The following is a 52,224-nucleotide window of genomic DNA, read 5'->3' on the forward strand; positions in this document are numbered from 1 at the left end:
CCTTGCGATGTTTTGGTTTGTGGGGTTTTGGGTGTTCTTGGGACTCGCGGTGTTGGTGGTGATACGCGCGGGGGCGTCGCTTTCCGCGAACGCTCCGTTCGCGACGATCAACGTCTCGAACGGAGCGTTCGCGGCATGAGAGGCATGGTGTCCGGCGGCGTTGTGCCGGTGTCGTGAACGGCGTGGTCGAAACCGCGGGGATCCAGCTCACCGCGGGGGCAGGAGAGGGGCGGGACTGGCCGGGCGTGGGGAGCGAGCGGGCGGGTCGCTAACGTTGGCGGGTGAGTTCTTCGTCCGCTGAGTCATCCGCCGGGCAGCCGGCCGGACGGGCTGCCGCGCAAGCCGTCGAGCCGCCCGCGCGGCCGGACGCCGGCGGCAAGCCGAGGGTCATGGCCCGTGTCGCGACCGAGGTGCTTGCGCCGTGGGTGTGGGTGCTCGGGCTGCCGCTGGCCGTAGCGTGGCAGGTCACCGGGCACAGCCTCGGCCGGGCGTTGCTATGGGGACTGGTCGTCGGTGTCACCGGCTCGCTGATCCCGATGGCGGTGATCGTCCGCGGCGCGAAGCGGGGCAGCTGGGACAGCCACCATGTCACCGACCGGGCGGGGCGGCTCGTGCCGTTCGCGGTGTGCATCGGCTCGCTCGGCGCCGGGTTCGTGATCCTGCTCGCCGGGGGGCGCGCCGCACGAGATGGTCGCGCTGGCCGCGGCCGAGCTGGCCAGCCTGGTCGTGGCGCTCGCGATCACGTTCGGGCTGAAGTTCAAGGTGTCCATCCACGCTGCCGTCGCGGCCGGAGCCGTGGTGATCCTCATGGCGGTTTACGGCCCGTGGCTTGCGCTGCTGTTCCCGCTCGCCGGCTGGGTGAGCTGGTCCCGCGTCGCGTTGAAGGATCACACCACGCCCCAGGTCGTCGTGGGTCTGGTGCTCGGGCTCGTCGTCGGGGGCGGCGGCTACCTCGCGCTGGCGGCGGCGCTCGCCTGAGCACGAGCATCCACCGAGTTGACTGTGGCCCCACCGGTGGGCAAGGGTCGATCGTATGAGCGGCGAAGAGGCCCGGCAGGGCGTGACGCTGACCAACCTCGACCAGCCACTGTTCGACGGTGCCGAGGCGACCAAGCGTGATCTGGTCGACTACCTCGAGGCCGTCGGCGACCGGCTCGTCCGGCAGGTGCGGGGCAGGCCGCTGTCGGTCGTCCGTATCCGGCCGGGGCAGGAACCGTTCATGCAGAAGAACCTGCCCAAGTACACGCCGGACTGGGTCAAGCGGGTCTCGATCTGGGCCGAGTCCTCCCATCGCCAGGTGTCGTACGCGTTGTGCGACGACGTGCGGACGTTGCTGTGGTTCGGCAACCAGCGCGCGGTCGAGTACCACCCGACGCTGCTGCTCGCCGACTACTCCCAGGGCCCGACGCACCTCATCCTCGACCTCGACCCGCCGCCCGGCGACACCTTCCGCACGGCTATCGACGCCGCCAAGCTCATCCGCGAAGCGCTGGCCAATGACGGGCTCGCCGGCGCGGTCAAGACCAGCGGCGCCAAGGGCGTGCACGTGTTCGTGCCGATCGTGCCGGGGCTCGCGATCGACGACGTCGCGGCGGCCACCCGCGCCGTCGCCGCCCGTGCCGAGCGGATCGATCCGGCGCTCGCCACGACGGCGTTCATCCGCGAGGACCGCGGTGGCAAGGTCTTCCTCGATTCGACCCGTGCGGGCGGTGCGACCGTCGTCGCCGCGTACAGCCCGCGCATCCGTCCCGGCGCCCCGGTCTCGTTCCCGCTCGCGTGGTCCGAAATCGACGACGTCACCCCGGCCGATTTCACGCTGCACACCGCCGTCGAGCGGCTCGGCGATCGCGACCCGTGGGCCGAGGAGATGCCCGAGCCGCAGGAGTTGCCCGCGGACCTCGTCGAGGAGGGGCACACCATCCCGATCGCCCGGGTCCAGGCAATGCACGAGGGCAAGCGCCGCGCCCGCGCCCGCCGCGCGACCTAGAACGGCTTCGTCCCGATCACGGCGAAGGCTGCCCGAGCTTCGTCAGTGTGCTGTCCCGGATGGTGCGAAGGAATAGTCGTCGAGGTCGAACCATCGGCTTGTCAGCATGGTTTCCAGAGTGGGGGAGGCCCGGAACGGTACGTCCCCGTGCTCGTCGAAGTAGTAGCTGTTGGCCAGTGCGCAGGAGTCCTTGTAGAAGACCTGATGGCGGCGCCTGCCGAGCATGGTCCGGAAGTAGCGGTCGTTGGCCTCGGGAGTGACCTCGATCCGGGTGGTTCCGGTTTCGCGGGCGTTGGCCAGGCAGCGCACGATGTGCCTCGTCTGGGTTTCGATGAGGTTGAAGTACGACGATCCGTTGTAGCCGTAGGGGCCGAGGATGGTGAACAGGTTCGGGAAGCCGGGGACGCTGACTCCCTGATAGGCCTGGAAACGGTTCTCGTGCCAGAACTTTTCCAGGTCGGCTCCCCGGGCACCGCGAACGGTGAAGGCGGGCATGTTGCCCTTCTCGAAGACCTTGAAGCCGGTCGCCAGGATCAGCACATCGGCGGCGTGCTCGACGCCGTCCGTAGTGCGGATGCCGGTTTCCGTGATCGTGGCGATTCCACTGGTTTCGAGAGTGACGTTGGTGCGGTTGAACGTCGGCAGGTAGTCGTTGGAGAAACTCGGTCGTTTGCAGCCGAGGGCGTAGTCCGGGGTGAGCTTGGCGCGTAGCCCGGGGTCGTCGACCGCGTGCCGGAGGTAGGCACGGCCGATCCGTTCTCCGGCGGCGGCCATCGGGAGCAGACCGTGGAAATGCGCGGCGAGCGGGAAAGTCGCTTCGACGAATGACTGGCTGGCCAGCCGCGAGAGACGTCGCGCTCCTGGCAGCCGGCGCAGCATGAGCCGGACCGTGCGGGGGAGGGTGGCGTCGAGTTTGGGCAGGCACCAGATCGGGGTGCGCTGGAACACGGTCAGGTGCTCGGCACCGGGTGCGATCGAGGGGATGACCTGCACGGCGGAGGCGCCGGTGCCGATGATCGCGATGCGGCGTCCGCGCAGGTCGACGTCGTGATCCCAGCGCGCGGTGTGCATGACCGTGCCCCGGAAGTCCGCGAGCCCGTCGATGGCGGGTTCCTTGGGCTGGGTGAGGACTCCGGTGGCTCCCACGACGAACCGGGCGGTGATGGCATCGCCGTCGGCGGTGTCCAGCCGCCACAGGTGCGTCGTGTCGTCGAAGGTCGCCGCCACGACCTTGGTGTTCAGGCGGATCCGGCGGCGGATGTCGTACTTGTCGACACAGTGTTCGGCGTAGGTCTTGAGTTCACGGCCGGGCGCGTAGACGCGGGACCAGTCGGCGATCTGTTCGAAGGAGAACTGGTAGCTGAACGAGGGGATGTCGACCGCGACGCCGGGGTAGGTGTTCCAGTGCCAGGCCCCGCCGACGCCGTCGCCCTCCTCGAGCACGACGAAGTCGTCGAACCCGGCTTTGTCCAGGCCGATCGCGGCCCCGATCCCGGAGAACCCGCCGCCGATGACGGCGACCTCGTGGTCAGGGCGGGCGGCGGCGAGCGCGTTCATGCGGGTCGTCCTTCGGCGGTCGCGGTAGGGGCTGCCGGGGGTCCGGTCAGGGCGGAGCGGTTACCGAGCACGATGCAGTCGACGCGGTGCTCGATGCCTTCGGCGGTGCGGACGCCTTGTTCGGCGACGGCGTAGACGGGCCAGGTGATCAGCTTGCAGTTCGGCCTCCGCAGGGTGGCGAAGTACCCGAGGCTGGCGGCCAGGCGCCGGGAGCCGAAGCGCCGGTCGGGGGTGAGTAGCCGGCGGACCCACGGATCCTTGACCTGCCACCGCAGGTACGCCCTGGCGACCGCGACGCCGACGGCCCTGCCACCGGGGACGTGGAGGGGCACGATCCAGTCCGGTTCCTCCTGGAACACTTTCACCGTCTGCGCGGTGGCGGCCACCTCCGGGACGATCTGGGCCGCTTCGCGTCCCGGCGCGAGCACGGCGACCCGCTGCCCGGTGAAGTCGCGGCCGAACCAGCCGGTACCGCGGATCACTTCGCCGCGGAAGTCGTCGATCCTCATGAAGCCACCGGTTCGTGGGTGATCTCCTCGGTCCACGACTGGGGTTTGCCGAGCCAGCGGGCGGGGACGCGTTTCGTGATCTTCACCATCGGATCGGCCAGCAGCCGGTGGTAGACGTGCGAGCGGTCGACGATCATGGCCGCTTGTGCTTTGAGTACGTGGTAGGCGGGGATCCGCCCGGTGTGCGCGCTGCGCCCGCCGATCGTGGCGAAGCGCTTGACCGCGTTGTAGAGCTTCGTCTCCGGCAGGCCCATGGCCACGATGTTGTCGCGCATCCTGTTGATGAGCGGGACGAACACGACGATCAGCCCGAGGACCACCTGGGGTTTGAGATTGCCGATGGTCTCCACGAACAGCTTGTGCGCCGGCCCCGAACCGATCAGGTCCAGCACCTGGAAGTCGACGGTGATGTGGCGGGACTCGTCGGAGTTGATGTGCCGGAACACCTCATGGCAGACCGGGTCGGTCACCTCCTCCAGCAGGAACTTCACCAGCGCGCCGTCCAGCGCACACTCCAGCAGCGGGATGAGCGTGGCCAGCCCGCTGAGCGGGAGGGTGTCGCCGAAGTCGTCGAGCACCTTGATCGCCAGCTTGACGTTGATGTTCGGCTCCGGCATCGCGTCGCGCTCGTCGAGCATGCCCCAGCGCTTCATCAGCGCCAGCTCGGCGTTGGCGTGTTTCTGTTCCTCGGCGTGGAAGTAGCGGTAGATCTCCTGGATCTCCGGCGTCGGCGCCTTCTTGGCCAGCGAAGCGAAACCCCGCGCGCCGACGTGTTCGATCCAGACCAGGTCGGCCATGAACGGCCGCATCTTGGCACGCAGTTCGCCGGTCATGGTCTCGGCGCCGGGCGCGTCCCAGTCGATGTCGGCCAGCGACCACTGCTTGTCCTTGATCGTCTGCAGCATCGCCGCGAAGTCGTAGGACATCACTCCTCCTCAGTTCTCCGGCTCGGCGCCGGGCAGGAACCGGCCGGCGAGTCCGGCGGTCCTGGCGTACGGGCCGGGCAGGAATCGCTTGGCGTGCCACAGAATCCGGGCGTCGGGCTGGGGCACCACGTAGAGCCGGCCGCGATCGTGGGCGTTCAGTGTCATGCGGGCGACCCGTTCCGGGGAGAATCCGACGACGCCGGAGATCCGCCGGGCCAGCCGGGCGGCCGTGGCGTCGATGAGTTCGCCGCCGAAGATGTTGGTGCGAACGAACGTGGGGCACAGCACCGTCACGCCGACGCCGGTGCCGGACAACTCGGCGGCCAGCGTCTCCGACAGGCTCACGACTCCGGCCTTGCTGACGTTGTAGGCGGCCATTTTCGGGGCGGCGGTGAACCCGGCGGCCGAGGCGACGTTGATGACGCCGCCTGCTCCCGCTTCGCGCATCGCGGGCAGGAACGTGTGACAGCCGTGGATCACGCCCCAGAGATTGATGCTGATCGTGCGGTGCCAGTCCGACAGCGGGCCGTCGCCGACGACCCGGCCGCCCGCGCCGATGCCGGCGTTGTTGACCACCAGGTCGGGCTCGCGGCCGAACCACGAACGGGCCGCGCCCGCGAGGTGATCGACGGCGTCGGCACTGGACACGTCGCACTCGACGGCGATCGCTTCGCCGCCCTGCTCCTTGATTTCGGCAGCGGTCTTCCCAGCGGTGGTGCTGTCGATGTCGGCGCACACCACCCGGCCCGCCCGGCGGGCCAGATCGAGGGCGAACGCCCGGCCGATCCCGCTGCCTGCCCCGGTTACGACGGCGTGTGTGCCGTAGGTGCGTCGACGTCCCGTCACGATGCCTCCTGGGACGCCGCCAGGCGCAGGGGCAGGTCGGCCGGGGTGTGGGTGCCGAGGAAATGGCAGGCACGCTTCAGCGCGGGTCCGGCCTCCGGGACCACCCGGGACAGTGCTTGGAACACGTGCATCTGCCCAGGCACGATGTCGAGTTCGCAGTCGGCTCCCGAACGCCGGAGGGTGCGGGCCAGCTCGATGGCGTCCGCGGCGAGCATTTCCCGGCCACCCGCCTGGATGAGGGTGGGCGGGAAGGCCGAGACGGCGTCGGCGGACAGCCGTAGCCGCGGAGACCGCGGATCGGCGTCCTTTGTGTAGAGGCCGACGAGCCGCGCGGCGCGGGCCGCCGAGACCATCGGATCCCGGCGCATCCGTTCCCGGTCGGCTGCCAGGGAAAGGGTCACGTCGAACAAGGGGGAGAACAGTGCCAGTGCGGCCGGGGCGGCCCGGCCCTCCCGGAGCAGTTGCAGCGTCAGGTCCACCGCCAGGTGCCCACCCGCGGAGTCACCGGCCAGCAGTATCCGTTCCGGGGCGCCCACCTGGTCCACGAGCCAGTCGTAGGCGGCGCGCACGTCGTCCGCTGCGCTCGGAAACCGGTGGCGGGGCGCGAGCCGGTAGTCGCACGCGAACGCCGGCAGTCCAGTCCCCTCAGACAGCCGTGTGGTCAGCCCGCGATGGGTACGGGCCGAACACACCGCGAACCCGCTGCCGTGCAGGTAGAAGATCACCGCGTCGTCCCGCCGGACCCCGGGGCCCCGAACCCACTCGCCGCGCACGCCGAAACCACCGGCGGAGGTACGGGCCAGTGGCCGGATGCGGCTTCCCGGCAGCGCGGGACCGGCGATGCGCAGGCCGCCTGCCACGAGCCAGCGGGTGAACAGCACGCCGGAACGGTTGTTCGGGATCACGGCGGTGAGAGGCCGCACCGTGACGGAGGTGAGGGCCGCCGCCACACCGCTCCGGGCGCGGCGGACGTGACGCAGGCCATTCTGCGGTCGCATGCCATCAGAATGAGATCTGAGGGCGGTCGATGTCAAGATGGGCAGGTGACCACACCGCCTGCCACCTCGCGCCGCTACGGCGGCAAGTCGGCTGACCAGCGTCGCGAAGAGCGGCGACGTGCCCTGGTCGGCGCCGCCACGGACATCTGGCAGGACCAGGGCTGGGCCGCGGTCACCATGCGCGGCGTCTGCGCCCAGGCAGGTCTCACCGATCGCTACTTCTACGAGAGCTTCGCCAATCGCGACGAACTGCTGGCCACCGTGTGGGACCAGATCCGCGACGAGACGCTCGGCATGCTCCTGCGAGTGGTGGCCGAACACTCCGACCTGCCGGCGCTCGAGCAGCTCCGTGCCGCACTCGACGTCGTCGTGCATCACATCCAGGAAGAACCCGCGCGCGCCCAGCTTCTCTTCGGTGACCACTCCGGCAGCGCGATCCTGGAACAGCGGCGCAGGCAGACCGTTCAGCAGGCCACGGACATCCTCATCCAGCTGTCCCGGCCGTATCTGCGTGACGACGTCGACGAAGCGGCCTTCAGGGTCAACGTCCTGCTGGGCATTGGCGGCTTCGTGGAGATCATGCTCGCCTGGCGGTCCGGCCTCCTCGACGCCGACGCGGACACCCTTGTCGCCCAACTCGCCGACATCGCCACGTCGCTTTCCGGGACTTTTCTCCGCACTGGCTGAGCCAGGCCCTCCGGCCCGGACCGCGGGGCCGGGGGCCGAAACGACCAGGCCACCCACCGTCGCGAGAAGGACTTGCCGATGGACGTCCACCCGCTACGAGAAGCAGGTCTGGCGTCACGACGTGGCCGTCCACATCGGACTGATCACTGCCTGCCGAGTTGATGTGACAGGGCAGGGCCTGACGCGTGTCTCAGGCCGCGCGGTGCCGTGCCAGCCAGGCGGCGTCACGGCCGAACGACCAGCACAGCGACGCGAGCGCCAGCGCTGTCACCGTGATCGCAAACGTTTGCGGCAGCGCGCCCGACGCCGCGACGACGAGCACGACGCCCTGGAACGCGGCGACGGTCTTGCGGCCCATGCTCGGCGGCAAGGGTGCCTTCAGCCACGACAGGAACCACGACGCGACCACGAAGGCGTAGCGCATCGCTCCGATCGCCAGCACCCATGGTCCGAGCGATCGCGCGACGAACACGCTCAGCACCAGGATGAGGAACGCGTCCACCTCCATGTCGAAGCGCGCGCCGAGCGGGGAGACGGTGCCGGTGCGGCGGGCGACCTGTCCGTCGGCGGCGTCCAGTGCCAGTGCGATCGAGGCGAGTGCGACGAGCGTCGGGATCGGGGCCGGTCGTGTCACGGTGTCGGCGACCAGTGCGGTGACGCAGCCGACGAGCGTCGCCCGTGTGAGCGTGACGACGTCCGCGGGCCCGAGTCGCGTCCCTCGCAGAGCGACGAGCAGGAGGGCGCACAGCGCGATCGCGTAAGCCGATCCGCTGAGCCAGCCCGCGAGACCGAGACCGTCCACTTTCCACACCAGCGCCAGCAGAACGAGCTGGAGCGCCGCTCCCGCGAACGGTCCCCACCCGAACGTGACGGCGCCACAGCGGATCCGGATCGCCATGGCCGGCTCCTTTCACCGCGTAGGGTGCGATCGAGACTAGCTCGGAGGTGTCCATGCGCGCCGCAACCGCTTTCTGGCTCACTGGCCCCGGCCACGGGGAGATCCTCCCCGTCGAGCTGCCCGAACCCAGCGACGGCGACGTCGTCGTGCGCAGTGTCTGCTCGGGAATCAGCCGCGGCACCGAGTCGCTGGTTTTCCGTTGTGGCGTACCGGAAAGCCAGTATCACCTGATGCGCGCGCCGTTCCAGGAAGGCGAGTTTCCCTGGCCGGTCAAGTACGGCTACCTCAACGTCGGAGTCGTCGAGGAAGGGCCGCGTGAGCTGCTCGGCCGTACCGTCTTCTGCCTCTACCCGCACCAGACCCGGTACGTCGTCCCGGCCGCCGCGGTGACGCCGGTGCCGGACACCGTGCCGCCGGGACGCGCCATCCTCGCCGGCACGGTCGAGACCGCGGTGAACGCGCTGTGGGACGCGAAACCGCTGATCGGTGACCGGGTCGCGGTCGTCGGCGCCGGGATGGTCGGCTGTTGCGTCGCGAAACTCCTGGCGGGTATTCCCGGGGTCCGCGTGCAGCTCGTGGACATCGAACCGGCGCGGGCGGAAGTCGCGGCCGGGCTCGGCGTCGAGTTCACCAGCCCCGCGCAGGCCAAGGGCGGCTGTGACCTCGTCGTGCACGCCAGCGCGTCCGAAGCCGGGCTCGCCCGGTCGCTGGAACTGCTCGCGCCGGACGGCGTCGTCGTCGAGCTGAGCTGGTACGGCGACCGGAAGATCAGCCTGCCGCTCGGCGAGTTCTTCCACTCGCGGCGGCTGACCGTGCGCGGCAGCCAGGTCGGCACCGTGGCGCGGCCGGGGCGCGACTTCGCCGACCGGATGGCGCTGGCGCTGGAACTGCTCGCCGATCCGGCGTTCGACGTGCTGGTCACCGGGGAATCCGCCTTCGCGACGCTGCCCGCTGTGATGACGCGTCTGACGAACAGTGAACCGTCCGCGCTTTGCCACCGTGTCCTCTACGAGGGGACCTAGGCACGGCCGACGTTTCTGGAGGGAACGGGTGTTCACTGTCACCGTCCGCGATCACATGATGGTCGCGCACAGCTTCCGCGGCGAGGTCTTCGGCCCGGCACAGCGGCTGCACGGGGCCACGTTCGTGGTCGACGCCTCGTTCCGCAGGGCGGAACTCGACGCGGACGGCATCGTCGTCGACATCGGCCTCGCCACCCGGGAACTCGGCGCTGTGCTGGGTGATCTCAACTACCGCAACCTCGACGAGGAGCCGGAGTTCGCCGGCGTGAACACCTCCACCGAGTTCCTGGCCAAGGTCGTCGCCGACCGGCTCGCCGAGCGCGTGCACGCCGGTTCGCTCGGGGAGGGCGCCCGCGGGATCGACGGGATCATCGTCACGCTGCGTGAATCCCATGTCGCCTGGGCCAGTTACGAGCGTGCGTTGTGACCGGCGAGGTGCTCGTCGTCCTGCCCGGCGACGTCGACGACGTCTCGGTGCCCAGCGGCGGTAACCAGTACGACCGCCGTGTCTGCCAGGGGCTGCTGGTCGCGGGGTGGCAGGTACGCGAACTCGCCATCGCGGGCGCTTGGCCCCGGCCGGACGACGACGCGTGCGCCGAACTGACCAAGGCGCTGGCCGAAGCGCCTGATGACACGGTGGTGCTCGTGGACGGTCTCCTGGCCTGCGGAGTTCCCGAGATCGTCGTACCGGAGGCTCGGCGCCTGCGGATCGCGGTGCTGCTGCACCTGCCGCTGGCCGAGGAAACAGGACTCACCCCCGACACGGCCGCACGGCTCGACGCGGCGGAACGGGAAACGCTCCTGGCGGCGAGTGCGGTCATCACCACCGGCGCGGCCGCCGCGCGTCGGCTGATCGAACGTCACGGGCTGGACCGCGACCGGGTGCACGTCGTCCCGCCGGGCACCGACCCCGCACCGCCCGCGCCGGGCACCGACGGGATGTCGCGATTGCTCTGCGTCGGCTCCGTGACGCCGCGCAAGGGACAGGACGTGCTCGTCGAAGCGTTGGCAGCGCTGGAAGATCTGCCTTGGACGTGCGAAATCGCCGGGCCGGTGCGACGTGATCCCGGGTACGTCGAACGGCTTCGTGCCCTCATCGACAGGCGCGGTCTGACCGGTCGGATCACCCTCGCCGGGCCGCGGATCGGCGCGGATCTCGACGCCGCGTACGCGGCCGCTGACCTTGTCGTGCTGCCCTCGCACGCCGAGACGTACGGCATGGTGATCACCGAGGCACTCGCGCGCGGGCTGCCGGTGCTCGCGACGACGGCCGACGGTGTCCCGGACACGCTCGGCCTGGCGCCGGACGGGACCATGCCCGGAATCCTTGTCCCACCGGGAAACGCCGACATTCTCGCGGACACGCTCCGCTGCTGGTTCGCCTCGCCGGGCCTGCGTGATCAGCTGCGGGAGTCGGCGCGGCTGCGGCAGCGTTCGCTGCAGGGCTGGGGCTCGACGACGCGGCAGCTCGCGGAGGTACTGGAGCGGCTCGAAGCGACCGGTAGCGGGAGCGGGTTTTCGGTGGAATGGTTGCGGCTGCGGGAAAGCGCCGACGCCGCCGCGCGCGCCGGCGAACTCGTCGATCTGCTGCGGACGCGCCTGCCGAGTCGCGCGCCGCTGGTGATCCGCGACCTCGGCTGCGGCACCGGCGCGATGGGGCGCTGGCTCGCCAGACGGCTTCCCTGCCCGCAACGCTGGATCCTGCACGACCGCGATCCCGTCCTGCTCACGCACGCGAGCGAGAACCTGCCCGCCACCGGAATGGGCGGCGAGCCCGTCACAGTCGAGACCGAACGGCGCGACATCACCCAGCTGCACGCGGACGACCTCGCCGACACGTCGCTGGTGACGGCGTCCGCGCTGCTGGATCTGCTCACCGCCGACGAGGTCACCGCGCTGGCCGACGCCTGCGCCGAGCACCCGACACTGCTGGCGCTGTCGGTCGAGGGGCGGGTCGAGCTGACCCCGCCCGACCCGCTCGACGGCGAGATCGAGGCCGCGTTCAATGCTCACCAGCGCCGCACCGCCGAGGGCCGCGACCTGCTCGGCCCCGACGCTGTTGACTTCGCGGCCGGGGAGTTCGAACGCCGGGGCGCGGTGGTGCACCGGCACGCCAGCCCGTGGCGGCTCGGCGCGGCGGAGGCGCCGCTGCTGGCGGAATGGCTCCGCGGCTGGGTCGCGGCGGCCTGCGCGCACCAGCCCGGCCTCACCGCCGCCGCTGAGTCCTATTTGGATAGACGGCTGGCCGAGTGCGCGGACGGCGCGCTGCGGGCCGTGATCCACCACGGTGATCTGCTCGCCCTGCCAGCGGGAGTGTGAGGACGATGCGCGCGTTCCTGCCGTGGCTGCGGGCGCTGGCGGCGCTGGCCATCATCGGGATCCTGGTGTGGCAGCTGGGTTCGGCGGCGTTCCTGGCCGCGTTGCACGTGATCGACGGTCGCGTGGTGTTCGCCGCGCTCGCGATCGGCGCGGTGACCACCGTGTTCAGCGCCTGGCGCTGGTGCCTCGTCGCGCGGCGTCTCGGCCTGCGGCTTTCGTTGCGTACGGCCGTTCCCGACTACTACCGCGCGTTGTTCCTCAACGCCGTCCTGCCCGCCGGGGTACTCGGCGACGTCCACCGCGCCGTTCAGCACGGACGCGGGGCGGGGGACGTCGGGCGCGGGGTGCGCGCGGTGCTGCTCGAACGCACCGCGGGCCAGGTCGTCATGATCGGCGCCGGGCTCGCCGTCCTGTTCTTCCGCCCGTCGGTGGTGCCCGCCGAATTCCGCGACGTCGTCACGATTTGCGGCGTCGTGGTGGTATTCGCCGCGGGGTGCCTGCTCGCCGCCGGTTTCACGGTGGGACGGCGATGGGCGGCCAGTACGTCGAAGTGGCGTCGCGGGCTCGGCGTCACGCTCACCGACATCCGCGCCGGGCTGCTCTCCCGGACGTCCTGGCCCGGTGTGGCGGTGCTGTCCGCGCTGACACTGGCCGGGTACCTCGCGATGTTCCTGGTCGCGGCGCGGGCCGCGGGCTCGACCGCGCCGATCGACGAGCTGCTGCCCCTGCTGGTGCTGGTGCTGCTGGCGATGGGATTGCCGGTGAACATCGGGGGCTGGGGACCGCGCGAAGGCGTCGCCGCGCTGGCCTTCGGCGCCGCCGGCCTCGGTGCGGCGCAAGGGCTCACGGTCGCGGTGGTCTATGGCGTGCTGGTGCTCGTCGCGAGCTTGCCGGGCGCGGGAGTGCTCCTCATCCGTGCGTGGGCGGATTTCTGGGAGCAGCGGGCGAAGGACAGGAACGGCGAGGATGGGACGAAGGCGATGACCGAGGATCTCACGGAGGCACACCTCCCCCAGCCGGTCGTCGACCGGATCGTGGACACCCGGCTTCCCACGGCGTATGGGGATTTCCGCGCCGTCGGGTACCTGGACCGGCGCAGCGGCGACGAACACGTCGCACTCGTCCACGGCGATGTCAGCGGCTACGGGACGCTGGTCAGGATTCATTCGGAATGCCTCACCGGGGACGTCTTCTCCTCGGCGCACTGCGAATGCGGGGATCAGCTCGCCGCCGCGTTGCAGGCCATCGTCGCGGAAGGCGCGGGCGTGCTCGTCTACCTGCGTGGCCACGAGGGGCGCGGGATCGGCCTGCTGGCCAAGCTGAAGGCCATGCGGCTGCAGGAGGCGGGGCTCGACACCGTGGACGCGAACCTCGCGCTGGGGCTGCCGGTCGACGCGCGGGACTTCCGGGCGGCGGCCGAGATCCTCCGTGACCTGGGTGTCCTCTCGGTCCGGCTGCTCTCGAACAATCCCCACAAGCTGGACGCGCTCCAGTGCGACGGGATCGGCGTCGTGGCGCGGGTTCCGCTGCTGGTGCCGCCGAACGACGAGAACATCCGCTATCTGCGGGCGAAACGGGAACGGCTCGATCACTACCTGCCGCATCTCGACGAGGTCGGTACCTAGGCCGCGTTGGACAAGTAAGGCTCGTACCGCCGGATCACTTGATGGTCGCGGTGGCCTTCCACGGCGTGACGACGTGCGGGCAGACGCGGCCGGCGTCGGGACGGCAGGTCCGTACCGCGGAGATGGTGACGGTGCCTTCCCCAGCGGCGTGGAAGGTCGCCGAGGCGCCACCGGCCGGTGTGGTCGTGCCCGTGGTCCGGTCGAGAGCCTGTGGCTCACTGGTTTGCGGGATACCCCAAGAGTAGGTGAGCCCCTGGTCTCGGTAGCTGGTGAGCCGGACCGCGATGGTGTCCCCGATATTCGCGCGCACGGATCGGCCGTTGTCGGTGTTCGTGAGCACGACCCGGCCGCTCTGCCCGGCGATGGCCGGTGTCGCCGTGGCGACGGTGCTCGCGATCAACGCCAGCCCCGCCGCCGCGGCCGCGTACTTCGTTGTCCTCAATGCTCCTCCATGACTCCCGCCGCCCCTTGGCGATCCCGGCTTCCCATGCTTCCGGGCCGTGCACACCACGGCGAGCGGTGCGCTCTTGATCCACCCGAACGGGATCGTCCGGTCTTCACGGGGCCCGCCGCCGGGTACGGGGGCGCCTCCCCGGAATGAGGGCTACAAACCGTGCATGCGCCTGCACACCCCTGCGACGTGACGGCGATCAGCGCGGGGATCCCCCTCGGTCGAGGTCGGCCTGATACTGGTCGAGGGCAAGCCCGCGCTGGTCCTGCAGCCCGGCGCCATCGCGTGAGCCCGGCTCGTACCAGCCGTGTCGCTGGTGGACTACGGACGGGCACCGCTCCGGAGAGTGCCCGGTGTGGTGAGCGACCAGAGGGACGGTTCGTCGACTGGTACGGCTTCGATTCCGTGGTCGCGCCGCGCGGCGCCCTCGTCGCAGCCTGCCCACAGCAGTTTGGTCCGCCAGTGCAGTCCGGCCTCGCGGGTGATGCCCATCGCGCCGTGGAGCTGGTGGCTGGTCTGGGCTATCCGGGGTGACACGGCGGCCGCGACCTCGCGCGCGGTGACCAGTGCGAAGGTCAGCGCGTCCGAGTCGTCGCCGAAGAGGCGGTGCCGGGCCTCGTACGTGCTGGTTTCCAGTTCCCGGAGGTCGATTTTCAGCTGCCCCAGCAGGTTCCGGACCGCGGGGATGGCGGCAAGCGGCCTGCCGAACTGGACGCGCTGGGTGACGTAGCGCCTGGCCTCGGCGACGGCGCCTTGTGCCGCGCCGATCATCTCCTGGCACCAGAGGACGTCCGCCAGCGCGGTCAGCCGCCGCGGGATTTCCTGCGGCGGTGGTGGCGCGAGACGGTAGGGCCGGTCCGCGAGATCGCGCCCGGCCTCGCCGCCTGGTACGCCGTGAGTGACGCTGCCGTCGGCGGAGACGAGGACGTCGGCGATCGGTTCCCAGAGTCCTTGCGCGGTCGGATGAACGGCGACAGTGTCCACTTCGGACACCGGGGTTATGGCCGCCGCGCGGGCGACCAGGGTCTGGCGGAGTGGGAGCGCGAATCCGCCGCGGGCGAGAGCGGTGACCGCGCCACAGGCGGCGTCGGCGAGTTCCCGCTGGTCGCGGTCCACTGCGCCGTCGACGCGGAAGTCGTCCAGGATGGTGGTCCAGCCGAGCCGGGCCGCGATCCGCCAGTGCTCGCGCGGGTCGCCGGGCCGGTCCCAGCCCGCGATCACCTCGGTGACCGCGTCGTCCAGATCCTTTTCCAGGGTGTGTTCGATTCGAGTGGTCATCGGTTGTCCTTGGCGATCATCGACAGCATGACTTGGGCCGCCCCACCGCGGATTCCCGAGGCGGGCGAAGCCGCGAGGGCCTGGTCGTAGAGTGCGCGGACGGCAGGGATTGCCCGCGGCATGAGCGGCCGCGCCCACTCGATGACGCTCAGCTCGAACCGGTTGCCGAGGTATTTGCTCATGGCGGCCTGCACGACCGGAGCGCCGCCGGCGTCGAGCGTGCGCGCGGTCTCCAGTACCCAGGCACGCAGGATCTGCAAACGTGCGGCCAGCGCCCGCAGTTCGCGCCGGGCGGTGTCGTCCACGAGGCCCGCGGTGAGCACCGCGGACAGGAGTGGATAGGTCGACAGGAATCGTTCGGGGCCGCCCCGTTCGAAGGCGAGCTGGCCGACGACCTGCCGCCAGCCCTCGCCGACCCGGCCGATCACCCAGCGGCCCGGAACGTACACGTCTTCCAGCGCGACCTCGTTGAAGTGGTGCTCACCGCGCAGATCCAGGATGGGCGTGACGGTGATTCCCGGTGCGTCCATGGCGACGATGAACTCCGTCAGCCCGTCGTGGTGGTCGGGTTCGCGGGAGGTCCGGGCCAGGACATACAGGTGGGTGGCCAGGTGCGCGCCGCTGGTCCAGATCTTGCGCCCGGTGATGCGCCAGCCGTCGCCGTCGCGGACGGCGGAGGTGCGCAACGAGGCCAGGTCCGATCCCGCGTCCGGTTCGCTCATGCCCAGCGCGAAGGTGCGGTCGGCGCGGGCCAGCGGCGGGCAGAACTCCTCTTGCAGCTCCGGTGTGCCGTGCCGGAGCAGAGTCGGGCCGATCTGCCGTTCGCCCACCCAGTGCGCGGCGAGCGGCGCTCCCGCGCGCAGAAGTTCCTCGGTCACCACGAGGCGGTCGACGGCGGTGCCGCCACCGCCGCCCAGGTGCTCGGGCCAGGAAACAGCGAGCAGCCCGGCGTGGGCGAGTTCACGGCTGAAGCCCGGGTCGTACGCGCCTGCCCAGGAATCGCATCGCGGCGTGAACGGATGAGAGGCGAGGAAGTCGCGGACTTTTTTGCGCAGGTCCTCGGTCGTGGTCATCTGTCTCACGCTCCGGTGTAGTGCGGTGGACGCTTGTCGCGGAAGGCCGAGAGCGCTTCGGCGGAATCGCCGGTCGCCAGGACGACGGCCTGGTGGGAGGCGATCAGGTCCAGCGAGGTGCGCAGGTCGGCGTGTTCGCCCGCCTGGACCGCGCGCTTGATCAGCTCGACCGCGACCGGTGGCTGGGACGCGAGTGTCGCGGCGAACTCGCCGGCCCTTTCTCGCAGCCGGTCGTGCACGCAGATTTCGTCGGCCAGCCCCCATGCCAGTGCCTGGTCCGCGTCGACGAACTCTCCTGTCCACAGTAGACGCAGTGCGCGCGACCGCCCCACGATGCGCGGCAGGTAGTGACAACCGCCGTCGCCGGGTACCAGGCCGACCCGCACGTAGCCCTCCGAAAACCGCGCGCGGTCGGAGGCGATCCGGTAATCGCACATCAGGGCCATGTCCATGCCCGCGCCGACCGCGGCCCCGTTGACGGCGGCGATCAGCGGCTTGGCGAGGTCTTCGGCGGCTCTGGCCACCGGGTGCACGTGCTCGGTCATCAGGCGGCGGCTGTCCAGTGGCGAGCGAGCCTGGCCGAGGTCGCCGAGATCGGCGCCCGCGCAGAAGGCGTCGCCGGTGCCGGTGAGGACGACGGCGCGCACGTGGTCGTCGGCCTGGAAGGCGCGGTACGCCTCGGCCCAGGCACGCAGCATTTCGCCGGTGAAGGCGTTCTTGTGCCGAGGACGGTCCAGGACGATCCAGCCGACGTGGTCCTCGACGCGGACGTCGAGGCCGGGCACCGACGGCAACGCGGTGGGTGGGGAGGTCATCACGGCTCCTTCAATGGTGTTGGGGCGCAAGAGGTTTCGGACGAGGCCGCATCCCAGGCCGGGCTGCGGCGTTCGAGGAAGGACGCGATGCCTTCCGCTGCTTCGGCGCCACCGGCGAGTCGCGCGGCGAGAGCGGTCAGCTCGCTTGCGTAGGCAGCGAAGAACCGCCGCGTGTCCGTTGTGGTGAGGTGCTTGGCGGCGGCGAGCGCACCGGGTGCGGCGGAGCGCAGCCCGGCGAGTACCGGCTCGAGTGCCTCGTCGACGTCGTCGGCGGCGATCGTGACCAGGCCGACGCGGGCAGCCTCGGCGCTGTCGAACGGCTCGCCGGTGAGGTAGTAGCGGGAGGCGGCGCGCGGGGCCAGGCGGGGCAGCACGGTCGTCGACAGGACGGCGGGCGCGAGGCCGATGCGCACTTCGGTGAAAGCGAAGCTCGCGGCCGGGCCCGCCGCGACGATGTCGCAGGCGCCCAGCAGTCCGAGTCCGCCTGCCCGTGCGTGCCCGGTCACGCGGGCGACGACAGGTTTCGGCGCTTCGACGACACTGCGCAGTAGACCGGTCAGCCGCTCGGCGGTAACGCCGGTGCCCGTGCGGGCTTCGGTGAGGTCGATGCCCGAGCAGAACACTTCGCCGGTGTGGGTGAGCAGTACAGCCCGGATGCCGGAGTCCTCGGCAGCGCGGTTCAGATGCGCGGCGAGGTCGTCGACGAGCCGGGTCGAGAGGGCGTTGCGGTTGTGGGGCGAATCGAGGGTGAGAGTGGCGACGCCGTTGTCGTCGATGCGGCGCACCAGCGGTGCGGTGGTTTCGTGGGTCATGCGGGACTCGTGCTTTCGACAGCCGGGGCGGGAGCGGGCAGCCGCCGCAGGTCTCGCGCCGGATTGATCAGGACCGCGCCCAGGACCGCACCCGCCAGCAACAGCCCGCCGCAGACACCGAACCCGGCCGCGTACCCGCGGTCCGCGGTGAGGAAGCCACCCATCACCAGCGGCGCGAACACACCGGCGGAGGTGGCGATGGCGGTGGTGGCCGCGGTGACGGCCAGGCGGCGCTCCGGCGGCACCAGCTCGCCGATGAGCAGCCAGATCATCGGGTAGAACGCGCTCGGCAGGCCGAAGGCCACGGTGATCAGGGCGAGTGCCGCACCTTTTCCGGTGTGCGGGAAGAGGATCATCGTGATGCCGGCGACGGCGAGCAGCGCCATACCCGGCAGGCAGTACGCGCGGCGGCCGTCCATTCCCCTGCGGCGCAGCCGCGTGGCCACGGCGCCCATCGCGAGGATCACGACGGTGGCGAGCAGCGGTGGCAGCGCGGTGAGGGTACCCGCCTGCTGACGCCCGATACCGAGACCGGAGGACAGGTAGCGCGGTAGGAAACCCAGCGCGGTGGTGGTCGCCCAGAAGGCGACGAAACCGGTGAGAACGGCGCCGATCACCGTGCCCGACAGGAAAAGCACGCGGTACGGCACCGGAGCACCGCCCTCGCGCGGCGGCGCGGCACGCTCGGCTGCGGCGGTCCTGGCGTAGGGACCTTCGCGCGCGACCAGCAGCCACACCGCGGACCACACCACCGAGAGGGCGAACAGGACGCCGAACGCGGTCCGGTAGCCGAAGTCCGCGATGATCCAGCTGAGCAGTGGCGCGCTCGCCACGACACCGAGGGTGGGTCCAATGTGGACCAAGGCGTTGGGCAGGGCGCGGTCGCGGGCCCGGAACCAGCCGTAGACGGTATGCGTCGCGGCGGGCACCGCCGGCCCTTCGGCCGCGCCAAGCGCGATCCGCGAGGCGATCAGGGCGCCGAGGCCGAGCCCCGCCGCCATGGGCAGCGCCGTCACGCCCCAGACGAGCGCGAGTACGACCATGACCCGGGTCGAACGACGTTTCGCCGCGGCGAAACCGACGACGATCCCGGAGACGCTGAACAGGAAGTAGAAGCTGGACTGGACGAGGGCGTACTGCCGTTCGCCGAGGCCGAGGTCCTTCATGATCGGCTCCGCGGCGAGGCCGACCACCGTCTTGTCCGCGTAGTTGATCAGCAGGAAGAACAGGGCGAGCACGGTGACGGACCAGGCCCGTCCGGTGCGCGGGCAGGGCGGGACGAGGTGTTCGGGCGGTGCCATGGATCCTCCTCGGGACGACGACGCTGTCGCTGGGGTGGGCCCGGGGCTCAGTCGCACCGCGCCGGGCCGGGTGCCGGTGGCCGGGCGAGCCGGGCGGGGTCGAAGCCCACTTCGGCCAGCACCTCGTCGGTGTCCGCACCGACAGGCGGGAAATGCCGGTAAATCCTGGCTGGCGTGCGGGAGTAGCGCACCGGTGGGGCGACGAGGCGGCAGGCACCCTCGGTGGGATGCCGGACCGTTCGGACGAGGCCGCCCTGGCGGGCGTACTCGCTCTCGGCGGCCTCCTGGAGGCTGTACACGGGATGCGCCGGGATACTCACGCGGTCGCAGAACTCCTGCCACTGCGCGGAAGTGAACTGCGGGGTCAGCTCCCTGACGTAGCCGTACAGGTCGTCGGCGTGCGCGACGCGAGCCGGCATGCTCGCGAAGCGCGGGTCCGCGACCAGTTCGGGATGGCCCGCGTACGCGAAGAAGTCGTGCCAGTTGCGGTCGTTGTACGGCAGGATGCACATCCAGCCGTCGGCGGTGCGGCAGGCCCGGCGCTCCTTGCTCAGGACACGCGGGTAGCCGTAGCCGGGTTCCTCGGTGGGGTCGAGTGAGGCGCCCGCGAGGTGTTCGACCAGGTTGAACGCGATCATCGTGTCGGCCATCGGCACCTCGACGTGCTGGCCCTCGCCGGTGCGGTCGCGGTGCCGCAGCGCGGCCAGTACGGATTGGACGATGACCAGGCCGCACACCTTGTCCGCCAGGACCGTCGGCACGTAGTAGGCCTCGCCGGTGACCTGCTCGTTCAGCCAGACCAGCCCGGAGGCGGCCTGCAGGATGTCGTCGTAGGCGGCGTTGTCGCCGAGCGGGGAATCGCTCCGGAAACCTTGCGCGTTGACGTAGACGAGGTGGGGAAGTTCGTCCGCCAGGCTCTCGTAGCCCAGGCCGAGCCGGTGCAGGGCGCCGGGCCGGATGTTGGTGATGAAGGCGTCGGCGGTGGCCAGCAGGGCGAGGAGCGCCTCCCGCCCGGTGGCGGTCTTCAGGTCGAGGGACACGCTGCGCTTGTTGCGGTTGAAGTTGAGCGCGGCGCCCGCCATCCCGGCGTGGCGGCGCGGTTCGAAGTGCCGGGTCGGATCCCCGCCCGGCGCCTCGATCTTGACGACGTCCGCGCCCAGGTCGGCCAGTTGCGCGCCCGCGTACGGGCCCATGATCACGGTGGCCAGCTCGATGACCCGCAGTCCGGTCAGCGGGCCGGTGGGCGCTGCGGCCGCGCCTTCGTCCACCTGGTAAGGCGACATCGCCTCGCACCTCCTGTGTCCTCCGGCAGCCCGGCCTCGTCGGCATCGACGATCGGGACCGTGCTGGTGAACACCAGTCAAAGCGAGGTCATTGATCTACCGCCAATACTTCTTGCCCCGTGATTCATATGCTTGAGGCTATGGACCTGACCACGCGCCTGCTGGAGCAGTTCGTCGTCCTGGCCGAGGAAGAGCACTTCGGGCGAGCCGCCGAGCGCCTCTCGATGAGCCAGCCGCCGCTGAGCCAGGCGATCCAGCGCCTCGAACGCGCTCTGGGGGTGCGGCTGCTGGAGCGCAGCACCCGCGCCGTACGGCTGACCACGGCCGGAGCTGCCTTCGCAAGCGACGCGCGCCACTTGCTCGAGGCGCAGCAGGCCGCCGTCGGGCGTGCGCGGCGCATCGCGCACGGCACCGAGGGTGAACTGCACCTGGGCTTCATCAGCGGTATCACCTACACCTTTCTGCCGCGTGTGCTCCGGCTGACGCGGCACCGCCTTCCGGGACTGCGGCCGCACCTGCACCAGAACACGTCGGCCGAACTGGCCTCGATGGTCCGCTCGGGCCGTCTCGACCTCGCCTTCGTGCGCGGACCGCTCGCCGACCCCGACGGGCTCGACCTGCGCACGGTGGCAGCCGAACGCCTCGCCGTCGCGCTGCCCGCGAACCATCCGCTCGCCGGACGCACGGCCCTGCGTCTCGCCGACCTGGCCGGCGAAAGCTTCGCGCTGCCCTCCCTGACCGCGCTCGCCGGCCTGGCCGAGCAGGTCACCGCCGCCTGCCGCGCCGCCGGTTTCGTCCCGCGCGACGGCGCCCGCGCGGACAGCCTCCCCGGCCTGATCAGCCACGTCGCGGCGGCGGCCTGCGTGTGCCTGGTGCCCGAACAGGTCCAGGCCGGGGCATTGCCCGGGGTAGTGTTCCGGACGCTGGAAACCCTGCGGCCGCAAGGAAAAGACGACGTGGACGACCTGACCCTCACGATCGTCGCCGCCACCCGCGCCGGGCAGCGGGACCCGGCGGTGCACCGGGTACTGGCGCTGCTGCGCGACGACCATTCCGGCGACGCCGGGGATTCCGCGGCGAACACCTGACCCGGAGAGCGAAATTGCCGTGGGAATTGTGGTTCCCACGGCAATTCGCTGTTTCGGGATAGCCGGTCGCTACTTGGCGGTGCTGGGCTGGACCGGGGCGATGTAGGTGCCGGGGTGAGTGGCGCCGTCCTGCTTGGCAAGGCCCACGCCGTCGACCCAGGGCAGGGTCTGGGTGTTGGTGCCGTTGGGCGGGGTGACGGACATGGTGGTGGGGTGCCAGCCCGAGTCGGAACCGGAGCCATCGCCGGTGACAGGGGCGGAGGTCAGGTAGGTGAGATCGGCGGTCGCGTATTCGCCGGAGCCGAGCAGGATCGGCAGGACGGCCGCGTTGGTGCGGGCCAGGTCCCAGCCGGTGCCGTCGTCACCGTTGAGGCGGACGCCCGGGAAGCCGCGCACCACGCAGGGCACGCCGGCCTGGTTGGTCAGCTTGAGCTGGAACCGCATCTGCGTGGTGGTACCGGGTACCAGATCCGGCGACGTCGGCGTCACCTTCAGGTTCGCGCAGTTCGGGTGACCGCCGGCGTTGGCGACGCCGGTGCCGTCGGCGACCGGGGCATCCTTCGCACCCGCGCCCTGGAGGGCGCCGCCGTTCGGAGCCGCGCCGATCCCGCCGCCGACGCCGCCGGAGCCCTGCGGAGCCGGAGCCGCGTTGCCCGCCTGGCCGGTCGAGCACGCCCCCAGCGCACCCACCGCGGCCACCGCGGCGATCGCCATTCCGCCGCGCCGGATGATCTTCGCGTTGATACCCATTTCAGTCCCCTTGAATAGTGCTTGTGTATTTGCGGAGCGTTTTTCGAAGTCACCAGCAAAGATGTTCGAGGGGGCTATTAGGTGCTGCCATCGTGATCTGGATCACGGCAGGGCAACGTCGTTATCGGTAAATGCTTGCGGATTGTTTCCGCAGGTCGATGGTGTGCTCGGCGCTGGTATTGCCCGTTTATGCGTCAGCGAATGACCGAAAGACAGTCCGCGAACGACGTCACGAGGCTCGCGATGACGGCACGTCCCTTCTCTGCCGATGCGAGAGAGGGGCGCCCGGCTACGCCGGATTCGGTGTACCGCGCGAGACCGGTAGTGAGCAGGCGACGGCGGTCGCCGGTGACCACGTCCGCGGTGGCGTAGCCCGCGCGGACCAGGTCCGGATGAGCGTGCAGCAACACCGAGGTCTCCAGCTCGCCCGCGTGCATGTCCTCGTCGATCGAACTCGCCAGCCCGGCGTCCGTGCGCGCCGCCTGCCAGTCCTCCAGCATCGGGAACAGCGCGAGGGAGCCGTGGGCTTCCTGGACCACATTGGACAGTACGTAGTTGCCGCCGTGCCCGTTGACCAGGACGAGCCCGCCGACCCCGGATCGCCGCAGTGACTCCGCGATGTCCTGCACGACCGAGTAGAGCGTCTTCGCGGAGATGCTCACCGTCCCCGGCCAGGTCGCGTGTTCGTGGGAACACGAGATGGTGATCGGCGGCAGCTGGAGCACGGGATAGACGTCGGCGATGGCCTGCGTGATCGTCACGGCGATCGCGGTGTCGGTGGCCAGCGGCAGGAATTCGCCGTGTTGCTCGAAGCTGCCGACCGGGAGCACGGCGACCGTCGCGCCACGATCCCGTTCGTCGATCGTGGTGCTCCGCGGGAGGAAGTGCGTGGTCATGAGCTCGCCTCTCGTCGTCGGCAGTCTCGATTATTGATCGGCGACGGGGTCGGCGGCTACCGTGAGCGCCGATGAACGACTACGCGCAGTTGCTGCCGATCGCCCGTGCCGCGATGTCCACCGCCCGGGAGATCGTGCGCTCGCGTGGCTCTTTTTCGGTGGCCGCCAAGGGAGATCGGGACATGGTCACCGACGTCGACCTCGCCGTCGAGGACGCGGTGCGTGACCTGCTCGGCAGGGAAACCCCGGAGATCCCGGTCGTGGGCGAGGAACGAGGCGGCCGGGCCGCCGGCGGGCTGTGGTGGACGCTCGACCCGGTCGACGGCACCGCCAACTTCGCCCGCGGCATCCCGCTCTGCGCCGTGTCGCTCGCCCTCGTCGACGGCTCCCGCAGCGTGGTCGCCACGATTTCGGCGCCCTTCCTCGGCGTCGAATACTCCGCAGTGGACGGTCACGGTGCCTGGGCCGGGGAGCAACGGCTGCGCTGCTCCGAGGTCACGGACATCGCCGACGCGGTGATCTCACTCGGTGACTTCGCGCTCGAGGCGCACGAGAGCGACCGTAACCGGGTGCGGCTCGGCCTGCTGCGTGACCTCGGCGCCCGCGCGCAGCGGATCCGCATGATCGGCACCTCGGCGATCGATCTGGCGTGGGTGGCGCACGGCAAGCTCGACGGCACCATCAACCTGTCCAATCACCCGTGGGACACGATGGCGGGTGTACTGCTGGTCCGGGAAGCCGGGGGTGTGGTGCTCGACGAGGACGGTACCGAACACTCGGCGGATTCCACGGCGACCATCGCGCTCAGCCCCGGGGTGCGCGCGGAGATCATGGCCACGCTGAGCCGAAACTCCTGACCTGCCGCGACACCACCCGTCTGCGCGGACGCCGGTGGCGGGCACCGCGACGGCGTCGCGAACGCTCCGTTCGGGACGTTCATCGTCGGCAACGGAGCGTTCGCGACGTCGGGCGATGCCGGCGGCTCAGGCGGGAAGTCCGAGGGACGCCCTCGGTGCATCCACCGCACCCAGGGACGCCCCCGTTGCACCCAACGCACCCAACTGGGGCGCTCGACCACCGGGCCGTCCGGCCGTGGAAGGACCTACTGGCCGGCCACTCGTGTGTCGAATTCGGCCAGCCAGGCCCGGAAATCCTCCGGCCCGTACAGAAATCCCTGATCAGGGGTGGCGGAGTCGGCGGCGCTCAGCGCGTCGATGGTGTCCCACACCACCTCGTCCTGCACGTCTCCGGCTTCCTCGGTGAGCCAGGGAGCAGCGCGTTTGGCGGCTTCGACGGGGGTCACGGTTCCTTCGGCCAGGCCGCTGAGCAGTTCCCTGACCTCGGCGCGGGTCGGTTCTGACACGCGCGTAACGATAGGACAGAAATACGTCGTTGTCTCCACCTTGTCCGGACCGGATGTTTCACAGACAGGTCTTGAGCGCGGCGAGCAGCGTGGACGCGCGTTCATCGACGTCCTCGGCCCGGAGTTCGTTGGTGGTGAAGGAAAAGCCGATCCCGTCGGCGGGCCAGGCACCGTGGCGGCCGCCGCCCGCACCGGAGTGGCCGAACGCGACGTCGGCCGGTCCGTACGTCCCGATCGGATCTGCCAGTTCGTAGCCGAGGCCGAACCGCACCGGCCGGTCGTTGACCGCGTCCAAGCCCTCCGACCACGTCCGCGTCGCCTCGGCCAATACCGGTGCGGGGACCAGGCCGGAGCCGATCCGGTCGTACAGCCGCGCCATCGCGGCCGCCGTCCCGGTCGCGCCGCCCGCGGCCAGCTCCGCGCGCCGGTATTCCGGTGTGTTGAAGGATTCCCCGGAGTCGAGCAGGCCCCGGTACATCCGTTCCACGATCGCGCGGCGGGCCGGGTCGTGCAGGAACGTGCTGATCCGGTAGCCGGGTGCCCTGGTGACGACCGCCAGCCGGTGGTCATCGGACTCCGGCGTGCCGAGGTGGACGTCGATGTCGCCAAGCAGCTCGGGGATGAGCGCGCCGACGTTCCGGCCGGTGACCCGGCGGATCAGCTCGGTGGTGAGATAGCCGTAGGTCAGCGCGTGATAGGCCACCCGGGTACCGGGAGTCCACAAAGGACGTTGCTGGGCGAGTGCGTTGGCGTTACCCGCGTTGTCGAGCGTCGGCAGGTCCGCCTCGACGTAGGGGAGCCCGACGGTGTGCGAGAGCATGTGCGAGACGCGGACGTCGTCCTTGCCGTTCTGCGCGAACTCGGGCCAGTACGTCGCGACCCGCTCGTCCGGATCGAGCAGCCCGCGCGCGGTGAGCATCGCGGCCACGGTGGCCACGACGCCCTTGGTGCCGGAGAACAACACCACGAGCGTGTCCCGCGTCCACGCCACGCCGGGGCGCGCCGAACCGCCCCACAGTTCGGCGAGCACTTCGCCGTCGCGGACCACGCTGAACGCCGCTCCGCCCGACGTCCCGGCCAGGACGTCGCCGAACGCCTCCCGTACCGTCTCGAAGCCTGGGCGGATCTCGCCGTGCACGGGGTTCACAGCCGCGGGGTGTTCGTCAGGAGTTCACGGGTGTACGGGTGTGACGGCCGGGTCAGTACCGTGTCGACGTCGCCCAGCTCGACGATCTCGCCGCCGCGGAGCACCGCGATCCGGTCGGCGACCTCGCGCGCCAGTGCGATGTTGTGGGTCACGAACAGCATCGCCATCCCGAGTTCCCGCCGCAGTTCTCCCAGCAGTTCGACGATCGTGGCCTGCACGGACACGTCGAGCGCCGAGGTCACCTCGTCGCACACCAGCACGTCAGGCGTGGTCACCAAGGCCCGCGCGATGGCCGCGCGCTGACGTTCGCCGCCGCTGAGCTGTTCCGGTAGCCGGTTCGCGATCGCGCGGCCGAGCCGGACCCGGTCCAGCATCTCGGCGACACGTTCGCGGCGTTGCGCTCGGGACAACGCCGTCAGCCGGGTCAGCGGGACTTCGATCGACTTGGCGACGCTGCGTCGCGGGTTGAGCGAGGAGAACGGGCTCTGGAACACGTACTGGATGCGGCGGCGCTCGTCGTCGCTGCGTTGCCGCGTCGAGTCGGCGAGGGTGACGCCGTCCAGGGACACCGTGCCGGTGAAGCGGGGTGTCAGCCCGGCGATGCATTGGGACAGCGTGGTTTTCCCCGATCCCGATTCGCCGAGAAGCATCAGGCATTCGCCGCGAGACACCGAGATGTCGACGCCGCGCAGTACCCGGTGTTGTCCATAAGAGACGGTCACCCCCTTCGTGGAGAGCACCGCCTTTCCTGCGGGTGTCACGTCGCCGCCCGGCGCGTCCAGATCGGGGACGGCGTCGATCAGCCGCTGGGTGTAGGAGTGTTCCGGGCGGCGCAGGATCTGCTCCGCCGGGCCGGTTTCGACGAGGTCGCCGCGGTACATCACCGCGACGCGGTCGGCGATTTCGGCGACCACGGCGAGGTCGTGGGTGATGTAGAGCGCTGCGACGCCGTGCTGGGCGGTGAGTTCCCGGACGGTCGTGAGCACGAGCGTCTGCGTCATCACGTCGAGGCCGGTGGTCGGCTCGTCCAGCACGACGACGCTGGGGCGGCAGGCGAACGCCATCGCGATGCCGACGCGCTGTTGCTGCCCGCCGGAGAGCTGATGCGGATACCGGCGGCGGTAGTTCGGGTCGGAGGGGAGCCCGACCTCGGTGAGCACCTCGCCGACGCGGTCGTCGATCGAGCCCGGGAACCCGTGGGTCTCGAGGACTTCGGCGATCTGCGTGCCGACGCGCAGCGCGGGGTTGAGCGACAGCGCGGGATCCTGTGGGATGTAGGCGACCGCGCTGCCGCGGAGTTTCCGCTGTTCCTGGGGTGTCGCCGCGAGGACGTCGACGGGCTCGCTGTCGCGATGGCGGAGCAGGACCTTGCCGCCGGCGGATACGAGTCCGCGCCGGAAGTGGCCGAGCGCGGCGAGTCCCGCCGTCGTCTTGCCCGATCCGGATTCGCCGACCAGCGCCAGCACCTCGCCGGCCGCGATCGCGTACGAGACGTCGTCGAGAATTCCTTGTCCGCTATGGGTTTTCACCGAGAGGCCGATCACCTCCAGCGTGAGCTGAAGGGGACTTTCGTCCGATGCCACGCGACGAAGGGCGCTTTCGTCCGATGCGATGCGAGGAAAGTCCCCTTCAGCAGCTTTGGTCATGAGCGGGTCTCCCGGGTGCGTCCGGCCGCGGCCGAGGCGAGCGAATCGGCGAGCAGGTTGGTGCCGACGGCGAGCAGCGCGATCGCCAGCACCGGCAGGACCACGCCCCAGGGCTGGACGATCAGCGCGATGCGGTTCTCGTTGATCATCAGGCCCCAGTCCGCCGTCGGTGGCTGGATCCCGAGGCCGAGGAACGACAGCGACGCGATGTATCCGATCGAATACGTCAGCCGCAGCCCGATCTCCACCATCAGCGGGCCGGTGATGTTCGGCAGGATCTCGCGCAGCAGGATCCGCCCACGCGGCACCGCGTACATCTCGGCCGCGCGGATGTAGTCGTGGCCCCGCACGGCGACGGTGGCCTGCCGGGCGACCCGCGCGGTGCGCGGCGCGTGGGTCAGGCCGATGATCAGCACCAGGAGCCAGCCCTTCGGCCCGATCACCGCGATCGCGAGCAGCGCGATGACCAGCTGCGGGAACGACAGCAGGACGTCGTTGCCGCGCATGAGCAGGCTGTCGAGCAGCCCGCCGCGGTAACCCGCGACCATGCCGAGCAGCGCGCCCAGCACGATCCCGAGCGCGGTCGCCAGCACGGCGTAGAGCAGCAACGTGGTGCCCCCGGCGAGGAACCGGCTGAGGACGTCGCGGCCGAGCCCGTCCGTCCCGGCGATCCCGACAGGCTTGAACGGCTTGCCCGCGAACTCGGTCGGATCGTGCCCGGTGACGAGCGGGCCCAGCCACGGCCCGAGCACGGCGACGAGCACCACCAGCGTGGTCAGGGCCGCGCCGACCTTGGCCTGGGGAAACGTCCACGCCGTCCGGAACAGGCCCGCTGGCCGCGTCGGCGGATCCTCTTCGGTGACGGCGCGGGGGATCTCGACGGCGGTCATCGGCCTGCCTCCGTGCGCAGCTTGGGATTGGCGAGGATGCCGACGACGTCGGCGAGCAGGTTCACCACGATGTACACCGCGGCGATGAGCAGGGTGACCGCCTGCACGACCGCGACGTCCCGTTTGGCCACCGCGTCGATCAGTGCCTGGCCGATTCCCGGATAGCGGAAGAGGAATTCGACCACGACGACGCCACCGGCGAGCCAGGCCAGCTGGATCGCGACGACCTGGGCGACCGGGCCGATGGCGTGGGGGAGGGCGTGCCGCAGCAGCACGATCCGTTCCGGGACTCCCTTGAGCCGCGCCATCTCGACGTAACCACTGTCGAGGACTTCGTTCATCGCCGCGCGCATCATGCGCGTGATGTACGGCGTCACCACGAGCACGAGCGTCGCCACCGGCAGGACGAGTTGCTCCGGATGCCGCCAGACCGCCTCGCCGGGTGTTGCGAGGGTGACGGACGGGAAGAGCTTGAACACCGTGGTGGAGAACAACAGGATCAGCGCGACGCCGATGACGAACTCCGGTAGCGCGGCGATCACCAGGCTGATCCCGGAGATCGCCTGGTCGGTCGCGCGGCCGCGGCGAACCGAACTCCAGGTGCCGAGCGCGAGCCCGATCGGGACGGCCAATACCGCCGCGAGCACCAGCAGCACCAGCGTGGCCGAAATCCGGTCACCGAGCAGCGCGGTCACCGGGCCTTGCGTGGACGTCGAGGTGCCGAGGTCGCCGGTGAAAAGGCCACCGAGCCAATCGAGATAGCGCTTCCAGACCGGATCGTCGAGATGCAGTTGATGACGCAGAGCGGCGATCCGGTCGGGGGTGGCCTGCTGGCCGAGAATCGCGCGGGCGGGGTCGCCGGGCAGCAGCAGGGTCGCGACGAACACCAGCAGCGAGACGAGCCACAACACGACGAGGCTCACCAGGAGCCTGCGGAGGATCAGCTTGCTCACGCTGTTTCCTTCCCGATCCAGGCCTGCCGGAACTGATAGCCACCCAGCGAAATCCCGGTCCGGTCCGGGGTGATGCCGGAGACGTAGAACTGGTGCGCGTCGACGCGGTTTTCGAAGGCCCACACGATCAGGCCGCCGCGTTCGTATTCGATCTTCTGTGCCTGTTTGAGCAGCCTCGTTCTTTCCGCGGTGTCCATGGTCCTGCTCGCTTGGGCGATCAACTCGGCGAATTCGGGATCGTGCCAGTGCGTTTCGTTGTACGGTGATTTCGGGAGTGAGCCGTTGGCGACCTGGGGAAGGTAGTTTCGCGTGTACCAGAAGTCCTGTGCGAAATCCCAGGACAGATAGTTGTCGCCGTAGAACGTGGTGGTGTCGAGTTTGCGGATCCGGACGGTGATCCCGGCCTGTTTCGCCTGTTGCTGGAAGACCTGTGCGGCCTCGACCGCGCCGGCCTGGATCGGCGCGGTGACGAGTTCGATGTCGAGACTCTGGTGCCCGGCCTCGGCGAGCAGCCTCCGCGCGGCCTCGATGTCCTGCTTGCGCTGGGGAAGTTCAGTGGCGTAGGACGGATCGAACGGCGCGTAGAGGTCGTTGCCAAGCTTCCCCTGTCCACTGAGGACCTGGTTGATCATCTGTTCGCGGTCGACCACGAGACGCAGCGCCTGGCGTACGCGGACGTCGTCGAACGGCGGCCGGTCGACCCGCATGGTGAACGGGAGCCAGCTGCCGGTTTCCGCGGTGAGCACACGGATACGCGGATCGCTGCGCAGGACGTCGACGAGTGCTACCGGTACCTGATCGATCGCGTCCACTTGGGACGAAAGCAACGCGTTGATCCGTGCGTCGTCGTCGGTGAAGTTGATGAGCACCAGTTCGTCCACGTAGGGCTCACCCGGGCGCCAGTAGTGTTCGTTGCGGGCGAAGGTGCTCTGCAGGCCGGGAGTGAACTGGGCCATTTTGAACGGGCCCGTGCCGATCGGTTTCTTCGGATCGAAATCCGCCGGGACGATCCCGAGCGAGTACTGCCCGAGCAGGTCGTCGAAACCTGCGTTCGGGGCGCTGAGGCGGAATTCGACGGTCCTGTCGCTAGTCGGGACCACTTCGGCGAGCATCGACAACGACGTCGCGCCGCTCTTCGGCGCCTTCGGGTCGGTGATCCGTTTGAACGTCGCGACGACGTCCGCCGGCGTGACCGGGCGGCCGTCGTGGAAGCGGACGCCGTCGCGGAGTACTGCCGTCCACGTCCGCCCGTCCGCCGACGTGGTGACGGACTCGGCGACCACTGGCTGGAGCCGGTAATCGTGGTCGCGGATCAGCAGCGGGTCGTAGAGGTTGATGACCCGCGCGATGTCCGGGTTGGTCGCCGGGCTGTGCGGATCGAGGCTGTCGGCGGCACCGCCGCCGGTGACACCGACGCGCAGCGTGCCACCCCGGCGGGGCGGTCCGGTGGGGGCCGGCGCGGCGAACGTGGTGCCGCAGCCGGCCATCAGGAGCGCGGCGCCGCCGAGCGCGGCTCCGCCGAGGGTGGCGGACAGAAACCGGCGCCGGGACAGGGGATTCGGCCTACATCGCTCTTCCATGGTGGGGACTTCCGGTGGCGGGGGCGGAGTGTTCGGGATCAGGCGATGGCGCGCCCCGCGTAGTCCGGGACCTTCGTAGCGCGGTACTGCTCGAGTCGTTCGACGACCGGGTCGGGGAACGGCGAGGCTCTGCTTCCGGTGACGTGCACGGCGAGGAGCTCCTCGGTGGCGACGAGGTCACCGCCGACCCGCATCTCGTGACAGATCCGCGTCTTGCGGGCCCCAATGTCGAGGACTGACGTGGTGACGTCCAATTCGGACTCCGGCCCGACCTCGGCGAGGTAGCGGATGTGTGCTTCCACTGTGTACAGAGAGGCACCCGTCTCGGTGCGGTATTCCTCGTCGAGCCCGACGACGTCCATCAGGTTCGTGGTCGCATCGCCGAACACCAGCACGTAGTACGGCTCGGACAGGTGTCCGTTGTAGTCGATCCATTCCGGACGGACAGTGTCGCGATAGGACAGTTCAGCCATCGCGGCTCTCCTTGACGGCGCGCTGGACGGCGATGATCGCGCGGTCGCGCTCGGCGACGAGATCCGCGATCGACCGTCCATCGGCTTCGTCGAGACAGCCGTCGACCATGGCATCCCGTAGCTCGGGCGTCAGCTCGGGAGCGTCGAGGCGGGTCCATGGCGATTTGAGCGACGGCCCGAAGTGGTCGAGCATATGCGCCATTCCGCCTTCGCCGCCTGCGAGGTGGAAGGTGAGGCACGGGCCTTGCGCGGGCCAGCGGAGGCCGGGGCCGTCGGTGATGGCGGTGTCGATCTGCTCGACCGTCGCCTCGCCGTTCGCGACCATGTGCAGCGCCTCGCGCCACAGCGCCTCCTGGAGGCGGTTGGCGATGAACCCCGGCACCTCGCGGTCCATGGTGATCACGGTTTTCCCGACCCGGCGGTAGAACTCGGCCGCCCATTCGACGGCCCAGGAAGCTGTCAGCGACCCACCCACGACCTCGACGAGCGGGATGAGATAGGGCGGGTTGAACGGATGCCCGACCACCAGGCGTTCCGGTGTCGCGGCGGCGACCTGCATTTCCGTCATCCCGTAGCCCGAGGTCGAGGAGGCGATGACGACGCCGGCCGGGGTCACGGCGTCGATGTCGGCGAGGAGTTTCTGTTTGAGCGCAAGGTCTTCCGGCGCGCTCTCCTGGACGAAGCCCGCTCCGTCGACGGCTTCGGCCAGGGTGGGTGTCACCGTGAGGTTGTCGCGGCTCGCGCCGTCGGCGAGGCCGAGCTGGGTGAGGGCGGGCCAGGCGGCGTCGACCAGCCGGGTGAGCTTGGCCGCCGCGTCCGGTGCCGGATCCCAGGCGCGGACCCGGAATCCCCGGGCGAGGAAGTGCGCGACCCAGCCGCCGCCGATGACCCCGGCGCCGACGCACGCGACGGTGTCCACAGTAGACATATCAGACACGGGCGCGCTCCTTGAGTCCGAGGATTTCCCTGGCCCGCGCGGGGCTCACGACGGTCGCGCCGAGGTCCTGCACGATCCCGACGGCACGTTCGACGAGCTGCCCGTTGGTCGCCTTGACTCCCTTGGCGAGGTACAGGTTGTCCTCCAGCCCGACGCGGACGTGCCCGCCGAGCAGGACCGATTGCGCGACCCACGGCATCTGGTCGCGGCCGATCGCGAACGACGCCCACTGCGCGCCGTCCGGGAGCATCCGTACCATCGCCTGCAGCAGGCCGGGGTCGGCGGGAGCGCCGTACGGGATTCCCATGCACAACTGGAACAACGGCGGGGCGTCGATCAGGCCCTCTTCGACCATTTTGGACGCGAACCACAGATGCCCGGTGTCGAAGATCTCCAGCTCGGGTTTCACGCCGAGTTCCTGGATGCGTTTCGCCCCGGTGCGGAGCATGTCCGGAGTGGACACATACAGCTGGCTGCCCTCGCCGAAGTTGAGCGATCCGCAGTCGAGCGTGCAGATGTCCGGCAGCAGTTCCTCGACGTGCGGCAGGCGATCAAGAGCGTTGACCAGGTCGGTGCCGTCGATCGGCTTGAGCGGGTCCTCCTGGTCGATGACCAGGTCGCCGCCCATGCCCGCGGTCAGGTTGACCACGACGTCCACATCGGACTCTTTGACCAGCCGCACCGCTTCCCGGTACAGCGCGACGTCGCGCGAGGGAGCCCCGGTGTCGATGTTACGGACGTGGATGTGCACCACCGCGGCACCGGCGTTGGCCGCTTCGACGGCGCTCGCGGCGATCTGCGCGGGGGTGACCGGGACGTGCGGGCTCCGGCCGACGGTGTCTCCCGCGCCGGTCAGCGCGCAGGTGACGATCACCTCGTGATTCACGGTCAAGCTCCTCCGACGATCGTGGCGGCGATGAAGTCGTTGAGATGACGGCGCATGGTGGCGACGGAGCTGCCGGGGCGTCCGGTCAGCACCTGGATGCCGAGGCCGTCGATCAGGGCGGTGAGCCGGGTCGTGGCGTCGTCCGGGTCGACGTCGCGGAACACGCCCTGCTCCTGGCCGGTCCGGATGGTCATCGCGATCGTCCGGAGCCAGCGGTCGTAGGAATCGGTGTAGAGGGAACGGAGTGTGGGGTCGAGCGAGACCTCGTTCCACACCTGCAGCCACACCGACCATTCGGCGCGCAGGACGCCGTCGGCGGGCAGTTGCAGTTCGACGAGCCGCAGGAGCCGCTCGTGGGCGTCGTCGATGGTGTGCAGCTCGGCGACCTGGCGGTCGAAGGCGAGCTTGACGTTGCGCCGGAGCGCCTCGTTGAGGACCTCGGTCTTGCTGGGGAAGTGGTAGTGGATGGTGGCGGTGCTGGTGCCGCAGGCCTTGGCGATGTCGGCGATCCGGACGCGGTGGTAGCCGCGTTCGGCGATCAGCTGCCAGGCGGTTTCGAGGATGCGGCGGCGGGGCTCGGACTGGGTGAGGTGTTCGGGGTCGCTCGCGGAGCCGGCGGCGGGCGAGGGGACCGCGGTGACGGTCTTCGCGTCGTCGCTGCCGTTGAGCAGCCAGTTGACCGTGACGCCGCAGTATTCGGCGACGCGGACCAGTTCGTGGGGCGAGAACCGGCGGGTGCCGGTCAGCGCCTTGGACAGTTTCGTCTCGTCGAGCCCGATGGCGGCGGCGAACTCCCGCTGGGCTCCCGGCATGGACCTGACCAGCTCGCGAACCCTCGCCCGCAACTCGTCCGTCTCGTCCATGCCGGGAGACGGTAACCTGGCATTGCGATAATCGCAAGGAATGAACTGCTAGGACGTCGCTGACCACTGAGTTCGTTGAGAGACAACGATCTTGCGGCCAGGAACTGACTGACAGATCAGTCGACTCGCAAGACGGGGCGGACCGGTGGCCTTAGCGGTCCGTCGCCCTGATCGTCGCGGTGCGTGTCCTGGCATGCTGGGTCGGTCACGCTCGATCTTTGGCCAGGATGGTGGATGTTCGTGGAAGCTCGCCGGATCGGTGATCGGTACCGGTTGCTCGAACCGATCGGTGGCGGAGCCATGGGCACCGTCTGGCGGGCGAAGGACGAGACGCTCGGCCGGACCGTCGCGATCAAGGAGCTGGTGCTCCCCGACGACCACGACGAGAAGCGCACCGACGAGGCGAAGCAGCGGGCCATGCGGGAGGCGCGGATCGCCGCGCGCCTGACGCACCCGCACGCCATCACGGTGTTCGCCGTCCTCGACGAGGAAGATCGGCCCTGGCTGATCATGGAACATCTCACCTCGACCAGCCTCGCGCAGAAGCTCGAGGACGGGCCGCTGTCGGTGGACGACGCCGTCAACGTCGGCGCGCAGGTCAGCTCGGCGCTGGCGGCGGCGCACCGGGTCGGGATCGTGCACCGTGACGTGAAGCCGGGCAACATCCTGGTCGGCCCCGACGGCACCGCCAAGATCAGCGACTTCGGCATCTCGCGCGCGGCCGGGGACGTCAAGCTCACCGCCACCGGGGACATCCTCGGCACGCCGGCGTTCCTCTCGCCCGAGGTCGCGCGGGGCGAGGACGCGAGCTTCGCCTCCGACGTCTTCTCGTTCGGCGCCACGCTCTACGCGGCCGTCGAGGGCACCCCGCCGTACGGCGAGTCGGACAACCAGATCGCGCTGCTCTACCGCGCGTCCAGCGGCGACATCGTGCCGCCCGCGAAGACGGAACGGCTCACCCCGCTGCTGCTGCGGATGCTGGCGACCGATCCCGCGGAGCGGCCGTCGATGAGCGAGGTGGAGCGCGAGCTGAGAGCGTTGGTCGCGGTCTCCGCGGCCACCCTGCCCGCCGGTCCTCCCCTGCCTGCCGAACCCACCGTGCCCGCGGCTGCCGCTTCGGCCGCCGCCGCGGCGCCCGCGTCGCGAAACCGGCGCGGGCTGATCGCCGTCGGCGCCGGAGCGTTGCTGCTCATCGCCGCCGTCATCGTCGTGATCCTCGTGACGCGGCACAAGTCGGGCCCGGAAACCGCCGCGCCGCCGCTCAGCACCCCGGCGTCGGCCACCCCGTCCACGACGCCTTCCGCGGCCCCGCCGCCCGCGACAGCTTCGTCCTCCACGCCGCCGCCATCGACGTCGTCGTCATCCTCTTCTGCGCCGCCACCTGCGGAAACCCCGGCTCAGGCGGTCGCGGCCTACTACGGGCTGCTGCCGGGGAACCTCGAAGCCGGGTATGCGCGGCTGACTCAGAAGTTCAAGGACGCGCGAAGTAAAACCTTCTCCGCGTACGCACAGTGGTGGAGTCAGTTCCAATCCGTCACCGCGTCCAACATCACGGAGAACGGCTCGACCGTGACTGTGGATGTCAGCTACGTCTACAAGTCGGGCGGGAACACACAGGAACGCGACACGCTCACGCTCGTTCAAAAGGATGGGACGTGGATGCTGGACTCCCAGGGCTGATTCCTCACCATCGTTGAACCGGCGGGCCCGCCGAGCCGTATCCCCCAGTGGCGGCGCCTTGCCGGCGACGCAGGAGGAGGCACCGTGGTCACCTATGTACCGGCCGGAAGGCCGCCGGACCCGGTGGCCTTCGTGCTGCCCGCCCTCGCGGGTGACTCCGGCCGCTACAACCAGCGCCTGTGCCAGTACCTGCCCGCCGCGGGCCTTCCGGTGCTGGAACTGCCGATGGCCTCGGCGACCCGGTTGTCCCGTTCGTTGTCCGCCCTGCCCGATGGCACGGTGGTGCTGCTCGACGGCCAGGTCGCCAGCGCCGTCCCCGAGGTCGTCGTCCCGCATTCCCGCCGTCTGCGGCTCGCCGTCCTGGTGCACTCGCCGCTGGCCGACAGCGCTGGTCCGGACCACTCGCGGGCGCTGGAACTCGACGCGTCCGAACGGGAAACCCTGCGCATGGTCAGCACCGTGGTGGCCACCAGCCCCGGTCTGGCACGGCGGCTGATCGACCGTCACGACCTCGACCCCGCGCGCGTCCACGTCGCCCGGCCCGGCACCGATCGCGCGCCACTCGCCGTCGGCACCGACGGCGTGTCGCATCTGGTGTGCGTGTCGCCGCTGGTGCCGGGTCATGGTCAGGACGTGCTGGCGCGGGCTCTCGCTTCGGTGCGTGACGTGTTGCTGACCTGCGACTTCGTCGGCTCTGCCGGGGACGACCCGGCGTTCGTGTCCGCGCTCCGGCGTTCTCTCGACCACCGCTCCCGGCTGCTCTCCCCGCCCGATCTCGCGGCCGTCTACGACGCCGCCGACCTCGTCGTCCTGCCCATGCAGGCGACTGTCGTCACCGATGCCCTGGCCCGCGGCATCCCCATCCTGGCCACCGACACCTCGCCCGCGGCCGATGTCGCGGACTTCCCCGGGCTGCTGATCCCGGCCGACGACGTCGCCGCGCTCGCCATGGCGCTTCACCGCTGGGCGCTGGATCCCGAGCTCCGCCGGTCCCTCCGCACGGACGCTCTCTCGCGCGGTTGCTCCCTGCCGACCTGGCACGCCACGGCGGATCAGCTCGCCGGCGTCCTGGCCCGCCTCCAGACCGCGCCGCCCGAAGTCGTCGTTCCCCTGTCCCGCCGCCCTGCGCGCCCCACGGCGTTGACCACGTAGCGTGAAACCGCCGCCGGACCGTACCTCTCCCTCCCTGCGAGGCGGTCCGGCGACAGGCTTCCCCCAGGCCGCGGGAATCCCTCCCCGCGGACACTGCGAGCGCAGTGTGGCCTACGCCGTCCTCATTTCGTCCTCGAAGACGCCTCGTTGTGCGTGATAACGTCGCTACCGGCGGAAACGCGGGGGAGGGTGCGTGAGATTCGGGGTCCTTGGCCCACTTGAAGTGCGTGATGGGGAACGGGTACTGCCGTTGGGCGGGCCGAAACAGCACAAAGTGCTCGCCGCCTTGTTGCTGGGGTATGGCCGCGCGGTTCCGCTCGACGAACTGGTGAACGCGGTGTGGGAGAACGATCCTCCCGCGACCGCCGAAAAACAGGTGCGCAACGCGGTTTCGGATTTGCGGCGGGCACTGCCGTTCGACGATACGACGATCGTTTCGGCGTTGTCGGGCTATCGCCTGGACGCCGGTGAGCATTTGGACGCCGTGGTATTCCAGCAAACGGTCGAACGAGCGCGAAAGGACGCCTCGGAATCCCGGCCCGCGGACGCGGTGGCCGGATTCCGGCGCGCTCTCGAGCTGTGGCGGGGTCCCGCGCTCGCGGGCCTCGGCTGCCCCGCGCTGGAACCCCAGCTCGCGGGCTTGGGCGAACAGCGGCTCGCGGCGTTCGAGCACTGCGTTGAGCTGGAGCTCGGGTTGGGCAGGCACCGCGGGCTCACCGGGGAGCTGGCCGAATGGGCGAACGAGAACCCTCTCCGGGAACGGCTCACCGAGCAGCTGATGCTCGCGCTGCACAGAGCGGGCGCGCCGGCGCAGGCGATCCTCGCGTACGAACGCGCGCAAGGCGCGTTGCGCGAGGAACTCGGCGTCGAGCCGGGCCCCGGCCTCCGCCGTCTTCGCGCCCGGATCCTGGCCGACGATCCGGCCCTCGCGGCCCCGGAGAGCTGGGTACCGCGGTGCGATCTGCCACGGGACGCCAGCCACTTCACCGGACGGGGCACCGAACTCGGCAGGATCCTCGATGCGGCCGGGGCCCGGACGGGCACCACCATGGTGATCTCCGCGCTCGACGGAATGGCAGGCGTCGGGAAGACCACCCTGGCCGTGCACGCCGCCCACCGGCTCATCGAGTGTTTCCCGGACGCGCAGCTGTTCATCGACCTGCACGCCCACACGCCCGGACAGCAACCGCTCACGCCGTCCGCCGCGCTCGAAAAGCTGCTGCGCGCCTTGGGCGTCGCGAACGAACGCATCCCGATCGAGCTGGAGGACCGGGCCGCGTTGTGGCGGGCGCAGCTGGCGAAACGGCGCGCGCTGATCGTGCTGGACAACGCGCTGGACGCCGCCCAACTGCGTCCCCTGCTGCCGGGCGCGCCGGAGTGCCTGACCATCGTCACCAGCCGACGGCGTCTCACCGACCTGGACGCGGATCCGATCACCGTCGACATCCTGCCCGCCGCGGACGCGCGGGAGCTGTTCCTGCGGGTCGTCGGCGACGACCGGCCGCTGGCCGAACCGGCGGCGACCGACGACGTACTCCAGCTCTGCGGCTTCCTTCCCCTCGCGTTGCGGATCGCCGCCGCGCGGCTCCGTCACCGTCCATCGTGGACAGTCGAACACCTCGCTTCCCGGCTGCGCGACCAACGCCACCGGCTCACCGAACTGCGGACCGACAACCGCAGTGTCGCGACGGCCTTCAAGCTGTCGTACGCCCAGCTCAAGCCCGATCACCAGGGCTTCTTCCGGGCGCTGGGATTGACTCCGGGCGCGGACATCGATCCGGCCGCCGCGGGCGCGCTGACCGAGCAACGTCCGATGGCCAGCGAAGACATCCTCGAGGATCTCGTCGACGCGCATCTGCTGGAGCAGCCGGGCCCCGGCCGGTACCGGTTCCACGACCTGCTGCGTACCTACGCGGCGCGGCTGGCGGCGGACACCGACGGCGAAACCGACCGGCGCGCGGCCCTGACCCGGCTGTTCGACCACTACCTGCGCACCGCCGCGACGGCCATGGACGTCGTGGCGCCCACCGAACGGGCGCATCGGCCGCGCCTGACACCGCCGGTCTCCCAGGACACCACTCTCTTCACCTACGATCGCGCGCTCAGCTGGCTGAAGGCCGAACGCGCGAATCTGCTTTCGGTCGCCGAACACGCCGCCGTCCACGGCTGGCCGTCGCACACTTTCCACCTGTCCGCGACGTTGTGGCGGTTCTTCCACATCATCGGCAACCACAACGACGCGCTGACCCTGCACACGCAAGGTCTCGCCGCGGCACGCAAGGCGGGCGATCTCGGCTACCAGGCGGACTCGCTCGCCAGCCGCGGGTACATCAACTGGTGGCTCGGGCGGTACCAGGACGCGCTCGCCGACTGCAACGAGGGCGTGCGCCTCGCCGTCGACCTCCGCGACCGCCGGGTCGAAGGACGTGCCCTGCACGCACTCGGCCTGGTCTGCACCCGGCTGGGCTCGCTGGAGGAGGCGCGCACCGTGCTCTGGCGGACGCTCGAGGCGGGCAAGGACACCGACGACCAGGTGCTCGAGGGCTACGCGCTGCGGGGACTCGGCGAGGTGTACCACCACATGGGCCGGCACGCCGAATCCGCTGACGCGTATCAGCAGGCGATCGCGGTGGCTCGTTCCATCGGGAACGCCACCATCGAAGGCTATTCCTTGCGCGGGCTCGCCGAGGTCGAAGCTCTGCGGGGCGACCACGGCGAAGCCCTCACGAAATGCCTGCGGGCGCTCGAATTGGCGAAGGCGACCCGAAACCGCAACATCGAAAACCGGGCCCTGCGCACTCTTGCCGAGATTCGCCGGCGGCGGGGCGAGCACGACCACGCGTTCGCGGCGTACTCGGAGGCGTTGACCGTCGCCGAGGAGACCGCGAACCGCTACGAGGAAGCCCACGCCTACAACGGCCTCGCGCACACTCACCACGACCGCGGCGATCTCGCCGAAGCCAAGCGACACTGGGAACAGGCCTTCACGCTGTTCGGCAAACTCGGGGTGCCCGAGCAGCACAGGGTCGGCGCGCAACTGGACGCGCTCGACGGGAATAGGAGCTGAGCCGGTGAGTTCGACCGCGGAGACGGCGGCGTTGTTGCGCGCGGCGGGCGCGGTGGTCGCCGAGCCGGAGCTGCGGGGGCCGGACGTTCTGGCGGCCCGGCTGATCCCGTGGTGGCCTCTTGGCCGCGCGATGATCAAGGTGCCCGGCCTGCGTGTCCTGGTTCTCCGGGCGCTGCGGCGGTCCTGGCCGGGTGCGCTGTGGTTCGAGGTCATCCGTACCAGGTACATGGACGATGTCGTCCGCGCGGAAGTCGCGGCCGGGGCCACCCAGCTCGTCGTGCTGGGCGCCGGTTTCGATTCCCGGGCGCATCGCCTACGGGACTTACTCGCCGGGACAACGGTGTTCGAGGTCGACCAGCCGGACACCTCGGCCCGCAAACGCGCTCGGATCCGGGCGCTGCCTCGAGTGTCCAATGTGCACTATCTGACGATCGACTTCAACCGCGACGATCTTGCGGCGACGTTGGAACGCGGTGGCTACGACCCCACGGCGCGCACGGTGGTCGTGTGGTCGGGGGTGACGCAGTATCTGGAGGCAGCCGGAGTCGAGGCGACGCTCCGGTGGTTGTCGGCGCAGGCGCCCGGGAGTTCGGTCGTCTTCGACTACTGCTGGCGCGAAGTCATCGAGGGCACGGGCCTGACACCCGACGCGCTGGCCGCCGCCCGCGAGGTCGCGTCGAGGGGCGAGCCGTGGCTGTGGGGAATCCGGCGCGGCAAGGCGGGCGAATTCCTGGCTGGGCAAGGGCTACGTCTCGTGGAGGACCTGGACATCCCCACCGCGCAAAGCCGCTATCTGCGGCGAGCGGACGGCACGGTCCAAGGTCCAGTGTGGACATTCGGCGGCTTCGTGCACGCGAAGACGCGCTAGCCGAGAAGGTGGGACCTCCGCCACAACGCCGTCGTGAATCGTCCCTTGATGAACCCGTTTTCCTTGCAGAAGCCGACGAGCTGGCGCGACATCCACCGCAATGACTCGTGATAGTGCGGATTCGTCAACGCTGACTGGTACGCCTCCTTCGGATTCAACCCCACTCGCCGGTACGTCTCCGGCCGGATGAACGCCCGGCTCATCGACCACGCGAGCAACGCGACACCGAACCGGTTCATCTTCCGCGACAGCCACCCGGCCTCGCCCATCGTGCGCACCATCGCCTCGCGTGCATAGGCGACGTGCCGTGCTTCCTCCAGGACGTGGATCCGGTTCATCATCCGCAGCAACGGCTGGACCCGTTCGTCATCCATGGTTTCGCGCTGCAGCCGGTCCACGGGCTCCTCGAAGAACAGCGCACTCGCCCAGAAGACCGGCCCCAACGGCACCAGCGCGGACACGACGTTCAACAGCCGCGTCGTCAGTTTCGACTGCGGCACCACCTTGCCACCGAACCGCGAAATCCCCTTCGCGAACATGGTCGAATGACGACATTCGTCGGCGACCTCGGTCAGCGCGTACAACGCGGGGTCTGTCGCGGGTTCGCCTTCCTGAACTGTGCGGAGAATGGTGCGCATCAGGCTCAGTTCGGCGTGAATGACCACGGACAGGAACGTGATCATCTCCTGCTTGGCCAGCTCCACGCGCTGCGCCGGGGACATTCGGTCCCACAGGGGCGTGCCGTACAACGAGATCCGGTGCTCCAGGTGGTACAGCTTGCCCTCGACCAGGGGCGCGTCCCAGTCGATGTCCACCGCGGGGTCGTAACTCCGCGCCGCCGACGACTTCAACAACCGCCGCGCTGTCGCTTCCCGATCCATACGCTCCACGCTAGCGCGCCACGCTCCCGGCCCCGGACAGCCAGGGCAAACGTCACCCGCTGTTCGACCGCGGCTCACGTGCTCACTCCGTGTCGACTCTCAACCGTCGGCGAACCTGTGGGTGACCCGATCCACGTGCCGAGCCAGGTCTTCGCACCCTCCTCAAGCACTCGCTCCGGGCTCGTTTCCGTGGCGAACGCGCCGAGGGTGATCAGCTCGCACGCTCCGCGTACGGGTGCGGGCGACGTCCGCCGCTGTCGAGGATGTCGCCATGTCGAGGTAGTAGAAGATGGGCATCGAGATCGTCCTCGCCGAGTAGGTCCACGGTCCGCCGCCGAAAGGGCCACGACCTTCGACATCGACGAACGCCGAGCGTTCGCTCACTCAGTCCGGTTCCGCGGGCAGGAGATCGTGACCGTCCCAGGTGAAGCGGGCGGTGGTCACGGCGTCGTCGCCGTCGCCGCCGGTGATGAGCTGGTGGATGCCGATCCCGCTCAGCTCCGAATAAACACACCACTCGTGGTCGGAGGTGAGCATCAGGTCGAGGTCGAGTGCCGACAGCAAGGCGAACACCTGGCCCCGGTTCGTGCTGTCGACGCCGACGAACACCTCGTCGAGCAGGATGACGCGTGGTGCTTCCGGCGCCGCCTGGTAGTGCGCCGCGACAGCAGCGAAGAGCGGCAGGTGCAGTGCGATGGCCTTCTCACCACCGGACAGCGCGCCATGCAGCTTGCGGGTCAGCAGTTGCCAGCCGTCGCCGTTCGCGCGGTCGACCTTCACCACGAAGCGGTGCCACGCCGTGTAGTCGAAGACCTGAGCGAGCTGCTGTTCCCAGCTGGTCGCGGTGTCGTCGGCCTTGGCCTGCTCGATCCGGTCGCGGAAGAACCGGTGCAGGGACTCGCGATCGGCGTCGGTCAGGCGCACCGGATCCTTGAGCAGCAGATCCCGGGCGGTTTTCGTCCCCGGCGGCAGATCCGGCGCGACCTGCCAGACCAGCCGGACGGCGACTTTCGACGCGGTGCGGACCTTTTCCAGGCGTGCGTTCATCCCGTCGACCAGCTCGTTGGCCTGCCGGATCCGCGCGGCGAGATGCCGGCGGGTGTCCCCGGTCAGCGTCTGGTCGAACAGTTCTCGTTCCCGCTCGGTGATCTCGTCGCGGCTCTGGTCGGCTTCGGTACGGAGGATATTCAGCAGTTCCGCGGCCCCGACCCGGAGACCGTCCACCACCGCGGTGAAAACCTGGACGTCCTCGTCGGTTTCGAGGTCGAGGTCGGCGCGGGAGCTGAGCGCGTCCCGGCAGGTGTGCACCGACTCGGACAGCCGGTGCAGCGCGTCCCCGATGTTGCTGGCGCTGTGGGGCATCGACGGCCAGGCGGCCACGATCAGCCGCGCCGCGTCCAGCGCGGCACGGACGCCATCGCCCGACCCCAGCGTGGTTTCGAACTTCGCGAGGTCGTCGATTCCGCTGTCCGCCGGGAAAGTTCCCGCGGCCAGCCGGCGGAATCGCTGGGCGACGGTGTCTCGATGGACCGACGCCTCTTCGTGCACCTTGGCGTCGTTCACCCGCTGAGTTTCCAGCCTGCCGAGCTGCGTCGCGAGTTCGGTCACCTTGCTCGTGGTTCGTTTTCGCTCGTCGCCGAGTTCCGTGAGATTGGCGCGGAGTCCTTCGATTTCGACGAGAACTTCCCGGTAATCAACGCCGAACGTGCTGTCGATCGCCTCGAGCATGGCGACCAGCCGTTGGTGTTCTTCTTCGGCTTCCTGCGCTTCGTCCTCGCGTTGAACCGCGTGGTCCGCCGACCGCTGTGCCTGGGCTGTCAACGAAGCCAGCGTTTGACGGGCGGTGAGGAGTTTGCCGTGCTGCTCCAACCAGTTCTCAGCCTGATCGGCGAACGTGCTGACGGATGTCGCCAGTGTCGCCAAGGCAGCCCGCTCGGTGGGCACACCATGCTCGGCCGCCAGACCGATCAGGGCGTGCAGCGTCCGAGCCACGTCCTTCTCCCGCGCCGACACGATTTCGACGCGCTGACGCACGATCCGGTCGGCCGTCCCCAGTTCGAGTTCCGCCCTGGTCAGCTGCTGGGTGGCAGCGTCGAGTACCGCGTAGCCGGGCCTTGCCGCCCGCTCGGCCTTGATCACCTGCCGACGCGTGGCGAGGGCGGCGAGTTCGGTTTCGAGCCGGGCCATGTCCGCCTCGCGTTCGGAGATCTGGGCCCTCAGCTCGTGGATGCGGCGTTCCCTGGCGCGGTGCCGCGCGAGCGCGCCGATGTAGGCCGGGTGGTCCTTCTGCCAGCTCCCGATGAGATTGGCGAGACGCCAGGAGCCGTCCGCGCCGATGGCCGCGGGCCCTTCGGGCGGCAACTGGTCGTCGAAGGCGACAGCTTCCAGCAGCCTGCGCACGACCGTCGCCGGGATTTCCGCCCCAGCTTCGGCGACGAGCACGTCAGCGAGTGATCGACCGGCCACCTGCCCCAGCGCTTCGGGTTCGGCGAAGATGTCGTGACCCGGAATATCGCCGCGCGGCCCCACCCAGGCGTCCAGCAGCCCGGACGCTTCGAGTGCCGCTTCGATCCCCGCGTACGTGCTCTCGGGCGTTGTCTCCGCGAAGTCGACCAAACGCCACAACGGCGCGCCCGTCATCGTTTCCCGGTCAGTCGTCCGGGTCGGCGGCGCGGCAGGCGGGAGATCCTCCTCGGTACGCAGCCGATCCACTTCGGCGGCGAAGTGATCCCGTTGTTCGCGTGCCGTGGCCAGCGCTGTCGTCCGGGTCGTTTCCTGGCGGGTGATCTCTTCCAGGATCGGCGACGCGACGGCGTCCACCGCGGTGAGCAGTGAGGTCTCGGAGTCGAGGTGGTCGAGAAGGGCCGTGGGTTCGGGGAACGCCAGCTCATCACAGGCCTCGGCCCACTCCACCAGCCGGACGCTCAGGTCGTGCAGCGCGGCGTCCCGGTCGCGTGCCGCGGCGTCGAGCTGTTCCTGCGCCGCGGAGTACGCCGACCGTGCGCTGTCGAGGTCCTCCTCCGCCTCCTGACGCCGCTCGATCGCGCGCTCGTGACTGTCGAGGGCTTGGCCGACCGCGCGCAGCTGCTCCTCCTTGCCGCGTACCGCCGCGCGCAGCAAGGGCCGCGCGGAAACCGGCTCGGTGTCCAGGTGTGCCGTGATTTCGCCGTGCACGCTCGTCAGGCCGGCGCGGGCAGCGGCCTGGCGTGTCTCGATTTCCTGCGTCCGGACGATCTCGGCTTGCCGGTGTGCGGTCCGTTCGGCGTCGTGGCGCTCCTGCTCGTCACGGTCGGCATAGGTTCGTTTCTTGCCCGCGTCGTCCCGGATCTTCTCGGCCTGCGTTCGCGCTTCGGTTGTGCGCTGGCGCAGTCGATCGAGCTCCTGACCTTGTTTGTAGGCCTCGCTTTCGGTCAACCCGGTCTTCCGGGCCTCGGCCGTGCCGATTTCCTGTGTGAGGGTTTCGATGCGGTGCTCGGCGTCTTCCTTTTGCCGGGCAACGATTTCGTACTGCTCGGCGGACTGTCGCGCGGCCTTGGACAGTTTCTCCAGTTCGTGGGTTGCCGAGGTCACTTCGGCCGCGCTCGCTCGCAGCACGCGTTGGGCATAGGTTCGTTGCCGCGACGCCAATGTCCGGGTCGCCGTGACCTCTTCTTCCAGTGTGGCAAGCCGTTCGCGTTGCTTGTCCAGCCGTTCGAACCCCTCGGCGAGTTCGGCGATTTCCTGCTGCCCCAAGGGAGGAAGTGCGCGCGAGAGCAACGTCGACAACAACGCGGGGTCGAGCCGCTGCGACAGCTTGGGTGTTCGCAGCTGGAGCAACGCGGTGATCAAGGCGTCGAAACGTTGCTCGGTCAAGGTGGGGAACAGCGTCGACCGGACTTCCGCGCGGTAGTCACTGGCGCTCGCATGCACTGTCCCGTGGGAACCGAGCTGTTCCTCCAGCGCCTTTTTCGTCAGCGGCTGACCGGCGTCGTTGACCAGGCTGAGCCCATCGGGCATGCCGATGCGCTGCTCGGTGGTGAAGTAGTCCGGATGCACTGTCGTGGTGTGCGAGCTCGCCTGCAGCCGCGCCCCGCAGCTGAACCAGCGCCCGGGAAACCGGAACTCCAGCCACACATAGCCGACGCGTGTCGTGCCGGAAGCTCCTTCGCCCATGAGGTTCCAGTGCATGGTGCGCTCGCCGGTGCCGAACGTCGACAAGCGGTTGGCTCGCAGGTTCGCGTCGAAGAGAAACGGCAACAACAGTTCGAGTGCCTTCGATTTGCCGCTCCCGTTGGGACCTCGGAGCAGCAGACGTCCTTGGTGGAACTCGAAGACTTCGTCGTAGTAGCGCCAGACATTGAGAATTCCGGCGCGCGTCGGGACCCACCGGGGCGCCGACGCGCCGGGCTCTTCGCGTGCGGGGCGAGGAAGTTCGGTCACAGTCATACCGGATTCTCCTCGGAGTCGGAGGTTCTGGCGCCGCGCACGGCGTAGCGTGCTGCAGCCGGAAGGGGACGGACGAGACCGGAAGTCAGCTGCGCCAGGCCGAACGCCGTCAACACGGCCAGCGCGTCGGTTGTGAGCTGCCGTACGCCGTCCTCGCCGCGGTAACTCTTGGCCCAGCGCGGAAAACGTTCGAGTAGCTCCGCCGCTGCTGCCTGCAGTTGTTCGATCGTCATCGGGCCGGTCAGTGCATCGAGCAGAAGAAGGGCGGCGACCTTGGCGTTGCTCGCGTCGTCGGGGAATCGCGTGTCGGTCGCGATGCCGTCGACGTCGACGAGTAGTACGCCTTCTGCTCGCTCTTCCAGTGCGAAACCTCCTTGTTCGGCGGCGCGGCGGAGAAGTTGCCGTCCGGTGGGGGAGGAGAGGTAGGCGTGCTCGTCGGCGGAGAGGTCCTCGAAGTAGAGCACCGGGTCGTCGACCAGCCGCCGGAACACCGAGTGTCTGAGCCACAGATTCCGCTGGACCTCGGAGCGCTTCGCCGTGTCGTCGTGTGCCCCCGAAGCGAGGCCGTAGCGACGCTCGCGCGACACCGCGGCGACGAGTTCTTCGAAGCGCAGCGCCACTTCGTCGGCCGGCACCGCCAGGCGGGACGGCCCGACCGGGGCAGCGAGCAGACGGAGCAGCAACGTCGCGTCGACCTGATACAACACCTTGGCCTCCGCCGATTCCACGAACGCCTCGGTCGTGCCGTCCACCACCTCGAGGACGCCGTAGGACTCCAGCAACCGGAGGACGTCGACGAACGCCATCCGTTCACCGCGGCTCGACGTGTCGAAAGCCGCGACGACCTCGTCGGAACTGGTGGCCAGGCTGACCCGCTTGGCCAGCAGACCGATGGTGGTCACCGGCGTCGCGAGCAACTCGGCCGCGACCACGCACAACAGGACGTACCGTCGCCGGTCGAACGGTGCTCGACCCGACCGGAGCCGCCGGGCGGGACGGCCGGGGTCCATGGCGACACGGACCTTGACCAGCCGGGCGTAGCCGAGGCGTGGTTCGACGGTCAGCGTCCAGCCGCAGTAGTAGTCGAACCACTGCCGGATCGGCTCGCGCCGGCGCCGGACCAGCTCGAATGCCTCCGGCTGGCCCCGCTCGGTGAGCAGGGGTGTAGCGAGCAACTGGCGAATGCCGCGGGCGACCTCTTCTTTCTCGGCGATCACCAGCTGGTTGGCGAGCTGGCTCATGACCGGCCCCCACTCGCGCGCTGTATTCGGCGCCCACCGTCGGCCCGGATCTCGAGTTCGTAATCAGGACCATAAAACTGTCCCTGCGGCGTCGTCAGCCGGGCCACCGCGCCGTCCTGAGGCGGCCACAACAGAATCTCGATCCGCCCGTCGGACGTCGTGCCCCGCCGCACGCCGTTGCGCTCCGGCGCGTTGCTGAGCGCCCTGCCCAACAGATCGAGCAACCGCTCGAACACCGCGTGATCGAGCCGGGCGAACGCGGAGAGCCGGACCGCGCCGCCGGTGTCGAGCATGTCCCACGCGGCCTCCAGTTCCGCCCGCTCAGCACGCGCCTGCTCCGCCCTGGCCGCGCGGACCGCGGCGACGTCGCGAACCCGTCCCGTGCGCGCGAACCGCTCGGTTTTCCCCGCTGTGCGCAGCAAAGGCGACACCTCGACCGGCGGTGCGTCCCGCCACGACGACGTCGAGCTGACCAACTCGGGATCGGGATGGGCGAGATGCGCGTGCCGCGCCGAACTCAGCCCGAACATGGTCGACCACAACCGATGCAGATCGTCCTGGGCCGGGACGACGGTGAACCACCTTGCCAGCTCACGGAAATCAGCCACCGCACTGCTCGCCCGCCGCCGGGATTCGGTGATCCGGTCGAGCACCTGGAGCAGCGTGATGATCGCCCGCCGCGCCACGAGATGCAGCTGCTCGGCCCGTGGTTGCGCGCCGTCCGCCGGCAGGAACCAGGCCCGCAGCCCTTCCCAGCGGGCCCGGCGATGCGTCAGCCACTCCGGCCCCGGATCCGTGCCGGACAGCTGCGGGAGATCGGCGCCGAGCAGCGCACGTTGGTGCATCAGCCCGACCCCGTGTTCCTCGACCTGCCGGATCCGGACCGCGATCCCGTGCGTGCGATGTTCGAGATTGGTCAGGAACTCCTGGAGATAGGTGACCGTAGAGGCCTTCACCTCGTGGAAGGTAGCCAGATTCGCACCGTCGGCTCGTAGGAGCCGCTGGAGTTCGCCGTTGAACTGCTTGGTGTTTCCCCGCAGCGCTTCGAGATGGCCCTCCAACTCGGTCAGCGTGCTGAAGACCCGCCGATCCGACCCGCCGTCGAGTTCGCGCACGAGATCACCGAGCCGATCGGAGATCGCGTCGAGCACGGCTGTCTGCAACGCACCCGTCGAGGCGAGCACACTCAGCGCGTGCACGACCCCGGCGAAGGCCGCTTCACCTTGCCGTGTAAGGGAATACTGAAGATTGCGCCGCTCGTACTCGGTCGCTGTACGGTAGTTCTCGGAGTGATTCTGGATGACGTCGACGAGGTCCCAGTCGCGGAGCTGGTCGAGCGCCCTGGCGAGATCCTCGTCCTCCAGCGCGTCGAGCCAGCCCACCGATCGCAACCGCGCGCGGACGTCGTCGAGCCCCAGCGCCGTTTCGAGCCGCTCGTTGGCCTCGCCGAAGGCATGCAGCACCGACACATACAGCTCGGCCCGTTCGCCGCTGGTGAAGCGGAACATCTCGGGCGGAACACGGATCGGGTCCATCCTGCCTCCCACAGTCTGGTCGCCGACCACGGTACGGGCTGGCACCGACAGTTTCAGGCTTGGGCCATTTCGTCGAGCAACGCCGACGCGACACGCTCCTCGGGAACCGTCTTACCCACCCTGACCAGGTGCCCAGCCAACTCGGCGTCCCACGGCGCCGGCGTGACCCGCCCGACCGGCGGACCGTCCCCGGCCGCAGCGAGGTAGTCGGCGCTGGTCATCCGCCACGGTACCGCCCCGGTCCTGGCCACGACGTTCGCCGCGATCCGCAGCCCTTCGCCGTCGAAGTCCCCGTGGTAACGCAGCTGGGCACCGGCCTCGCCGAGGCGCCTGAGCAGCAGAATCCCCGCGCTACTGGGCCACCCGGAGATACACACGACCGGTGGACAGGCTGTACTGAACCTGTCCAGTGCGAGCGCCAGCACACTCGGGTTCTCGAACACCCAGACCCGTTCGGGCGCTTTGATGCTTTCGGTAGCCCTGAGCTGCTGCAACGTCAGGACAGCGGCCGTCCCCGCCTCCGCACATGCCTGGAGGATCCGGCTCACGACGTCGTCACCGCGCAAACGGAGCCCAGCAGCGAGCACCGTCGAGGACAACTCGTCGTCCGCGATTCCGGCCCGCTCCCACAACGCCCGCCGCTCCGGCGCGTCCACCGGCGGCGCGACGTCGTAAATCGCCGCCAACGCCCTGGTGACCAGGCCCGCGCACCTCGTGCCCTCATCCAGCGCATGCGTCTCGCCCAGCACCGCGTCGGCGAACACCGGCAACGGCACCCCGGCCGCGGGCAACTCACCCAACACCCGCAAGGCCCGCCCCAACTCCTCACGTGTGCGTTTCATCGACTTGTCGACAAGTCCAGTTCGGCGTACCCCAGCCACCCAGTCCATCAGCGCCGGTTGCGCCGCCACCACGGGATGTTCTGCCAGCCACGTCCACAACTCTTCCCGCTCCGCCGCAGCCCGCCGCCGCTCGTCAGCGCGGTTTCCGACCGGGCCTATGAGTTTCGCGACGACGTCCCGGGTCTCGAGTCCCGTCACCTCGCGAAGCGCCTGGTCAAGCTTGTCGAGCGCGATGTTGGCGTACTCACCAGGCAGCCGCTCCGCCCCGAGCAGATCCGCGATCGCCGCCCGCTCCTCGTCGTCGAGCAGCCCGACCCTCACCCGGCTCACCGGCAGCCCGGACGATAACCTCTCGTGCACAGCCCGCCACAACGGCATCAAGTCAGGCGAGAGTCGGTCAACGGGTTCCACGATGCCCGCATCATAGAAGCACTAGTGGAAATCGGCTGTCGCCGTCCGCCGGGTCGTCGGTGAGCCGGATGTGATGCGGAACCAGCTGGAGTACCTGATCGCTGTCGTCGGGAAGCAGCACGCCAAGATCCAGATTGTCCCGTTCAGCGGTGGTGCCCACGCGGCGATGAACGGTCCGTTCACGATGCTGAAGTTCCCGAACGTGGAGGACATCGATCTCATCTACGTGGAGAACGAGCGCGGCAGCGTGTACTTCGAGCGTCCGGCCGACCTGCTCGCTATGTCGACAGATCTAGGACCTGGGCGATCAGAAGGGGGCGGTCATGACTGACCTCCCGGTGCCGAACTGGCGCAAGAGCAGCTACAGCAGCGGCAACAACGGAGCGTGTGTCGAGGTCGCCACGCCCCCGACTGCAGCCATCACGTCCCGCGACACCAAAGCCCGCGCCACTACACTCCCACGGCTTGACAAGCCTTCATTCAAGAACCCAAAGCAGCCAAGTTCGGCTGACCGCGGCAGAAGCGATGGAACAACACCTCGACGACGCGATCGGATGGAAATCCTTGCCTCAGGGCTCCATGAGCGGCGCCAGGCGTTGATCACGGTGGCGGTGGCGGGGCATAGTGACGTGACGACGGCGCGAGGGGTTGAGGTGTAGATGGCTGTCCCGGAGTTCCAGGCGTTCTGGGTTCCCGTGTTGCGTGCACTGTCGGATGGTCAGACGCGGCACTGGCGGGAAATCCGCGAACCCGTCGCAAAAGAGCTTGAAGTAATGGATGAGGATCACGCCGACACTCTTCCCAGTGGCAAGTCGCGGTTCGACAGTCGAGTTCAGTGGTCGATCACCCATCTGTTTCAGGCGGGCCTCCTCGCTCGTCCGAAGCGCGGGCATGTCCAGATCACTTCGCGTGGCAAGGAGATGCTCGCCGAACACCCTGACCGCATCGACATCAAGCTGCTCGGCAAGTTCGAGGAATACCGGGACTTCCGCAGCCGTACGCGGGTGACAAGCCGAGATACTGCCGGTGATGTCACTGAGTCGGACGACGGCTCAGGTGGCACACCTCCGGAGGCCATCGAGAAGGCCGTGCAGGAGATCAACGAAGCTCTGGCCTCCGAGGTGCTCCAACGGGTTCTCGATCAGGCGCCTGTATTTCTGGAGCGCCTGGTGCTGACGCTGCTCACCGCGATGGGGTATGGCGGCCGCGCCGGCGCTGCCGAACATTGGGGTGGTTCCGGTGACGGCGGCATCGACGGAGTCGTCCGGCAGGATGTACTCGGGCTCGATCGCGTGTATGTGCAGGCCAAGCGGTACGCGTCCGACCACGCGGTAGGGCGTCCGGACATCCAGGCGTTCGTTGGCGCGTTGCATGGCCAGCAGGCCGATCGCGGTGTGTTCATCACGACCAGCCGATTCAGTGCGGACGCGCGATCGTATGTCGAGCGTATTCCCAATCGGATCGTGTTGATCGACGGTCGTAGGCTGGCCGAGCTGATGATCCTGCACAATGTGGGCGTCCAGGACGAAAGCACGTTCGTGCTCAAACGAGTGGACGAAGACTTCTTCGATCAGCTGTAGGAGCTATCCGCGGCGCGGATCGGGCAAGCCGAGGCTGGTGTGTAGCCGGGCGCGCGTTTTGTCAATGACGATGCCAGCACGCCGGTGGCGACGTCATGGTAGTCGTGGACTTCGGCGGTCGTCTTGCCGGAGTGGGCGCGGAGGATACGGCCGACATATTGGACGAGTCTTCCTTTGAAGGCGATCGGCGCGGCGAGGACACGTGTTACCTCTTGCTGTAGGTCCCAGCCTTGTCCAGTGTGAGACTGCCGACCGCTTGCCTGAAGGCACTGCACTTCGATGCCCGGTTGGAGTGGCTCGTTCGGTGGCAGGCCTGGGACCTGCCACCCCGCGTGACTCAGTGATATCGACGGGAGGCTTGATCCCAAGTGTCCTCGCCGAGATCATCGAAGAATGGGGGTCGGGTTGGGGATTCGTGTCGGCAGAAGTTGTCATCGAGTCGTTTTTCGGGTTGCCTGGAGCCCGGCCACAAGGTGCCTGACCGCACACGCTGGTGCTTGGACGGATCGTGAGTGGTCACGGGCCGGCGTCCGCCGTGGGCTCCGTTGGACTTGACCCCTTCGGCGTGAACCAGGCGCGCCATCGCGCGGCCGTATTCTGCAAAAAAATTTAACACAAAGGGGGTGTTGAGGTGAAAGCAAATGTCTGGGGGGGGATAGCGGGCCCGTGGTTGTATTTGAGAG

General features: G+C 69.4%; 44 protein-coding genes and 3 pseudogenes. 17 read left to right on the top strand and 30 right to left on the bottom strand.

The window, feature by feature from the left end; genetic code table 11:
- Positions 1 to 389: 389 nt before the first annotated feature.
- A pseudogene (locus tag ACFWX1_RS10455) lies at positions 390 to 978 on the top strand (phosphatase PAP2 family protein).
- Positions 979 to 1,033: 55 nt separating this feature from the next.
- Positions 1,034 to 1,987: a non-homologous end-joining DNA ligase gene (gene ligD / locus ACFWX1_RS10460; protein WP_378385925.1), complete on the top strand. Its 954-nt coding sequence runs from the start codon at positions 1,034 to 1,036 to the stop codon at positions 1,985 to 1,987.
- A 42-nt stretch (positions 1,988 to 2,029) separates the two neighbouring features.
- Here the strand turns inward: ligD and ACFWX1_RS10465 are convergent, their stop codons facing one another.
- The 5 genes from ACFWX1_RS10465 to ACFWX1_RS10485 are packed head-to-tail and all read right to left on the bottom strand — an operon-like array spanning position 2,030 to position 6,823.
- The gene (locus ACFWX1_RS10465; RefSeq protein WP_378385927.1) at positions 2,030 to 3,544 is read right to left on the bottom strand and encodes a flavin-containing monooxygenase; all 1,515 of its coding nucleotides are present in this window, start codon (positions 3,542 to 3,544) and stop codon (positions 2,030 to 2,032) included.
- Positions 3,541 to 4,053, bottom strand: a complete 513-nt coding sequence (locus ACFWX1_RS10470; protein ID WP_378385929.1) for an FAD-dependent oxidoreductase — start codon at positions 4,051 to 4,053, stop codon at positions 3,541 to 3,543. The genes ACFWX1_RS10465 and ACFWX1_RS10470 overlap by 4 nt, the downstream gene beginning before the upstream one ends.
- Complete coding sequence (locus tag ACFWX1_RS10475) at positions 4,050 to 4,979, bottom strand: ferritin-like domain-containing protein (protein WP_378385930.1); 930 nt, start codon at positions 4,977 to 4,979, stop codon at positions 4,050 to 4,052. The genes ACFWX1_RS10470 and ACFWX1_RS10475 overlap by 4 nt, the downstream gene beginning before the upstream one ends.
- 9 nt (positions 4,980 to 4,988) lie before the next feature.
- Positions 4,989 to 5,825, bottom strand: coding sequence for an SDR family NAD(P)-dependent oxidoreductase (locus ACFWX1_RS10480; RefSeq protein ID WP_378385932.1), 837 nt, complete (start codon positions 5,823 to 5,825; stop codon positions 4,989 to 4,991).
- Entirely contained in the window at positions 5,822 to 6,823 is a 1,002-nt protein-coding gene (locus tag ACFWX1_RS10485; RefSeq protein ID WP_378385934.1) for an alpha/beta hydrolase, read from the bottom strand. Before ACFWX1_RS10485 ends, ACFWX1_RS10480 begins: the two co-directional genes overlap by 4 nt.
- Before the next feature lie 45 nt (positions 6,824 to 6,868).
- On the opposite strand from ACFWX1_RS10485, the gene ACFWX1_RS10490 reads away from it, so the two are divergent.
- Positions 6,869 to 7,510, top strand: a complete 642-nt coding sequence (locus ACFWX1_RS10490) for a TetR/AcrR family transcriptional regulator (protein WP_378385936.1) — start codon at positions 6,869 to 6,871, stop codon at positions 7,508 to 7,510.
- A 190-nt stretch (positions 7,511 to 7,700) separates the two neighbouring features.
- Here ACFWX1_RS10490 and ACFWX1_RS10495 read toward each other — a convergent pair whose 3' ends face one another.
- On the bottom strand, positions 7,701 to 8,408 hold the full coding sequence (locus tag ACFWX1_RS10495; protein ID WP_378385938.1) for a CDP-alcohol phosphatidyltransferase family protein: 708 nt from the start codon (positions 8,406 to 8,408) through the stop codon (positions 7,701 to 7,703).
- 53 nt (positions 8,409 to 8,461) lie between these two features.
- On the opposite strand from ACFWX1_RS10495, the gene ACFWX1_RS10500 reads away from it, so the two are divergent.
- The 5 genes and pseudogenes from ACFWX1_RS10500 to ribA all read left to right on the top strand — a co-directional run bounded on the left by ACFWX1_RS10500 (position 8,462) and on the right by ribA (position 13,374).
- The gene (locus ACFWX1_RS10500; protein ID WP_378385940.1) at positions 8,462 to 9,430 is read left to right on the top strand and encodes a zinc-binding alcohol dehydrogenase; all 969 of its coding nucleotides are present in this window, start codon (positions 8,462 to 8,464) and stop codon (positions 9,428 to 9,430) included.
- Between the two features lie 28 nt (positions 9,431 to 9,458).
- Positions 9,459 to 9,857, top strand: a complete 399-nt coding sequence (locus tag ACFWX1_RS10505; protein WP_378385942.1) for a 6-pyruvoyl tetrahydropterin synthase family protein — start codon at positions 9,459 to 9,461, stop codon at positions 9,855 to 9,857.
- Positions 9,858 to 9,865: 8 nt separating this feature from the next.
- Positions 9,866 to 10,921 (top strand): annotated as a pseudogene (locus ACFWX1_RS10510) (glycosyltransferase family 4 protein); the annotation flags it as partial.
- Complete coding sequence (locus tag ACFWX1_RS10515; RefSeq protein WP_378386034.1) at positions 10,910 to 11,749, top strand: class I SAM-dependent methyltransferase; 840 nt, start codon at positions 10,910 to 10,912, stop codon at positions 11,747 to 11,749. The pseudogene ACFWX1_RS10510 and the gene ACFWX1_RS10515, both read left to right, overlap by 12 nt.
- 5 nt (positions 11,750 to 11,754) lie before the next feature.
- Complete coding sequence (gene ribA, locus ACFWX1_RS10520) at positions 11,755 to 13,374, top strand: GTP cyclohydrolase II (protein ID WP_378385944.1); 1,620 nt, start codon at positions 11,755 to 11,757, stop codon at positions 13,372 to 13,374.
- Between the two features lie 34 nt (positions 13,375 to 13,408).
- On the opposite strand, the gene ACFWX1_RS10525 is transcribed toward ribA, so the two are convergent.
- The 7 genes from ACFWX1_RS10525 to ACFWX1_RS10555 form a co-directional block, all read right to left on the bottom strand.
- Positions 13,409 to 13,816 (bottom strand): hypothetical protein, encoded by a 408-nt coding sequence (locus ACFWX1_RS10525; protein WP_378385946.1) that lies wholly within the window; start codon positions 13,814 to 13,816, stop codon positions 13,409 to 13,411.
- A 330-nt stretch (positions 13,817 to 14,146) separates the two neighbouring features.
- The gene (locus ACFWX1_RS10530; RefSeq protein WP_378385948.1) at positions 14,147 to 15,103 is read right to left on the bottom strand and encodes an acyl-CoA dehydrogenase family protein; all 957 of its coding nucleotides are present in this window, start codon (positions 15,101 to 15,103) and stop codon (positions 14,147 to 14,149) included.
- Positions 15,100 to 16,176, bottom strand: coding sequence for an acyl-CoA dehydrogenase family protein (locus ACFWX1_RS10535; RefSeq protein ID WP_378385950.1), 1,077 nt, complete (start codon positions 16,174 to 16,176; stop codon positions 15,100 to 15,102). The genes ACFWX1_RS10530 and ACFWX1_RS10535 overlap by 4 nt, the downstream gene beginning before the upstream one ends.
- A gap of 5 nt (positions 16,177 to 16,181) precedes the next feature.
- Complete coding sequence (locus ACFWX1_RS10540) at positions 16,182 to 16,991, bottom strand: enoyl-CoA hydratase/isomerase family protein (protein ID WP_378385952.1); 810 nt, start codon at positions 16,989 to 16,991, stop codon at positions 16,182 to 16,184.
- Complete coding sequence (locus tag ACFWX1_RS10545; protein ID WP_378385954.1) at positions 16,991 to 17,803, bottom strand: enoyl-CoA hydratase family protein; 813 nt, start codon at positions 17,801 to 17,803, stop codon at positions 16,991 to 16,993. Before ACFWX1_RS10545 ends, ACFWX1_RS10540 begins: the two co-directional genes overlap by 1 nt.
- Positions 17,800 to 19,104, bottom strand: a complete 1,305-nt coding sequence (locus ACFWX1_RS10550) for an MFS transporter (RefSeq protein ID WP_378385956.1) — start codon at positions 19,102 to 19,104, stop codon at positions 17,800 to 17,802. The genes ACFWX1_RS10545 and ACFWX1_RS10550 overlap by 4 nt, the downstream gene beginning before the upstream one ends.
- Before the next feature lie 47 nt (positions 19,105 to 19,151).
- On the bottom strand, positions 19,152 to 20,387 hold the full coding sequence (locus tag ACFWX1_RS10555; protein ID WP_378385958.1) for a CaiB/BaiF CoA transferase family protein: 1,236 nt from the start codon (positions 20,385 to 20,387) through the stop codon (positions 19,152 to 19,154).
- 140 nt (positions 20,388 to 20,527) lie between these two features.
- Here ACFWX1_RS10555 and ACFWX1_RS10560 point away from each other — a divergent pair, with 140 nt between their 5' ends.
- Complete coding sequence (locus tag ACFWX1_RS10560) at positions 20,528 to 21,475, top strand: LysR substrate-binding domain-containing protein (RefSeq protein WP_378385960.1); 948 nt, start codon at positions 20,528 to 20,530, stop codon at positions 21,473 to 21,475.
- A gap of 69 nt (positions 21,476 to 21,544) precedes the next feature.
- Here ACFWX1_RS10560 and ACFWX1_RS10565 read toward each other — a convergent pair whose 3' ends face one another.
- Complete coding sequence (locus ACFWX1_RS10565) at positions 21,545 to 22,225, bottom strand: DUF4232 domain-containing protein (RefSeq protein WP_378385962.1); 681 nt, start codon at positions 22,223 to 22,225, stop codon at positions 21,545 to 21,547.
- Between the two features lie 194 nt (positions 22,226 to 22,419).
- On the bottom strand, positions 22,420 to 23,121 hold the full coding sequence (locus ACFWX1_RS10570) for a creatininase family protein (RefSeq protein ID WP_378385964.1): 702 nt from the start codon (positions 23,119 to 23,121) through the stop codon (positions 22,420 to 22,422).
- Between the two features lie 71 nt (positions 23,122 to 23,192).
- Here ACFWX1_RS10570 and ACFWX1_RS10575 point away from each other — a divergent pair, with 71 nt between their 5' ends.
- Positions 23,193 to 23,978: an inositol monophosphatase family protein gene (locus tag ACFWX1_RS10575; RefSeq protein WP_378385966.1), complete on the top strand. Its 786-nt coding sequence runs from the start codon at positions 23,193 to 23,195 to the stop codon at positions 23,976 to 23,978.
- 245 nt (positions 23,979 to 24,223) lie between these two features.
- On the opposite strand, the gene ACFWX1_RS10580 is transcribed toward ACFWX1_RS10575, so the two are convergent.
- The 10 genes from ACFWX1_RS10580 to ACFWX1_RS10625 are packed head-to-tail and all read right to left on the bottom strand — an operon-like array spanning position 24,224 to position 33,859.
- Positions 24,224 to 24,484 carry a hypothetical protein gene (locus ACFWX1_RS10580; RefSeq protein ID WP_378385968.1) on the bottom strand — a complete coding sequence of 87 codons (261 nt, stop codon included), beginning with the start codon at positions 24,482 to 24,484 and terminating at the stop codon, positions 24,224 to 24,226.
- Between the two features lie 58 nt (positions 24,485 to 24,542).
- The gene (locus tag ACFWX1_RS10585) at positions 24,543 to 25,631 is read right to left on the bottom strand and encodes a serine hydrolase domain-containing protein (RefSeq protein ID WP_378385970.1); all 1,089 of its coding nucleotides are present in this window, start codon (positions 25,629 to 25,631) and stop codon (positions 24,543 to 24,545) included.
- Complete coding sequence (locus ACFWX1_RS10590) at positions 25,628 to 27,214, bottom strand: ABC transporter ATP-binding protein (RefSeq protein ID WP_378385972.1); 1,587 nt, start codon at positions 27,212 to 27,214, stop codon at positions 25,628 to 25,630. The genes ACFWX1_RS10585 and ACFWX1_RS10590 overlap by 4 nt, the downstream gene beginning before the upstream one ends.
- 59 nt (positions 27,215 to 27,273) lie before the next feature.
- Entirely contained in the window at positions 27,274 to 28,167 is an 894-nt protein-coding gene (locus tag ACFWX1_RS10595; RefSeq protein WP_378385974.1) for an ABC transporter permease, read from the bottom strand.
- Positions 28,164 to 29,120 (bottom strand): ABC transporter permease, encoded by a 957-nt coding sequence (locus ACFWX1_RS10600; protein ID WP_378385976.1) that lies wholly within the window; start codon positions 29,118 to 29,120, stop codon positions 28,164 to 28,166. The genes ACFWX1_RS10595 and ACFWX1_RS10600 overlap by 4 nt, the downstream gene beginning before the upstream one ends.
- Entirely contained in the window at positions 29,117 to 30,700 is a 1,584-nt protein-coding gene (locus ACFWX1_RS10605; RefSeq protein ID WP_378385978.1) for an ABC transporter substrate-binding protein, read from the bottom strand. Before ACFWX1_RS10605 ends, ACFWX1_RS10600 begins: the two co-directional genes overlap by 4 nt.
- A gap of 38 nt (positions 30,701 to 30,738) precedes the next feature.
- Complete coding sequence (locus ACFWX1_RS10610) at positions 30,739 to 31,173, bottom strand: thioesterase family protein (protein ID WP_378385980.1); 435 nt, start codon at positions 31,171 to 31,173, stop codon at positions 30,739 to 30,741.
- On the bottom strand, positions 31,166 to 32,101 hold the full coding sequence (locus ACFWX1_RS10615) for a 3-hydroxyacyl-CoA dehydrogenase NAD-binding domain-containing protein (protein WP_378386036.1): 936 nt from the start codon (positions 32,099 to 32,101) through the stop codon (positions 31,166 to 31,168). The genes ACFWX1_RS10610 and ACFWX1_RS10615 overlap by 8 nt, the downstream gene beginning before the upstream one ends.
- Before the next feature lies 1 nt (position 32,102).
- A complete protein-coding gene (locus ACFWX1_RS10620; RefSeq protein ID WP_378385982.1) occupies positions 32,103 to 32,996 on the bottom strand; it encodes a 3-keto-5-aminohexanoate cleavage protein in 894 nt (297 codons plus the stop codon).
- A gap of 2 nt (positions 32,997 to 32,998) precedes the next feature.
- A complete protein-coding gene (locus ACFWX1_RS10625; RefSeq protein ID WP_378385984.1) occupies positions 32,999 to 33,859 on the bottom strand; it encodes a TetR family transcriptional regulator C-terminal domain-containing protein in 861 nt (286 codons plus the stop codon).
- 234 nt (positions 33,860 to 34,093) lie between these two features.
- Here ACFWX1_RS10625 and ACFWX1_RS10630 point away from each other — a divergent pair, with 234 nt between their 5' ends.
- From ACFWX1_RS10630 to ACFWX1_RS10645, 4 genes are all read left to right on the top strand, one after another.
- Entirely contained in the window at positions 34,094 to 35,539 is a 1,446-nt protein-coding gene (locus tag ACFWX1_RS10630; RefSeq protein ID WP_378385986.1) for a protein kinase, read from the top strand.
- 84 nt (positions 35,540 to 35,623) lie between these two features.
- Positions 35,624 to 36,691, top strand: a complete 1,068-nt coding sequence (locus ACFWX1_RS10635; protein ID WP_378385988.1) for a glycosyltransferase family 4 protein — start codon at positions 35,624 to 35,626, stop codon at positions 36,689 to 36,691.
- Positions 36,692 to 36,914: 223 nt separating this feature from the next.
- The gene (locus ACFWX1_RS10640; protein WP_378385990.1) at positions 36,915 to 39,758 is read left to right on the top strand and encodes a BTAD domain-containing putative transcriptional regulator; all 2,844 of its coding nucleotides are present in this window, start codon (positions 36,915 to 36,917) and stop codon (positions 39,756 to 39,758) included.
- Between the two features lie 4 nt (positions 39,759 to 39,762).
- A complete protein-coding gene (locus tag ACFWX1_RS10645; protein ID WP_378385992.1) occupies positions 39,763 to 40,626 on the top strand; it encodes a class I SAM-dependent methyltransferase in 864 nt (287 codons plus the stop codon).
- On the opposite strand, the gene ACFWX1_RS10650 is transcribed toward ACFWX1_RS10645, so the two are convergent.
- The 5 genes from ACFWX1_RS10650 to ACFWX1_RS10670 all read right to left on the bottom strand — a co-directional run bounded on the left by ACFWX1_RS10650 (position 40,623) and on the right by ACFWX1_RS10670 (position 49,880).
- Positions 40,623 to 41,507, bottom strand: a complete 885-nt coding sequence (locus ACFWX1_RS10650) for a diiron oxygenase (RefSeq protein WP_378385994.1) — start codon at positions 41,505 to 41,507, stop codon at positions 40,623 to 40,625. The genes ACFWX1_RS10645 and ACFWX1_RS10650 overlap by 4 nt on opposite strands.
- A gap of 384 nt (positions 41,508 to 41,891) precedes the next feature.
- On the bottom strand, positions 41,892 to 45,932 hold the full coding sequence (locus ACFWX1_RS10655; RefSeq protein WP_378385996.1) for a TIGR02680 family protein: 4,041 nt from the start codon (positions 45,930 to 45,932) through the stop codon (positions 41,892 to 41,894).
- On the bottom strand, positions 45,929 to 47,173 hold the full coding sequence (locus ACFWX1_RS10660) for a TIGR02678 family protein (protein WP_378385998.1): 1,245 nt from the start codon (positions 47,171 to 47,173) through the stop codon (positions 45,929 to 45,931). Before ACFWX1_RS10660 ends, ACFWX1_RS10655 begins: the two co-directional genes overlap by 4 nt.
- Positions 47,170 to 48,708, bottom strand: coding sequence for a TIGR02677 family protein (locus ACFWX1_RS10665; RefSeq protein WP_378385999.1), 1,539 nt, complete (start codon positions 48,706 to 48,708; stop codon positions 47,170 to 47,172). Before ACFWX1_RS10665 ends, ACFWX1_RS10660 begins: the two co-directional genes overlap by 4 nt.
- Before the next feature lie 53 nt (positions 48,709 to 48,761).
- The gene (locus tag ACFWX1_RS10670; RefSeq protein WP_378386001.1) at positions 48,762 to 49,880 is read right to left on the bottom strand and encodes a TIGR02679 family protein; all 1,119 of its coding nucleotides are present in this window, start codon (positions 49,878 to 49,880) and stop codon (positions 48,762 to 48,764) included.
- Positions 49,881 to 50,013: 133 nt separating this feature from the next.
- Here ACFWX1_RS10670 and ACFWX1_RS10675 point away from each other — a divergent pair.
- The 3 genes and pseudogenes from ACFWX1_RS10675 to ACFWX1_RS10685 form a co-directional block, all read left to right on the top strand.
- Positions 50,014 to 50,292: pseudogene (locus ACFWX1_RS10675) on the top strand (Scr1 family TA system antitoxin-like transcriptional regulator); the annotation flags it as partial.
- Positions 50,285 to 50,620 (top strand): DUF397 domain-containing protein, encoded by a 336-nt coding sequence (locus ACFWX1_RS10680; protein ID WP_378386003.1) that lies wholly within the window; start codon positions 50,285 to 50,287, stop codon positions 50,618 to 50,620. The pseudogene ACFWX1_RS10675 and the gene ACFWX1_RS10680, both read left to right, overlap by 8 nt.
- Entirely contained in the window at positions 50,621 to 51,541 is a 921-nt protein-coding gene (locus tag ACFWX1_RS10685) for a restriction endonuclease (protein WP_378386005.1), read from the top strand. It begins immediately after the preceding gene.
- Positions 51,542 to 52,224 lie beyond the last annotated feature (683 nt).

Source organism: Amycolatopsis sp. NPDC059021 (assembly GCF_042739895.1).
Classification (GTDB): domain Bacteria; phylum Actinomycetota; class Actinomycetes; order Mycobacteriales; family Pseudonocardiaceae; genus Amycolatopsis.

Coding starts and splice junctions, on each gene's coding strand:
- ACFWX1_RS10615 (WP_378386036.1), bottom strand. CDS start 32,101: ATGTCTACTGTGGACACCGTCGCGTGCGTCGGCGCCGGGGTCATCGGC.
- ACFWX1_RS10560 (WP_378385960.1), top strand. CDS start 20,528: ATGGACCTGACCACGCGCCTGCTGGAGCAGTTCGTCGTCCTGGCCGAG.
- ACFWX1_RS10665 (WP_378385999.1), bottom strand. CDS start 48,708: ATGGACCCGATCCGTGTTCCGCCCGAGATGTTCCGCTTCACCAGCGGC.
- ACFWX1_RS10475 (WP_378385930.1), bottom strand. CDS start 4,979: ATGTCCTACGACTTCGCGGCGATGCTGCAGACGATCAAGGACAAGCAG.
- ACFWX1_RS10540 (WP_378385952.1), bottom strand. CDS start 16,991: ATGACCTCCCCACCCACCGCGTTGCCGTCGGTGCCCGGCCTCGACGTC.
- ACFWX1_RS10465 (WP_378385927.1), bottom strand. CDS start 3,544: ATGAACGCGCTCGCCGCCGCCCGCCCTGACCACGAGGTCGCCGTCATC.
- ligD (WP_378385925.1), top strand. CDS start 1,034: ATGAGCGGCGAAGAGGCCCGGCAGGGCGTGACGCTGACCAACCTCGAC.
- ACFWX1_RS10680 (WP_378386003.1), top strand. CDS start 50,285: ATGACTGACCTCCCGGTGCCGAACTGGCGCAAGAGCAGCTACAGCAGC.
- ACFWX1_RS10530 (WP_378385948.1), bottom strand. CDS start 15,103: ATGACCACTCGAATCGAACACACCCTGGAAAAGGATCTGGACGACGCG.
- ACFWX1_RS10495 (WP_378385938.1), bottom strand. CDS start 8,408: ATGGCGATCCGGATCCGCTGTGGCGCCGTCACGTTCGGGTGGGGACCG.
- ACFWX1_RS10650 (WP_378385994.1), bottom strand. CDS start 41,507: ATGGATCGGGAAGCGACAGCGCGGCGGTTGTTGAAGTCGTCGGCGGCG.
- ACFWX1_RS10545 (WP_378385954.1), bottom strand. CDS start 17,803: ATGACCCACGAAACCACCGCACCGCTGGTGCGCCGCATCGACGACAAC.
- ACFWX1_RS10570 (WP_378385964.1), bottom strand. CDS start 23,121: ATGACCACGCACTTCCTCCCGCGGAGCACCACGATCGACGAACGGGAT.
- ACFWX1_RS10685 (WP_378386005.1), top strand. CDS start 50,621: ATGGCTGTCCCGGAGTTCCAGGCGTTCTGGGTTCCCGTGTTGCGTGCA.
- ACFWX1_RS10500 (WP_378385940.1), top strand. CDS start 8,462: ATGCGCGCCGCAACCGCTTTCTGGCTCACTGGCCCCGGCCACGGGGAG.
- ACFWX1_RS10485 (WP_378385934.1), bottom strand. CDS start 6,823: ATGCGACCGCAGAATGGCCTGCGTCACGTCCGCCGCGCCCGGAGCGGT.
- ACFWX1_RS10555 (WP_378385958.1), bottom strand. CDS start 20,387: ATGTCGCCTTACCAGGTGGACGAAGGCGCGGCCGCAGCGCCCACCGGC.
- ACFWX1_RS10575 (WP_378385966.1), top strand. CDS start 23,193: ATGAACGACTACGCGCAGTTGCTGCCGATCGCCCGTGCCGCGATGTCC.
- ACFWX1_RS10610 (WP_378385980.1), bottom strand. CDS start 31,173: ATGGCTGAACTGTCCTATCGCGACACTGTCCGTCCGGAATGGATCGAC.
- ACFWX1_RS10630 (WP_378385986.1), top strand. CDS start 34,094: ATGTTCGTGGAAGCTCGCCGGATCGGTGATCGGTACCGGTTGCTCGAA.
- ACFWX1_RS10660 (WP_378385998.1), bottom strand. CDS start 47,173: ATGAGCCAGCTCGCCAACCAGCTGGTGATCGCCGAGAAAGAAGAGGTC.
- ACFWX1_RS10655 (WP_378385996.1), bottom strand. CDS start 45,932: ATGACTGTGACCGAACTTCCTCGCCCCGCACGCGAAGAGCCCGGCGCG.
- ACFWX1_RS10470 (WP_378385929.1), bottom strand. CDS start 4,053: ATGAGGATCGACGACTTCCGCGGCGAAGTGATCCGCGGTACCGGCTGG.
- ACFWX1_RS10565 (WP_378385962.1), bottom strand. CDS start 22,225: ATGGGTATCAACGCGAAGATCATCCGGCGCGGCGGAATGGCGATCGCC.
- ACFWX1_RS10595 (WP_378385974.1), bottom strand. CDS start 28,167: ATGACCGCCGTCGAGATCCCCCGCGCCGTCACCGAAGAGGATCCGCCG.
- ACFWX1_RS10625 (WP_378385984.1), bottom strand. CDS start 33,859: ATGGACGAGACGGACGAGTTGCGGGCGAGGGTTCGCGAGCTGGTCAGG.
- ribA (WP_378385944.1), top strand. CDS start 11,755: ATGCGCGCGTTCCTGCCGTGGCTGCGGGCGCTGGCGGCGCTGGCCATC.
- ACFWX1_RS10550 (WP_378385956.1), bottom strand. CDS start 19,104: ATGGCACCGCCCGAACACCTCGTCCCGCCCTGCCCGCGCACCGGACGG.
- ACFWX1_RS10535 (WP_378385950.1), bottom strand. CDS start 16,176: ATGACCACGACCGAGGACCTGCGCAAAAAAGTCCGCGACTTCCTCGCC.
- ACFWX1_RS10605 (WP_378385978.1), bottom strand. CDS start 30,700: ATGGAAGAGCGATGTAGGCCGAATCCCCTGTCCCGGCGCCGGTTTCTG.